Source organism: Roseibium sp. MB-4, assembly GCF_053005265.1.
On the sequence record NZ_JBRKQB010000001.1, the window covers coordinates 2227123 to 2284298 of the forward strand.

At 55.6% G+C, this 57176-nt stretch carries 54 protein-coding genes and 1 riboswitch; of the genes, 34 read left to right on the forward strand and 20 right to left on the reverse strand.

Annotation, left to right across the window (positions count from 1 at the left end; translation table 11 throughout):
- Positions 1–25 precede the first annotated feature (25 nt).
- Both ACVDG4_RS10325 and ACVDG4_RS10330 read left to right on the forward strand, forming a co-directional pair.
- Positions 26–493 (forward strand): nucleoside deaminase, encoded by a 468-nt coding sequence (locus tag ACVDG4_RS10325; RefSeq protein WP_447234982.1) that lies wholly within the window; start codon positions 26–28, stop codon positions 491–493.
- Positions 494–623: 130 nt separating this feature from the next.
- Positions 624–1787: a porin gene (locus ACVDG4_RS10330; RefSeq protein WP_447234983.1), complete on the forward strand. Its 1164-nt coding sequence runs from the start codon at positions 624–626 to the stop codon at positions 1785–1787.
- Between the two features lie 92 nt (positions 1788–1879).
- Here the strand turns inward: ACVDG4_RS10330 and ACVDG4_RS10335 are convergent, their stop codons facing one another.
- On the reverse strand, positions 1880–2764 hold the full coding sequence (locus ACVDG4_RS10335) for an alpha/beta hydrolase (RefSeq protein WP_447234984.1): 885 nt from the start codon (positions 2762–2764) through the stop codon (positions 1880–1882).
- Positions 2765–2820: 56 nt separating this feature from the next.
- On the reverse strand, positions 2821–4716 hold the full coding sequence (gene mutL, locus ACVDG4_RS10340; RefSeq protein WP_447234985.1) for a DNA mismatch repair endonuclease MutL: 1896 nt from the start codon (positions 4714–4716) through the stop codon (positions 2821–2823).
- 112 nt (positions 4717–4828) lie between these two features.
- Between mutL and ACVDG4_RS10345 the strand changes: the two genes are divergently transcribed.
- A complete protein-coding gene (locus ACVDG4_RS10345) occupies positions 4829–5704 on the forward strand; it encodes a TIGR01459 family HAD-type hydrolase (protein ID WP_447234986.1) in 876 nt (291 codons plus the stop codon).
- A 109-nt stretch (positions 5705–5813) separates the two neighbouring features.
- Here the strand turns inward: ACVDG4_RS10345 and ACVDG4_RS10350 are convergent, their stop codons facing one another.
- Positions 5814–6746, reverse strand: a complete 933-nt coding sequence (locus ACVDG4_RS10350; RefSeq protein WP_447234987.1) for a LysR family transcriptional regulator — start codon at positions 6744–6746, stop codon at positions 5814–5816.
- Between the two features lie 101 nt (positions 6747–6847).
- Here ACVDG4_RS10350 and ACVDG4_RS10355 point away from each other — a divergent pair, with 101 nt between their 5' ends.
- Positions 6848–7138, forward strand: a complete 291-nt coding sequence (locus tag ACVDG4_RS10355) for a putative quinol monooxygenase (RefSeq protein ID WP_447234988.1) — start codon at positions 6848–6850, stop codon at positions 7136–7138.
- A gap of 23 nt (positions 7139–7161) precedes the next feature.
- Positions 7162–8175, forward strand: a complete 1014-nt coding sequence (locus ACVDG4_RS10360) for a zinc-binding alcohol dehydrogenase family protein (RefSeq protein WP_447234989.1) — start codon at positions 7162–7164, stop codon at positions 8173–8175.
- Between the two features lie 133 nt (positions 8176–8308).
- Here the strand turns inward: ACVDG4_RS10360 and ACVDG4_RS10365 are convergent, their stop codons facing one another.
- Both ACVDG4_RS10365 and ACVDG4_RS10370 read right to left on the reverse strand, forming a co-directional pair.
- Complete coding sequence (locus ACVDG4_RS10365; RefSeq protein ID WP_306149878.1) at positions 8309–9010, reverse strand: protein phosphatase CheZ; 702 nt, start codon at positions 9008–9010, stop codon at positions 8309–8311.
- 178 nt (positions 9011–9188) lie between these two features.
- Positions 9189–9572: a response regulator gene (locus tag ACVDG4_RS10370; protein ID WP_006935666.1), complete on the reverse strand. Its 384-nt coding sequence runs from the start codon at positions 9570–9572 to the stop codon at positions 9189–9191.
- Positions 9573–9825: 253 nt separating this feature from the next.
- On the opposite strand from ACVDG4_RS10370, the gene ACVDG4_RS10375 reads away from it, so the two are divergent.
- Complete coding sequence (locus ACVDG4_RS10375) at positions 9826–10272, forward strand: MaoC family dehydratase (protein WP_286182821.1); 447 nt, start codon at positions 9826–9828, stop codon at positions 10270–10272.
- 25 nt (positions 10273–10297) lie between these two features.
- Here ACVDG4_RS10375 and ACVDG4_RS10380 read toward each other — a convergent pair whose 3' ends face one another.
- Positions 10298–10423 carry a hypothetical protein gene (locus ACVDG4_RS10380; RefSeq protein ID WP_409689159.1) on the reverse strand — a complete coding sequence of 42 codons (126 nt, stop codon included), beginning with the start codon at positions 10421–10423 and terminating at the stop codon, positions 10298–10300.
- Here ACVDG4_RS10380 and ACVDG4_RS10385 point away from each other — a divergent pair.
- Positions 10422–11420 (forward strand): bifunctional riboflavin kinase/FAD synthetase, encoded by a 999-nt coding sequence (locus ACVDG4_RS10385; protein ID WP_409689157.1) that lies wholly within the window; start codon positions 10422–10424, stop codon positions 11418–11420. The genes ACVDG4_RS10380 and ACVDG4_RS10385 overlap by 2 nt on opposite strands.
- Positions 11417–12340, forward strand: a complete 924-nt coding sequence (locus ACVDG4_RS10390) for a DMT family transporter (protein ID WP_209179359.1) — start codon at positions 11417–11419, stop codon at positions 12338–12340. Before ACVDG4_RS10385 ends, ACVDG4_RS10390 begins: the two co-directional genes overlap by 4 nt.
- 757 nt (positions 12341–13097) lie before the next feature.
- Here ACVDG4_RS10390 and ACVDG4_RS10395 read toward each other — a convergent pair.
- Positions 13098–14321, reverse strand: a complete 1224-nt coding sequence (locus ACVDG4_RS10395) for a glycosyltransferase family 87 protein (RefSeq protein WP_447234990.1) — start codon at positions 14319–14321, stop codon at positions 13098–13100.
- A 421-nt stretch (positions 14322–14742) separates the two neighbouring features.
- Between ACVDG4_RS10395 and ileS the strand changes: the two genes are divergently transcribed.
- The 5 genes from ileS to ACVDG4_RS10420 all read left to right on the forward strand — a co-directional run bounded on the left by ileS (position 14743) and on the right by ACVDG4_RS10420 (position 21971).
- Positions 14743–17703, forward strand: coding sequence for an isoleucine--tRNA ligase (gene ileS / locus ACVDG4_RS10400; RefSeq protein ID WP_447234991.1), 2961 nt, complete (start codon positions 14743–14745; stop codon positions 17701–17703).
- A gap of 18 nt (positions 17704–17721) precedes the next feature.
- Complete coding sequence (lspA, locus tag ACVDG4_RS10405) at positions 17722–18246, forward strand: signal peptidase II (RefSeq protein ID WP_409689149.1); 525 nt, start codon at positions 17722–17724, stop codon at positions 18244–18246.
- Between the two features lie 89 nt (positions 18247–18335).
- Positions 18336–19058, forward strand: coding sequence for a hypothetical protein (locus tag ACVDG4_RS10410; RefSeq protein WP_133948426.1), 723 nt, complete (start codon positions 18336–18338; stop codon positions 19056–19058).
- Positions 19059–19113: 55 nt separating this feature from the next.
- Positions 19114–20631: a M16 family metallopeptidase gene (locus tag ACVDG4_RS10415; protein WP_447234992.1), complete on the forward strand. Its 1518-nt coding sequence runs from the start codon at positions 19114–19116 to the stop codon at positions 20629–20631.
- Between the two features lie 2 nt (positions 20632–20633).
- Positions 20634–21971 carry a M16 family metallopeptidase gene (locus ACVDG4_RS10420; RefSeq protein ID WP_447234993.1) on the forward strand — a complete coding sequence of 446 codons (1338 nt, stop codon included), beginning with the start codon at positions 20634–20636 and terminating at the stop codon, positions 21969–21971.
- A gap of 173 nt (positions 21972–22144) precedes the next feature.
- Here ACVDG4_RS10420 and ACVDG4_RS10425 read toward each other — a convergent pair whose 3' ends face one another.
- Positions 22145–23653, reverse strand: a complete 1509-nt coding sequence (locus ACVDG4_RS10425; RefSeq protein ID WP_447234994.1) for an EAL domain-containing protein — start codon at positions 23651–23653, stop codon at positions 22145–22147.
- Positions 23654–24193: 540 nt separating this feature from the next.
- Here ACVDG4_RS10425 and ACVDG4_RS10430 point away from each other — a divergent pair.
- From ACVDG4_RS10430 to ACVDG4_RS10455, 6 genes are all read left to right on the forward strand, one after another.
- Positions 24194–24787: a hypothetical protein gene (locus ACVDG4_RS10430; RefSeq protein WP_447234995.1), complete on the forward strand. Its 594-nt coding sequence runs from the start codon at positions 24194–24196 to the stop codon at positions 24785–24787.
- A 146-nt stretch (positions 24788–24933) separates the two neighbouring features.
- Positions 24934–26424 (forward strand): sigma-54 dependent transcriptional regulator, encoded by a 1491-nt coding sequence (locus tag ACVDG4_RS10435; RefSeq protein ID WP_447234996.1) that lies wholly within the window; start codon positions 24934–24936, stop codon positions 26422–26424.
- A gap of 109 nt (positions 26425–26533) precedes the next feature.
- A complete protein-coding gene (locus ACVDG4_RS10440) occupies positions 26534–27109 on the forward strand; it encodes a hypothetical protein (RefSeq protein ID WP_447234997.1) in 576 nt (191 codons plus the stop codon).
- Between the two features lie 302 nt (positions 27110–27411).
- Positions 27412–27699, forward strand: a complete 288-nt coding sequence (gene groES / locus ACVDG4_RS10445; RefSeq protein WP_008195263.1) for a co-chaperone GroES — start codon at positions 27412–27414, stop codon at positions 27697–27699.
- A gap of 57 nt (positions 27700–27756) precedes the next feature.
- The gene (groL, locus tag ACVDG4_RS10450) at positions 27757–29400 is read left to right on the forward strand and encodes a chaperonin GroEL (protein WP_133948437.1); all 1644 of its coding nucleotides are present in this window, start codon (positions 27757–27759) and stop codon (positions 29398–29400) included.
- Positions 29401–29571: 171 nt separating this feature from the next.
- Positions 29572–30573 carry a hypothetical protein gene (locus ACVDG4_RS10455; RefSeq protein WP_447234998.1) on the forward strand — a complete coding sequence of 334 codons (1002 nt, stop codon included), beginning with the start codon at positions 29572–29574 and terminating at the stop codon, positions 30571–30573.
- Positions 30574–30657: 84 nt separating this feature from the next.
- On the opposite strand, the gene ACVDG4_RS10460 is transcribed toward ACVDG4_RS10455, so the two are convergent.
- Together ACVDG4_RS10460 and ACVDG4_RS10465 are read right to left on the reverse strand one after the other, a co-directional pair.
- Positions 30658–32358: a methyl-accepting chemotaxis protein gene (locus tag ACVDG4_RS10460; RefSeq protein WP_447234999.1), complete on the reverse strand. Its 1701-nt coding sequence runs from the start codon at positions 32356–32358 to the stop codon at positions 30658–30660.
- Between the two features lie 92 nt (positions 32359–32450).
- Positions 32451–32909 carry a cache domain-containing protein gene (locus tag ACVDG4_RS10465; protein ID WP_209172633.1) on the reverse strand — a complete coding sequence of 153 codons (459 nt, stop codon included), beginning with the start codon at positions 32907–32909 and terminating at the stop codon, positions 32451–32453.
- A 657-nt stretch (positions 32910–33566) separates the two neighbouring features.
- On the opposite strand from ACVDG4_RS10465, the gene ACVDG4_RS10470 reads away from it, so the two are divergent.
- The 6 genes from ACVDG4_RS10470 to ACVDG4_RS10495 all read left to right on the forward strand — a co-directional run bounded on the left by ACVDG4_RS10470 (position 33567) and on the right by ACVDG4_RS10495 (position 38586).
- Positions 33567–33779: a SlyX family protein gene (locus ACVDG4_RS10470; protein ID WP_306149863.1), complete on the forward strand. Its 213-nt coding sequence runs from the start codon at positions 33567–33569 to the stop codon at positions 33777–33779.
- A gap of 157 nt (positions 33780–33936) precedes the next feature.
- Positions 33937–34938: an NADP-dependent oxidoreductase gene (locus ACVDG4_RS10475; RefSeq protein ID WP_306149862.1), complete on the forward strand. Its 1002-nt coding sequence runs from the start codon at positions 33937–33939 to the stop codon at positions 34936–34938.
- Positions 34939–35044: 106 nt separating this feature from the next.
- Positions 35045–36115 (forward strand): efflux RND transporter periplasmic adaptor subunit, encoded by a 1071-nt coding sequence (locus ACVDG4_RS10480; protein WP_447235000.1) that lies wholly within the window; start codon positions 35045–35047, stop codon positions 36113–36115.
- Positions 36112–37350, forward strand: coding sequence for an ABC transporter permease (locus ACVDG4_RS10485; RefSeq protein ID WP_133948451.1), 1239 nt, complete (start codon positions 36112–36114; stop codon positions 37348–37350). Before ACVDG4_RS10480 ends, ACVDG4_RS10485 begins: the two co-directional genes overlap by 4 nt.
- Before the next feature lies 1 nt (position 37351).
- Positions 37352–38065 (forward strand): ABC transporter ATP-binding protein, encoded by a 714-nt coding sequence (locus tag ACVDG4_RS10490; RefSeq protein ID WP_447235001.1) that lies wholly within the window; start codon positions 37352–37354, stop codon positions 38063–38065.
- A 60-nt stretch (positions 38066–38125) separates the two neighbouring features.
- A riboswitch (SAM-I-IV-variant riboswitch) is annotated at positions 38126–38248 on the forward strand.
- A 41-nt stretch (positions 38249–38289) separates the two neighbouring features.
- Positions 38290–38586 carry a hypothetical protein gene (locus ACVDG4_RS10495; RefSeq protein ID WP_447235002.1) on the forward strand — a complete coding sequence of 99 codons (297 nt, stop codon included), beginning with the start codon at positions 38290–38292 and terminating at the stop codon, positions 38584–38586.
- Here ACVDG4_RS10495 and ACVDG4_RS10500 read toward each other — a convergent pair whose 3' ends face one another.
- The 3 genes from ACVDG4_RS10500 to ACVDG4_RS10510 form a co-directional block, all read right to left on the reverse strand.
- Positions 38587–38943, reverse strand: coding sequence for an acyl-CoA thioesterase (locus ACVDG4_RS10500; protein WP_133949632.1), 357 nt, complete (start codon positions 38941–38943; stop codon positions 38587–38589).
- A gap of 230 nt (positions 38944–39173) precedes the next feature.
- A complete protein-coding gene (locus ACVDG4_RS10505; RefSeq protein WP_447235003.1) occupies positions 39174–39392 on the reverse strand; it encodes a hypothetical protein in 219 nt (72 codons plus the stop codon).
- A gap of 12 nt (positions 39393–39404) precedes the next feature.
- The gene (locus tag ACVDG4_RS10510; protein ID WP_447235004.1) at positions 39405–39878 is read right to left on the reverse strand and encodes a group III truncated hemoglobin; all 474 of its coding nucleotides are present in this window, start codon (positions 39876–39878) and stop codon (positions 39405–39407) included.
- 72 nt (positions 39879–39950) lie between these two features.
- On the opposite strand from ACVDG4_RS10510, the gene ACVDG4_RS10515 reads away from it, so the two are divergent.
- The gene (locus ACVDG4_RS10515) at positions 39951–40385 is read left to right on the forward strand and encodes an RrF2 family transcriptional regulator (RefSeq protein WP_447235005.1); all 435 of its coding nucleotides are present in this window, start codon (positions 39951–39953) and stop codon (positions 40383–40385) included.
- Between the two features lie 16 nt (positions 40386–40401).
- Here ACVDG4_RS10515 and ACVDG4_RS10520 read toward each other — a convergent pair whose 3' ends face one another.
- The 4 genes from ACVDG4_RS10520 to ACVDG4_RS10535 form a co-directional block, all read right to left on the reverse strand.
- Positions 40402–41091, reverse strand: coding sequence for a Crp/Fnr family transcriptional regulator (locus ACVDG4_RS10520; RefSeq protein ID WP_008195708.1), 690 nt, complete (start codon positions 41089–41091; stop codon positions 40402–40404).
- A 206-nt stretch (positions 41092–41297) separates the two neighbouring features.
- A complete protein-coding gene (locus tag ACVDG4_RS10525) occupies positions 41298–42095 on the reverse strand; it encodes a ChbG/HpnK family deacetylase (protein WP_409689115.1) in 798 nt (265 codons plus the stop codon).
- Positions 42096–42197: 102 nt separating this feature from the next.
- Positions 42198–43697 carry an ArnT family glycosyltransferase gene (locus ACVDG4_RS10530; protein ID WP_447235006.1) on the reverse strand — a complete coding sequence of 500 codons (1500 nt, stop codon included), beginning with the start codon at positions 43695–43697 and terminating at the stop codon, positions 42198–42200.
- 7 nt (positions 43698–43704) lie between these two features.
- Positions 43705–44865: a glycosyltransferase gene (locus tag ACVDG4_RS10535; protein WP_447235007.1), complete on the reverse strand. Its 1161-nt coding sequence runs from the start codon at positions 44863–44865 to the stop codon at positions 43705–43707.
- 372 nt (positions 44866–45237) lie between these two features.
- Between ACVDG4_RS10535 and hisS the strand changes: the two genes are divergently transcribed.
- From hisS to hisG, 3 genes are read left to right on the forward strand one after another with little or no spacing between them, the layout of a single operon-like run.
- The gene (hisS, locus tag ACVDG4_RS10540) at positions 45238–46782 is read left to right on the forward strand and encodes a histidine--tRNA ligase (protein WP_447235008.1); all 1545 of its coding nucleotides are present in this window, start codon (positions 45238–45240) and stop codon (positions 46780–46782) included.
- Between the two features lies 1 nt (position 46783).
- On the forward strand, positions 46784–47938 hold the full coding sequence (locus ACVDG4_RS10545) for an ATP phosphoribosyltransferase regulatory subunit (protein WP_447235009.1): 1155 nt from the start codon (positions 46784–46786) through the stop codon (positions 47936–47938).
- A gap of 3 nt (positions 47939–47941) precedes the next feature.
- The gene (gene hisG / locus ACVDG4_RS10550; protein WP_447235010.1) at positions 47942–48910 is read left to right on the forward strand and encodes an ATP phosphoribosyltransferase; all 969 of its coding nucleotides are present in this window, start codon (positions 47942–47944) and stop codon (positions 48908–48910) included.
- Between the two features lie 19 nt (positions 48911–48929).
- Here the strand turns inward: hisG and ACVDG4_RS10555 are convergent, their stop codons facing one another.
- Positions 48930–49598 carry a DNA-3-methyladenine glycosylase I gene (locus tag ACVDG4_RS10555; protein ID WP_447235011.1) on the reverse strand — a complete coding sequence of 223 codons (669 nt, stop codon included), beginning with the start codon at positions 49596–49598 and terminating at the stop codon, positions 48930–48932.
- A gap of 139 nt (positions 49599–49737) precedes the next feature.
- Positions 49738–50493 carry a protein phosphatase CheZ gene (locus ACVDG4_RS10560; protein ID WP_428528211.1) on the reverse strand — a complete coding sequence of 252 codons (756 nt, stop codon included), beginning with the start codon at positions 50491–50493 and terminating at the stop codon, positions 49738–49740.
- A gap of 256 nt (positions 50494–50749) precedes the next feature.
- On the opposite strand from ACVDG4_RS10560, the gene ACVDG4_RS10565 reads away from it, so the two are divergent.
- The 5 genes from ACVDG4_RS10565 to ACVDG4_RS10585 all read left to right on the forward strand — a co-directional run bounded on the left by ACVDG4_RS10565 (position 50750) and on the right by ACVDG4_RS10585 (position 55719).
- The gene (locus tag ACVDG4_RS10565; protein WP_209172617.1) at positions 50750–51487 is read left to right on the forward strand and encodes a DUF2927 domain-containing protein; all 738 of its coding nucleotides are present in this window, start codon (positions 50750–50752) and stop codon (positions 51485–51487) included.
- Positions 51488–51735: 248 nt separating this feature from the next.
- Positions 51736–52506, forward strand: a complete 771-nt coding sequence (locus tag ACVDG4_RS10570; RefSeq protein WP_133948475.1) for a L,D-transpeptidase — start codon at positions 51736–51738, stop codon at positions 52504–52506.
- A 179-nt stretch (positions 52507–52685) separates the two neighbouring features.
- Positions 52686–54023 carry a H(+)/Cl(-) exchange transporter ClcA gene (clcA, locus tag ACVDG4_RS10575; protein WP_447235012.1) on the forward strand — a complete coding sequence of 446 codons (1338 nt, stop codon included), beginning with the start codon at positions 52686–52688 and terminating at the stop codon, positions 54021–54023.
- Positions 54024–54239: 216 nt separating this feature from the next.
- Positions 54240–55184, forward strand: a complete 945-nt coding sequence (locus ACVDG4_RS10580; protein ID WP_306149844.1) for a LysR family transcriptional regulator — start codon at positions 54240–54242, stop codon at positions 55182–55184.
- A 136-nt stretch (positions 55185–55320) separates the two neighbouring features.
- Positions 55321–55719, forward strand: coding sequence for a c-type cytochrome (locus tag ACVDG4_RS10585; protein ID WP_133948481.1), 399 nt, complete (start codon positions 55321–55323; stop codon positions 55717–55719).
- 61 nt (positions 55720–55780) lie between these two features.
- Here the strand turns inward: ACVDG4_RS10585 and ACVDG4_RS10590 are convergent, their stop codons facing one another.
- Complete coding sequence (locus ACVDG4_RS10590) at positions 55781–57163, reverse strand: DUF3422 family protein (RefSeq protein ID WP_447235013.1); 1383 nt, start codon at positions 57161–57163, stop codon at positions 55781–55783.
- Positions 57164–57176 lie beyond the last annotated feature (13 nt).

A 57176-nucleotide genomic window follows, 5' to 3' on the forward strand; every position in this document is an offset into this window, starting at 1 on the left:
AAACGGCGGATATGGAAAAGACGGCATGACCTCTCAAGACAACAACTTTGCCGAAAAGACCTTCATGGATATCGCCCTGGAGGAAGCTGCGGCGGCTGCGGAACGCGGTGAAGTCCCCGTGGGTGCCGTTCTGGTGCGCAACGGGGAGATCTTGGCCCGGGACGGCAACCGGACCCTGGAACTGAGCGACCCGACCGCACATGCCGAAGTCCTGGTTATCCGCGCGGCCTGTGCCGCGCTACATTCCCAGCGGCTTCCGGAGTGCGATCTCTATGTGACGCTGGAACCATGCGCCATGTGCGCCGGCGCCATTTCCTTTGCCCGGATCCGCCGGCTTTATTATGGTGCCAGAGACGAAAAGGGCGGCGCTGTCGACCACGGAACCCGCTTTTTCTGCCAGCCTATTTGCCACCATGCCCCTGAGACATATGCCGGTATAGGAGAACGCCAATCGGCAGCTCTCTTAAAAGGATTTTTCCAAGGCCGGCGCTGACCACACTCTGTTGCGTAATTGCAACGAAGCACAGGTGAATTCACGAACACCCTGACTACGCTGAAAACTGTCATGCAAGACACGCTATGGTAACGGCTCGCGAACCATTAAACTATCGAGACATCGCGTCATGATCAGATCTGCCATCCTTGGAGCGAGCATGGTGATGCTCGCCGGTCCCGCATTTGCCGCCGACCTTCCCGTTGCACCAGAACCGATAGACTACCTGCGGATTTGTGATGCCTACGGCAACCGGTTCTTTTACCTGCCGGGCACGGAAACCTGCATGCGTGTTGGAGGCCGCGTTCGTATTGAAGCCCGGCTGAACAATTATGGCAGTGGACCGAACAATTGGTCAGACAAGGCGGCAACAGGAACAACGTTCCGGGCCCGCGGCTACAGCTATCTGGATTCGCGCACTTCGACCAAGTACGGGCTGTTGCGGACCTATAACGCCGTCTTCGTGACAAACGACAACGACAGCAGCTCTAACTCCTTGGAGCTGGAGTACAGCTTCATCCAGTTCGGCGGGTTCACCTTTGGCCGGGCTCAATCGTTCTGGGACTTCTGGACAGGTTATTCTTTCGGCGCCCGGGTCACCTCCTACTCCGATACCAAATCAAACGTTGCTGCCTATACCCGTGCATTCGGCAACGGGGTGTCCGCCAGCCTTTCAATTGAAAGTCCGGTTTCCCGCCGGGTGGAACTGGTTTCTCCGAACGCCAACGGGTATGGCGGCTTTAAGATCCCAGACGCTGTCGCCAACATCCGGATCGATCAGGCCTGGGGTTCCGCGCAAATAATGGGCGCATTACACCAAGTCTATTTCGTCGACACGGCATCAGAATCTGCTCTGGGCTGGGCTGTCGGAGCCGGCGCGGAGATCAAGGTTCCTTTCCTTGGTGACCGGGACAAAGTTGTTCTCCAAGTGGGCTATTCTGACGGCGCAAGCCGTTTCCCACTCGACAGTTGGAATGGCCGGATCACCGACGCCATCAATGTTGGCGGCTCCACCAAAACAACAAAAACATGGAACGTTGCCGGGGGCTGGCGTCACGCCGTAACCGACACGGTTACGGCCAATCTGGAAGGTGGTTACCACACCGTCGATGCCGCCTTGGACAGTTACGATTTCAATCAATGGACTGTGACCGGAAATCTCGTGTGGTCACCGGTTTCGAGTCTGGATATTGGCGCTGAAATGCAATACCGGAACGTCGATTTCGATAGAGCGTCCGGACTTTCCGATACGGATGAAATCTACACAACGCTTCGGGTTCAGAAGACGTTTTGAGCCGCGAGGAAGACTTCGGGCATTACCGCCGCGCAGTGCGTGATGCACACGGACATTCCTGAGCACTGTTCGGCTTGGGTTTTCGCCCAAACTCAACAGGTGCGCGTTTCAAGCTTCGAGGCGCAGTAAACGTCTTGGACCGCGTCCCAGAGACCGTTGCCCCAAAGACCGCTGTGGCTGACGCCTTCAACGATCTTGAGTGTCTTCGGCTCAGGCGCCAGCTCGTACAAGCGTTCTCCGTGCGCCACAGGGATCACCCGGTCATCCGTTCCATGCACGATGAGAACCGGGCTTTGAATGTTCTGAATCCGCTCCCGCGTCGGCATTGGATCCTTCATGAGCACTGACACGGGCAACCAGGGATATTGCTCGGACGCAATGTCGACCAGAGCTGTATAGGGCGCTTCCAGGACGAGCAACTCAGCGTCCGGGCGCTGTTCTGCGACGGCAGTGGCAACACCTGTACCCAAGCTCTCACCGTGCAGGATAACCGGTCGGCCAGCCGCCGAGGCCTTGTCAAAATGCTCCAGCGCATCTTGAATAAAGGCAGCCTCGGACGGGGCGCCTTCGCTTCCCGGATAGCCGCGATAACTCGGCGCATAGAGCCCAAAACCACTGTCCAAAACCTGCGCAAAGCGTTTGTGGCGCGTCGACAAATTGCTGGAGTTGCCGTGGAAATAAAGAACGATTGGCGTATTTTCACGCCCCTCAGACGTCCAAACGGTCACGTTGGTGCCGTCTTGCATTGAGACCGTTTCGACGGTGACGTTCTCCAGCCCTTTTACTTCCGGGGATTCAAGTTCACCGGTTGGCACAAAAACGAAATTCCGCTGATTGAGGTACATGTAGCCGGCCACAATGCCATAGGCGATCGCGCCAGCGACCAGGCCTTTTCTGACAGTCCTGCCAACCTTCCGCGCGGTTCCCGTGCCGTCCGGTGCAGGCGGTGTGCTGTTGTTGCTGTCTTCTGCGGTCATTCCGGTCTCCAAACGGCTGCCGATCTCGCCGTATGGGACGGATTTCCCACTGGCTGTTACTTGCGGCCGAAAAGCTTTTCGATATCGCTGAGTTTCAGTTCAACCCAGGTCGGGCGCCCATGGTTGCACTGCCCAGAAAGTGGTGTTGCTTCCATGTCGCGCAAGAGGGCGTCCATTTCTTCCGGCCGCATGCGGCGTCCGGCTCGAACCGATCCATGGCAGGCCATCGTGGCGGCAACGTGGTCAAGTTTCTCCCGAAGACTGTCGGCGGTCTCCCATTCGGCGAGTTCATCGGCGAGCGTGCGCACCATGCCCTGAATGTCCATGTCGCCAAGGATTGCCGGTGTTTCGCGAACCGCGATGGCACCCGGCCCAAACGCCTCAAGCGACAGACCAACCTTTTCCAGATCCTCTGCGCGTTCCGCCAGCCGGGCGGCATCTTCTTCCGGCAAGTCGACAACCTCCGGGATTAAAAGGATCTGCCGGGCAACATCCTTTTTGGCCAAGGCCACTTTCAGGCGCTCATAAACAAGCCGTTCGTGCGCAGCATGCTGATCGACGATAACAACGCCATCTTCTGTTTGCGCGATGATGTAGGTTTCATGGACCTGTGCCCGCGCGGCGCCAAGTGGCAGCTCGGTTTTCTCCGAGGCCAGCGGAACATCATGTGCCCTTGCATCGGCTGACGGTGTGGCCAGAGCAGAAAAGCCATTCTGGACCTCTGAAACCCGATCTTCAGCAAATCCCGGCACAGGATTTGGTGCCGTCTCCAATGGCCGAAAAGCCTCCGGCGCCCAGCGCTCCGCCGTTGCCGTTGCTCCGAACCCGTGCGCATTTGCCGGTCCGCTCGCTGCAGAACCGTAAGCGTGAGAAGTGGCACCGGATGGCCCTCCCGGCTGTGGAGATTGTTTTCGAAGCGCGTCCAAGGCGACGGCTGCGTTGGACGTCGACGACCGGTGCCCCGCTTGGACCAGAGCATGCTTGATCGCCCCGACAAGCAGGCCGCGGACCAACTGCGCATCGCGAAAGCGCACATCGAATTTGGCCGGATGGACGTTCACGTCCACCAGAGCCGGATCCAGATCAATGAAGAGCACCACCACCGGATGACGATCGCGCGCAAGAACGTCTGCATAAGCCCCGCGCAAACCGGACAAAAGAAGCTTGTCCTTCACTGGTCGGCCATTGACGAAAAAGAATTGATGCTGGGCATTGCCCCTGTGATGGGTGGGCAAACCAGCATACCCGGTGAGCCGGACCCCTTCACGCGCCGCATCGATTTCCATGGCGTTGTCGACGAAATCGGGCCCCAAAATCTGAGCGATCCGGGCCAGATGCGGCTCGTCTCCGCGCGCTGCCGGCCAGGATTGCGGCTGGCGGTCGGCACCGGACAGTGAAAACCCGATATGCGGATAGGCAAGCGCAATCCGCTTGACGATCTCGGTGATGGCGGCGGCTTCGGCGCGGTCGGACTTCAAGAATTTCAGACGGGCTGGTGTCGCGAAGAACAGATCACGGACTTCAACCTGGGTGCCCTTTGAGCGGGCGGCAGGCACAATCGGCTGTTCCTTGCCGCCTTCCACGGCGATCGCCCAGGCGTGTTCTTCTTCGCCGTGGCGGGTCTGAATGACGAGACGGGCCACGGAGCCAATCGACGGCAACGCCTCCCCGCGAAACCCGAGCGTGCGGATATCAAACAGGTCATCATCGGAAATCTTGGAGGTGCAGTGACGGCGGATGGCCAGTTTGAGATCGTCCTGACGCATGCCGGCCCCGTCATCGGCGACCCGCATCAGCGTTTTGCCGCCCGCAGCGGTGATGATGTCAACTTGCGACGCCCCGGCATCAACGGCGTTTTCAACCAGCTCCTTGATCACGCTGGCAGGCCGTTCAATGACCTCGCCGGCGGCAATCTGGTTGATCACCTGTTCGCCAAGTTGCCTGACCTGCATGAATTGCCCTTTGATTGGTTCCGTTTGACGCGCGCTTCGGATATGGTCCGCGCCGGATTTACTTCGATTCCGCGCAATCCTATCAGATAATTTCTCATCCGAGTGAGCCGCCATGACCGTTTCTGCACCGCTTCTTGTTGACGGGCTCCATGCCCTTGCCCCGCAATACAAGGGCATCTTGTGCGATGTCTGGGGCGTGCTGCACAACGGCGTGTCCGCGTTTGAAGAGGCACATATCGCATTGCGGCGCTTCCGGGAAGAAACCGGCGGCCATGTGGTTTTGATCACCAATGCCCCGCGGCCGGCAAAATATGTCGCCGAAATGCTGACGAACATGGGCGTGCCGGAAGAGGCTTACGACAGCATCGTCAGCTCAGGCGATGTCACCCGCGAAGTCCTGGAAGCTCAAGGTTCCAAGACGCTGCTGCACATCGGACCGGACCGCGACCAGCCGCTCTATCACAATCTGAAAGCGACCTTCACCAGCGTTGACGAGGAGGCAGACGCGATCAGCTGTACGGGGTTCCGGGATGATGAGACGGAAACACCTGACGATTACCGGGAGCGCCTGGAGAAACTGGCGGCGCGCAACCTTTTGATGATCTGCGCCAACCCAGACATCGTTGTGGAACGGGGCGACCGCCTGGTCTGGTGCGCCGGGGCTCTTGCGCGGCTTTACGAAGATCTCGGCGGCGAAGTTGCCATTCTCGGCAAACCGCACGCGCCGATCTATGAGGCGGGTCTGCGGCGTTTGGCCGAGCACGCCGGGACAACAATCGCAAAGGAAGATGTTCTGGCAATTGGTGATGGCCTGCCGACCGACATCCGCGGCGCCGTGTCCCAGGACATCGACGTTCTGTTCATAACCGCCGGCATCCACGCCTCGGACTTCGGACCGAGCGAAGCCCCGGAAGAGCACCTGATCCGCAAGCGTCTGATCGAAGAAGGCCTGCGCGCCCGCGCCGCCATCCCGCGGCTGTCCTGGTGAGGGGCTGAACTGGGCGAAATTCAGGCTCGTGTTGCGGTATGAATGACCGGCCCGCGGGAATTGCGCGGTAGCGGAATTACGCTTGAACGGGAACTCATTCATATTTGCCTTAGCTATACGTCTCAATATTCGAGCGAACACTCGACACGTCAAAGCGGGAAACCGGAACTGTCCTGCGAAGGTGGTCAGCGAAAGCCGTAACACGTCGCGGCTGTGCTCTTCCTGGCGGGAACATCATTTGGAGCGGGTTCGGCGGCGGCAAATGCTCAGAAAGCAAAGATACCAAGGCTCCGGATCGAATGTCTTCGGCGACATCCAACTCGGACTTTAAAACAATGCCGTGTCCTGCCAAGGCCCAGGACCGGATGAGCCAGCCATCGTTCACCACCCGGCTCCCACGAACTGTTACCCGTTTCTTTTTTGATTTTTTGCCGAATTCCCAAACATTGTCCAAGGTCTCTCCAAAGCGCATCACAAGACAATTATGGTTCATCAGATCTTCAGGGGTTTTCGGGGTGCCATGCCTCTTCAGATATTCCGGTGCAGCACAGATAAGGCGTTGAAAAGTCCCGAGGCTCCGCACCCTTAGGGTGGAATCTGTCACGTTTCCAAAACGAACTGCCATGTCAAATCCTTGACCGACCAGGTCAACGTATCCGTCCGACAAGGATAGTTCGATAGAAACTTCAGGGTTTTCTTCGGTGAATGCCGATATCGCCCACGAGACGATGCTGCGGCCCAAATCGACAGGCGCTGAGATCCGGATTAACCCGGAGAGGGTCTCGACCCCATGACGAATGCGTGTGTCCAGATCCGCAACTTCACTCAGAACCGCCCGTGCACCGGTAACAAGCGTACGGCCCTCCTCCGTTAAGCTGATGGACCGTGTTGTGCGATTGAACAACACCACGCCGTAATGAGCTTCGAGTGCAGCCAGGCGTTCGGAGACAGTGGTCGTCGATATTCCGGTTTCGCGGGCCGCTGCCGCGAGACTGCCCCTCTCCGCGATGATCATGAACAATCGAAGATTATCGAGAAGCATTAGCCGATATTTCCGGATTATGTTTTCGGAGAACTCCTGTTTATCCCGGATAAGCGGCCTCGTAAATTGCGGTTTGAGAAATAAAACAAAGGATATTTCCAATGACTAAGCTGACAATTGTCGCCAACATCAAAGCCTACCCGGACAAGATCGGCCTGGTGAAGGCTGAGCTTCTCAAGCTCATCGACGTCACCCGCGCCGAACAAGGGTGCATCAACTACGACTTACACCAGGACAACGATAATCCAGCGCACTTCATGTTTTATGAGAACTGGGAAAGCCGTGAGTTGTGGCAGACCCACATGGGTGCGCCACACCTGGCAGCATACATGGAGGCCACGGATGGTGCTGTTGAAGAATTCACGCTGAACGAGATGACCATCATAGGCTAAGCGCCAGATCAAAGGAGCACGCCATGAAAGCAGTTGGATATCTTGAAACTGGGCCGATTGACCGGCCCGACGCATTGATTGACTTCAAAACTGAAACGCCAACAGCGTCGGAACATGACCTCTTGGTGAAGGTCGATGCGATCTCCGTTAATCCAGTCGATACTAAAATCCGCCAGCGGCGTGCACCCACGAACGGGAAACCCGATATCTTGGGCTGGGATGCCGCCGGTGAAGTTGTTGGTTTAGGTGACGCTGTCACAAATTTCTCGATAGGTGATCGTGTCTTCTATGCGGGTGCGGTGAACCGGCCGGGCACAAACTCCGAGTTCCACCTGGTGGACGCAAGGATCGTTGGCAAAGCGCCAAGCTCAATACCTACCGATGCAGCCGCCGCCATGCCGCTGACGAGCCTTACCGCCTACGAAATGCTGTTCGACAGATTGCAGATAAACGAAGCGATCCCCGGCGGCAACAACACGCTTTTGGTCATCGGCGGAGCGGGTGGTGTGGGGTCCATTACCATCCAGCTGGCCCGTGCTCTTTCAGATATGACAATCATCGCGACAGCTTCGAGACCAGAAACGAAAGCATGGGTAGAAGAGTTGGGGGCGCATCACGTTATCAGTCACGCCGAGGCCCTCGGGCCGCAGATCGATGCTCTGCGCGTCGGTAGCATCGATTTCGTGTACTCGACGACCCATTCCCATCTTTATTCCGCAGAAGTTTCTGAGATCATGACACCGCAGGGCCGGTACGGGCTGATTGACGATCCCGACACCTTCGACATTATGCCCTTCAAGTCCAAAGCGATCTCGGTCCATTGGGAGTTCATGTTTACACGCCCGATGTTCGGAACAGCTGACATGCAACGCCAGGGAGACATATTGAATGAAGTTGCGTCCTTGATTGATGCAGGAGCAATCAAATCGACGGTCGCCGAGAGCTTTGGCAAGATCAGCGCGGCAAACCTTATGAAGGCCCACGCTTTGCTTGAAAGTGGAAAGTCTAAGGGCAAGATCGTGCTGGAAGGAATCTGAGAGGCCTTACCGGCATTTCGCTCGACACTCTCATCCAAGCAGCGGACTCGTTTTTGCCCTGGCAAGTTCCTGATGGAACAACAAAAAGGCCGCCCAAGGGAGCGGCCTTTTTCAATTCTGTGTCCGGCGATGATCAGTCGAACAGCTTGTCGATGTCTGCCTGGCTGTCGCCCAAGAGCGCGTCGATGTCATTTTGGGAAACGCCTTCGCCGGAGTGCTGCGGTCCGTGAAGGATCAGCTCCCGCTTGCGGCGCTCTTCATCGGTTTCCTCGATCTCGGTTTCAAAACTCGCCGGGATGCGCAGCTGTTCAATGAAGGAGGTCACCCGCTCATCAATGAAGCGCAGGGTTTCAACCACCTTTGAGATCCGCTGACCGGTGATGTCCTGGAAGGTACAGGCCTCGAAGATGCCGATCATCTTGTTGCTGACAAGATCCTGATAGGCCTCGGAATCACTCGGATCCGCGGCCATGATTTCTTCGGCGGCTTCCATGATGGTGTTGGTCGCGTTCTCGGTCGCTTCGACGATGGCGTCGAGTTCGCGGCCGGCATCCGGGATCTTGTTGCCGGTCATATCATTTGCACGAAGCGCGGAAATCTCCTGCTTCATACGCGTGATTTCTTTGGCAATCGCCGTCAGCTCTTCCGTAACAGCCGGCTGAACTGTCGACAAAAAGTCGTGCATGGACCCCGACATGACTTCGGCAAGATGCATGACATCGTTTAGGGAAACTTCCCCATCCCGGGTCTTGTTTTGTTCCAGGAAATCGATGATTTGCGCGACATTTTCTTGTTTTATTTTGGCCATGAGATCCAGCCTTTCAATGGTGTCCATTGCTTAACCGCCGCCTCCAAACAGCAGATGCCGAGCTCTTGAAAACCGGCAATAAAACATTTTTGGCGCAATTGTCCGGCTGCAGCCTGCCTGCCCAGCCCGGCTGCTTAACTTGAAAAAGAATGCCGGCAACGGCGGAGAAGGAGACGCACACCGGTCCCCGCCAAGCCAAAGTGTTTTAGTCGGAGAAGACAGCCTCAATTTTCCCTTTCAATGTCTGCGCATTGAACGGCTTCACGATGTAGTTGTTTACACCGGCTTTTTTTGCTGCAATCACGTTTTCGGTCTTGGATTCAGCTGTCACCATGATGAACGGTGTTTTGCTGAGGGAACCATCGGCGCGAACCTGCTTCAGCAGTTCGTAACCGGTCATCGGCTCCATGTTCCAGTCCGAGATCACAAGACCATAGCGGCGCTGCTTCATTTTTTCCAAGGCTTCGGTGCCGTCCGCAGCGTCGTCAATGTCTTCGAAACCGAGCTGTTTCAGAAGGTTGCGAATGATGCGAATCATCGTCTTGTAGTCATCGACCACGAGGACCGGCATCTGAAGATCAAGGGCCATTGTCTACTCCATACTGTCAAGGTGCGCGGCCCCTGGCCGTGGGCCGTTGGAAACGCGTTATGACTTCGAAGGAGAGCGACACATTCATTTGTGTCCTCACCTCCCCACACTCAACGCAAACTAACGGCAGCAACTGAAAAGACCGTTAATAACAGACACTTTTTTTCTTCACCGAAAGCCTAATTGTCAGAATTCCCGGGCGCGCTTAGCGTCCAACGCACAAAAAAACGGGAAATACAGGGCCGAAAACATCATGCTGGAATTGCAAAAACTCTGTTTCGAAGATCTCACCGTCGGCATGACGGAAGAACTCGTAAAACATGTCAGTTCCTCCGACGTGGTGGGCTTTGCCGAAGTGTCGGGCGACAGAAACCCGATCCACCTATCTGAGCACTTCGCAGCCAGAACGCCGTTCAAAACGCGGATCGCGCACGGCCTTTATACCGCAAGCCTGATTTCCGCTGTTCTTGGCACCCGCCTGCCCGGGCCTGGTGCGATCTACTTGTCGCAGACCTTGAATTTCAAGGCACCGGTAAAGATCGGCGATGATGTCACCGTGACCGTGCGCGTCGAAGAACTTATGGAGCGCGGCAACAGGGCCCGGCTGTCCTGCATTTGTAGTGTTGAAGACACCGTGGTGCTTGAAGGCGAAGCTTTGGTCAAGGTTCCGAGCAAGACCGAAGACCGCTCCCGGCTTTGATCTGATCAAACCCGGTTCAATTTCATCATGTGAGCAGCTTGACCTTTTTTGGTGTTGGCGGCACGTTCCACGCGGCTTTAAACGGGCGGGTTTTCTTCGTCCGCTCCGGATAGTCAAAACGAACGCCACCTTGCGCATAGGTCAGCTGCATGAACCGCACCCCATCCTCTGAGTTTCGAATCGCCGAATCGCTGGAGAGTTTTCCTTCCAGTCTCAAAGGCGGTGTGGTTGCGATTGGCAATTTTGACGGCGTACACCGTGGCCACCGGGCTGTTCTTGACGCTGCCCTCGGACTTGGCCGCGGAACGCATCACCCGGTCTTCGCAATGAGTTTCGAACCGCATCCGCGCACCGTGTTCAATCCGGCAAAGCCCGTGTTCCGGCTGACCCCACCGCCGCTCAAGACCGAAATGTTGCGCGTCTGCGGGCTAGACGGTGCTTTGATCCTCCCTTTCACCAAAGACTTTGCAGCCGTTGAAGCCAACGCGTTCGTTCAAGATATTCTGATCGACACGCTCGGCATTTCCCACGCCGTTACCGGCTATGACTTCCACTTCGGCCGCGCCCGCCAAGGCACACCGGATTACTTGCGCGCTGCCGGAGCCCAGCACGGCTTTGGCGTGACAATCGTCCAGCGCGAAGAAGACGAGAATGCTGACGTGATTTCGTCCTCGCGCATCCGGGAGAACCTTGCGACCGGCGACATGGCCGAAGCGAATGCCCTCCTTGGTTACCGGTGGTTTTTCGAATCGCAAGTCCAGCATGGCGACAAACGGGGCCGGGATCTCGGCTACCCGACCGCAAATCTTCGGATGCCCGAGGACTGTCCGCTGCTGCAAGGCATCTATGCGGTCAAGGTTAAGGTCGGAGACGATTGGTATGGCGGCGTCGCCAGCTACGGAAGACGGCCGACGTTTGACAACGGGGCTGCGCTGTTTGAAGTCTACCTGTTCGACTTCAAAGGTGACCTTTACGGCAAGACCTTGCGGGTGCACGTGGTCTCTTATCTTCGAGGAGAAGCGAAGTTCGACAGCGCCGACGCGTTAATAGCCCAGATGGACCGGGACAGTGAAGAAGCGCGCGCGGCCCTGGCGTCACTGCAGCCTTTGTCCGAAATCGATCTGAAACTCCTGGACTTCGCATCGTGAGACAACGGTCGCCTGCGATCGACGTCAGCGAAAATCCGTTGCAGGCAATCCTTTTGATGTCCAGCGCGATGCTGATCGTGCCTGTGATGGACATCATCGCAAAATACCTTTCGTCCTCCATCCATCCGCTAGAAGTCACCTTTGGCCGGTTTGTCTTTCAGTTTCTGGTCAGCTTGGTGTTCGCGCTGATCTTGTTGCGCTTGCCACGCCCTGGCGGACAGCAACCCTTCGTGAATTTTCTGCGTGGGATTTTGCTGGCCTCCGCGTCGTTATGTTTCTTCATCGCTGTGAAATACATGTCGGTCGCCACAGCCATCTCGATCTTTTTCGTCGAGCCGATGATCCTGACGATCCTTGCAGCCCTTATCTTGAAAGAACCTGTTGGCCCCCGGCGGATCGGTGCGATTGCCGTCGGTCTTGCGGGCGCGCTCATTATATTGCGTCCGAACCTTGCTGAGATCGGCCTCGTGAGCCTGTTGCCGGTCGCAACCGCCGTGCTGTTTTCGTTTTATCTGCTGCTCAACCGGCTCTATCCCGTTCGCGATGATTTGCTGACGATCCAACTGAGTGCAGGGCTGGCGGGAAGCCTCTATCTGGGTGTCATACTCATCGTGGCCACCACATTTGACGTGGGCGATGTCGTCTTCGTGTGGCCGAATGCTTGGCAAGCAGGGCTGTTGGCTTTGATTGGCCTTATCTCCTTCTGCGCCCATGGACTGGTGGTGGCCGCGTTCCAACGTGGCAACGCAAGCCTGCTCGCACCTCTGCAGTACCTGGAAATCGTAAGCGCGACCTTGTTCGGGTTTCTGGTATTTGCCGATTTCCCGGATTTGCTCACATGGATCGGCATCGGCCTTATTGTTGGCAGCGGTCTTTACATCACGCACCGGGAGCGGGTGAGGAAACAGGCGGCCGGATAGAACCCACAACGTTTGTCCGTCTATGTTCCCATTGCTTGTAGTAGCGATGCGTCAGGAACATGGTCAATAAAACCGGAGCGCTGCCCAGCGGGATCCCCGTGTAATCCGCAATAACGCGGGACATGCGTGAGCGTTGTTGGAGATGGAAATCGGGCTTACTGATGACTTGCCGTATGAAATCGACAGCATAACGGTTCGCGGCCGCGGTCAGGCAGCTCGGGCATAGGGAGACGCATAAGGCGGTTCTTGGTCGATCACACGATTTACAGCGAAAATTCACGCCAGCGCAGCCGGCCGAGGACGCGCGCTCAGCTTTTCCTGACAAGAGGCGATATCTCAAGCTACTGTGCCGTTTCCGCCATTCTGGTAGTGTCTTGCCGCAAGCTCCGATCGTCCCCGGCTGATAAGGGATACTCTGGTGATGCCGTACGCCACAACCCACTGTTGCCAGGCGTCAGTTTTGTCATTCTACCAAGATCCTACCGAGGGAGCAGATACCTCACGGCTTCCAAGTATACAGGAAGAGCAACCCGATCGAACGTATGCGCAACAGGTTAAAACAGTTTCGAAGGGTTTCTTTACGATACCATGAAACCATAAGACCCTTTACTGGCTGCCTCAATCACCCAGCCGCACGCATGTGGTTACGGAACTCTGTCAACATTAGCCAGAGTGCGCCATCAATTGCATCTGACGCCCTCGATTTCTTCCTTTTCAGTTTTAGGTGCCATTCTTCACTTAAAGTATTTCATATGAATTATAGGCCTTGAAGCTGTGTTGCAGTTCTATTTGCAGTTACTTGGCTTGTGCCTTCGCCAAAGACTGCCAGCCTCAATCCTACTATCAAGACCAGCAGACCTGCGAGGGGCCCTAACTGGATCAAAAAAGTCTGCGCGATACCGAAACTAAATCCTGTAATAAGCAAAGCAGTAGCGCACAGCGTAGTTGTCCACGGTGGCAATTTTTGATTTTCGCGCCCCCTCACTAAAAAAGCGATTGCGAGCGAGAGCAGCGTTAAATCGTAGACAAAAATGAACGGTGAAATCAAAGTGGAAGCTGATAGCAAGACTATCGCTTTTGCTTCAAAGTTTATCGACTTCCGCCAAATCCAAACAGTGATAAAAATAAGAAATAGGCCGAACATAAACTGTAGCATCGAGGCTACGGCAACGCTCCCTCCAATGCCGACAATGAATCCGAAAACAGAAGCCAAATGATACACAGGGAGAAAGCCATCAGTCATGGCCAGTTGCGCCGCCGGAATTTGTTGCAAGAAAGCTAACCAAGTATCTGAACCGAAGACAATCCAACTTGCCCCTGCAAACAGCAAAGTGGTTACAACTGCCGATAAAAAAGTAATCCAGTAACCTCCTGCCAAAAGAGCAAATGGTATCAAAACTCCTAGCTGGGGCTTAATCGTCAAAAGCCCAATAAACACTCCGGCCAGCACCAGACGTTGGTTCTTAAGACACAACAGGCCCGCTCCAAAGAGAACCGCAGTCAACAACCCATTCTGGCCGTTCATCATTGACATATACGCTGCCGGTGAACCGAAAACCAAGAATACGGCAAGCCAATGCCGCGCGATTTTTTTCATCACTACCGATAGCGCAACAGCGTTAAACCCCTGAAAAACAATGTATGCCGTGGTTGAACTGAAAAAGCCGAGTGGTGTGATCATCATTAAATACATTGGCGGATAAAAAAATGCGAAGAAGACGCCTGGGTCGTTGTAAAGCTCTTGAACACCTATGAACGCATTAATGTCATATGGGACTTCTGGCATCCCCATCAGAACCTGTCTGGCAGCCATCCAGAAGCTCAAAAAATCGTTGACTAAAACAATTGTTCCATCTGGCATCGTCTTAGCGAAATCGACTTGCCACAGGACGTTAAAAACAAAAAAAGAAATTGAAGAAACCGCGCCTATCAACAGTAGTCGGTCTGCTTTTGCCCAAGTCCCGTCCGCCAAACTCAACATCAAATTAACCTACTGGAAGATTTTGCAATTTTTGTCCTAAACTTGACCCATAAATATTTAGTTGATCACGTTCGACTTTCTCCATTTCTGATTGGATAACTAGTCTCTGGAAGGCGTATTGATTGGAAAACGAGAACGACCCAGCTGCCAAATTAGGCTGTCCGGTGGGCAGATACGGTTCAATTGCCCCTCTTTATTCCTTGTCGAACTGCTGCTATGTCCCATGCCATGCAAAAACAGGTTGTCTTCCGCCCCTGGATGAAGGTGGCGTACATCAAGCGAATTACCGGCCCGGCCCTCGGCTGACGCAATTGCGGCGCCAGGGACCGGGATAAGCCTCGTTCGACTGCCGTCATCGCGCCGGCAGACATTTCATGAAAATTGACTGCGGGCCTCGTCCCGCTGACCGGATCGACCACCGATGACCGACGCACCAAAACGCGACTATTCTGAAACGCTCAATCTGCCGAAAACCGAATTCCCGATGCGGGCCGGCCTTCCCAAAAAAGAGCCGGAAATCCTGGCGCGCTGGGAAAAGCTGAACATCTACAAGAAGCTGCGGGATCAATCCGCAGGACGCGACAAATTCATCCTGCATGACGGCCCTCCTTACGCCAACGGCAACATCCATATCGGACATGCGCTGAACAAGACCCTGAAAGACATCGTCACCCGGTCAATGCAAATGATGGGCTATGACAGCAACTATGTTCCGGGCTGGGACTGCCATGGTCTCCCGATCGAATGGAAGATCGAGGAACAGTACCGCGCCAAAGGCAAGAACAAGGACGAAGTGCCGATCAACGAGTTCCGCAAGGAATGCCGGGATTTTGCTGATCACTGGATCGGCGTACAGCGCGAAGAGTTCAAACGCCTTGGCATCGAAGGTGACTGGGACAACCCGTATCTCACTATGCGCTTTGAGAGCGAAGCGGTCATTGCCCAGGAACTCATGAAGTTTGCCATGTCCGGCCAGCTTTACCGTGGTTCCAAACCGGTGATGTGGTCCGTTGTCGAAAAGACTGCGCTGGCTGAAGCAGAAATCGAATACCACGACTATCAGTCCGACCAGATCTGGGTGAAATTCCCGATCGTTGAGGCCGGGGGCACCGATGAAGCAGCGGCAGAGCAGCTGCTCGACGCTTCGGTTGTTATCTGGACAACCACCCCGTGGACCATCCCTGGCAACCGCGCCGTGTGCTTCTCATCCCGGATCAATTACGGTCTTTATGAAGTCACCCAGGGCGGCCTGCCAGACGACAACTGGGTGCAAAAAGGTGATCTTCTGATCCTCGCAGACGCCCTTGCCGGCGACGTCTTCAAAAACGCTCGCATCGAGGACTTCAACCTGGTCCGTGCGGTGTCTCCGGATGAGATGGCCGCGCTCACGCTCGCCCACCCTTACCGGGACATGGATCTCGGCGGCTATCAGTTCGATGTGCCGCTGCTTGACGGCGACCATGTCACAGATGACGCCGGTACCGGTTTCGTACACACGGCTCCAGGTCACGGTGCCGACGACTTTGAAATCTGGATGGCAAACGCCAAGGACCTTGATGATCGCGGCATCGACACCGCAATCCCCTTCACGGTCGCCGACGACGGCTTCTACACCAAGGATGCGCCAGGCCTGGAGGGCAATCAGGTCATCACGCACAAGGGTGAAAAGGGAAAGGCAAACAAAGCCAACATCGAGTACCTGAAGCAGGCAGGCGCTCTGATCGGGCTTGGCCGCATGAAGCACCAGTATCCGCATTCATGGCGTTCCAAGAAACCGATCATTTTCCGCAATACGCCGCAATGGTTTGTCTATATGGACAAGACCTTGTCCAGCGAAGGCGACACGCTGCGGACCCGGGCCCTTAACGCAATTGACGAAACACGGTTCGTGCCAGTTTCCGGTCAAAACCGCTTGCGTTCAATGATCGAGAAACGCCCGGATTGGGTTCTCTCACGCCAGCGCGCCTGGGGCGTGCCGATCACGGTCTTCATCAACAAGGACACATCTGAAGTCCTCAAAGATGAAGCGGTCAATGCGCGGATCTATGAGGCTTTTGTTCAAGAAGGAGCGGATGCCTGGTTCGCAGAGGGCGCAAAGGAACGCTTCCTCGGCAACGATCACGAGGCTGATGAGTGGGACATGGTCATGGACATCCTGGATGTCTGGTTCGATTCCGGGTCCACCCATGCGTTCTGCCTGGAAAAGCGTGAAGACCTTAACCCACAGCGCAAGACCGCCGGCGGCAAGGACTACGTTCTATACCTGGAAGGCTCGGACCAGCATCGCGGCTGGTTCCACTCCTCGCTTCTGGAAAGCTGCGGCACCCGCGGTCATGCGCCGTATGATGCGGTCCTGACCCACGGCTTCACAATGGCCGAAGATGGACGCAAAATGTCCAAGTCGCTCGGCAACCAGGTGTTCCCCCAGGACATCATCAAGCAATACGGCGCGGACATCCTGCGTCTTTGGGCAGCGTCGTGCGACTATTCGGAAGATCAGCGGATCGGTCCGGAAATCATCAAAACCAGCGTCGACAGTTACCGCAAGCTGCGGAACACACTGCGCTGGATGCTGGGCTCCCTGGCGCATGCGACCGGCGAAGAAGTCGCCCTCAGCGAAATGCCGGAGCTGGAGCGCCTGATGCTGCACCGGATTGCAGAGCTTGATGCCATGGTACGCCAGGCCTACGCCGATTACGACTACAAGAAGATCTTCCACCAGCTGTTCACATTCATGACGGTGGAACTGTCGGCGTTCTATTTCGACATCCGCAAGGACGCGCTTTATTGCGACGCCGGGTCTTCCAATCGCCGCAAGGCATCTCTCTATGTCATCGACAAGCTGTTTAACAGCCTGGTCACATGGATGGCGCCGATGCTGCCGTTCACAATGGACGAAACCTGGGTCTCCCGCTACGGCGAGGAAACATCTGTACATCTGCAGCAATTCCCGGCGGTTCCGGCAGACTGGAAAGACGATGCGCTCGCGGAGAAGTGGGCCAAGATCAAAACGGTTCGCCGTGTGATCACCGGTGCTCTTGAGATCGAACGCCGCGAGAAGCGGATCGGCTCCTCTTTGGAAGCGCATCCTGTTGTTCACGTGACCGATCCAGACCTCATGGCTGCACTGGAAGGCCGCGATATGGCTGATATTGCCATCACCAGCCAACTCACCCTGAGTTCGGATCCGGCTCCGGAAGGCGCGTTTTCGCTGGACGATACCAAGGGCGTTGCGGTCGTACCCGCACTTGCGGAGGGCACCAAATGCGCCCGGTCCTGGAAGATCCTGCCAGAAGTCGGAACAGACCCGGATTATCCAGATGTGACACCAAGGGACGCCGACGCGCTGCGTGAATGGGACGCAGCCAACGTTGCCGCATAACGGATCAATGAGACCTTGATGACAAATGGCAGTGATAACTCAGATCACCCCGCAAAACCGACCTATGTCTGGGGCGGCTTAAGCTGGCTCGTTCTGTCTGTCGCTGCCATTTGCCTTCTTCTGGATCAAGCAACCAAGATCTGGTTCGTCCATGGCTTTGATCTTGCCGCAAACGGCCCCGTAAGTGTCCTACCGGTTCTGGATTTTGTTCTCGTATGGAATCGCGGCATCTCTTACGGCCTTTTCCAGCAAGACAGTGATTTGGGCCGCTGGTTGCTTGCCGGTTTCACCATTGCAGCGACGATCGCACTGTGGATTTGGTCGACCCGCGTCGATTTGAAGCTTCCGGCTCTAGCACTTGCCCTAATCATCGGCGGCGCCATCGGAAACGGTGTAGACCGGGTTGTTTATGGAGCTGTGGTCGACTTTGTCCACTTCCACGTCGGCACGTTCTCCTGGTACGTGTTTAACCTAGCCGACGTGTGGATCGTTGCAGGTGTCATCGGTCTCCTGTATGACAGTTTCGCAAACGGTCCAAATTAAGCCGCAAATTAGCGGTTTATAGCCTGGATCTATTATTTTCTGTTTGGCGGTGGTCAGACAGTGTCCGATTTCTTGAAGGATACGTTGTGGTGCGCACGCTCGGCGATTTTATCTCCAAAGGCCTCCTGCTCGCAGCAGTGACAGGCCTCGCAGCTTGTCAGGCAGCCGACGGAACGACCGTTGCTCCCGATACGGCTTTGGTGAACAACATCATGTCGGGCCTTGGCGCCGTCGATCCGAACAAAAAAGAGATCGAATACAAACCACGCGCTCCGCTTGCCATGCCGGCCGACAACACAACATTGCCGTCACCTTCAACTGAAGTTGCTGGTGCAGGGTCCCAGAATTGGCCCGAGCAGCGCAACGAAGATGAGATGAACGCCCTGCGGGATCGCTACAAAGTCGCCACGGACCACCGCGGTGACCTCAAGCGGCTTACACCAGAACAGATGGCAGGAATTGAAATCGTCGGTGTTGAACGTCCTGCGTCGACACCGGAACTGCGGGCAGCATCCGATCCTGATACTGCGCTTGGCCCGGGCAAACGTCTGTCACCAGAACAAATGAAAATCGAGTCAGAGCGGTTTAATGCGCTGAAACAGCAACAAGCCGGCACACAGACGGCTGGCGCTGCACTTCAGCGGCAATACCTGATCGAGCCGCCTGCAGCGTACAGCACACCGTCTGCCGACGCTCCGATGCCGTCGACAGAAATCGAAGTGAAAAAAGAATACGTGAAGGTACAGCGGGACCACGAAACGAACCGCCTCGATCCAAGATGTATGGCGGGCGAGTCCAAATACTGTAACTAACTCTTCACGCCAAATTACAGACAATTAATGAGGCCTCCGATCCATTCGACCCTATATGGGGTGTTTGGGCCGGAGGCCTTTTCGTTTGGGCATACAACAGGAGCTCCCCGTGATTGGATTGCGCCAACCAATACCGATACTCAGTTTTGACCGCGCTTTGCGCAGCACACTTTTGGCAAGCCTTTTCTCCGCCACGCTGTTCGCCGTTCCGCTATCCGGCGTAACCCTGTCCAAGGCAAACGCTTTGGAAGTCACGCAAGACGAAATTGTCATCGCGCCGAACCTGGAGCGGTTCGTCCTCGACAATGGACTGGAAGTGGTTGTGATCCCTGATCGCCGGGCTCCCGTGGTCACGCACATGCTTTGGTATAAGGTCGGATCGGCCGATGAGCCCGAAGGTCAATCCGGTGTCGCTCACTTCCTGGAACACCTGATGTTCAAGGGAACCGAGGACCATCCGGACGGTGAGTTTTCAAAAATCATTGCTGACCGCGGCGGCCAGGAGAACGCCTTCACCAGCTACGATTACACCGCCTATTTCCAACGTGTTGCAAAAGAACACTTGCCGCTGATGATGGAAATGGAGGCGGACCGGATGGAAAACCTCGTCCTCAGCGACACAGTGGTTGCGCCCGAACGGGACGTTGTGTTGGAAGAGCGGCGGGACCGGGTTGAGAGCGATCCCGGGTCACGCTTGCGGGAAGCGATGAACGCCATCACGTTCGTCAATCATCCCTACGGATCCCCGATTATCGGTTGGCAGAATGAGATCGAAACTCTCAACAAGGATGCAGCAATCGCGTTCTATGACCGTTTCTACACCCCGAATAACGCCGTGCTTGTCGTCGCAGGTGACGTAGAGCCAGCTACCGTTCTGGATCTCGCCCAAGATACATATGGCAAAGTCCCGCGCCGGGCAGAACCGGGCGAGCGTCTTCGTCCTGCGGAACCGCCGCTTGCCGGAGAACGGCGGATCGCGGTCACAGATCCGCGGGTCAGGCAAGAGGCGATCTCCCACACCTGGATCGTGCCGAGCCAGACAACCGGCGAAGGCCGGACACCGGAAGCGCTGGATATTCTGTCCTACGTCTTGGGTCAGGGCCCATCCAGCCGTCTCTATAAGGCCCTTGTGCTGGATGCTGGCCTCGCCACAAGTGCTGGCGCCTATTACCAGAGCACAGCCCTGAACAGCGGACGTTTTGTTGTCTACGCTTCACCGCGGCCCGGCCATACGCTGGAAGACGTCGAAGCGGCTGCAGCGCAAGAACTGAGCAAGTTGCTGGAAGAGGGTGTGACCGCAGAAGAAGTCGATCGGGCAAAACGCAGTATGATCGCGAGTTCGATTTACGCTCAAGACAGCCAGACTGGCCTTGCAAGGCTGTTCGGTGCGGCCCTCACAACCGGCATGGAAGTCGAAGATGTCCAGACTTGGCCAAGCCAAATCCAAGCTGTCACACCCGAAGACGTTGAAGCTGCTGCGAGAGAATTTCTGACCGCAACACCTGTGACCGGGGAACTCAGAAGCCCGCAATCAAACGCCGACACCGCCGATAAGTCCGGCAAGGAGTCCTGATCATGAGATTGCAACACGTATTCCCCACTACCCCGGCCCTGTTCGCATTCGTGTTTGCCGTTGTAGCGCTCGCAGTGCGTCCGTCTTTTGCTGTGGAAGTGGAACGGGTCATAAGTCCGAAGGGCATCGAAGCATGGCTGGTTGAAGACCACACGGTGCCGATCATTGCCCTAAACTTCTCCTTTGAAGGCGGCTCGGCTCAAGATCCGGCAGACAAAGCCGGTCTGACACGCCTTCTGGCCGCAACAATGGATGAGGGCGCAGGTGACCTGACCTCTGAAGACTATCAGGCACGGCTTGAGGAGCTGGCCGTGAGTGTCAACTTCAGCACCGGCAAGGACAGGTTCTTCGGCAGCATGCGCACTCTGACCCAAACGCTTCCCGAAGCGACGGAAATGCTCGCACTCGCCCTGAACGCACCGCGGTTCGATGTTGAGCCAGTTGAGCGCATGAAAACTCAGCTGATCACCCGCGCAAAGCGGAATGAGACCAACCAGGATGCCATTGCGGGCCTTGCACTGTCGAAGGCTGTGTTCGGCGATCATCCTTATGCGCAACCGACGCTAGGTACACCTGAGACACTGGAGGGCCTTCAACCGGAGGACTTGAAAGCGCACAAGCCCAAGCTCATCGCAACGGACGGGCTCAAAATCGGTGTTGTTGGCGCAATTGACGCTGAAACCCTGATGTCAGTCCTGGATACAGTCTTTGCAGGTTTACCGGAGAAAGCCGACCTGAAGCCAATCGAAGAGCTCACCCCGCGAACCGGAGACAATGTCGAAGAGTTCCTCGATGTACCGCAGACAACGATCCTATTATCGCTGCCAGGTTTGAAGCGGGACGATCCGGACTATCAAGCAGCGTTTGTCATGAACCACATTCTGGGTGGTGGAACCTTCACCTCCTGGATGTATCAGGAAGTACGGAAGAAGCGCGGCCTCTCTTATGGCACAGGCACGTCCCTTTCGCCTTACAAGCACACAGGCGTTCTCATTGGTTCTGCCTCAACAAAAGCCGAGCGTTCATCCGAGACCGTCGACGTCATGCTGGCTCAGCTAAAACGGATGGCCGATGAAGGACCGACAGAAGCCGAACTTGAAAGTGCCAAACGGTTTCTGACCGGTTCCTACGCGCTCCGGTTTGACAGTTCCGGAAAAATCGCCCGGCAACTGGTTGCGCTTCAAAATGCCGGTCTTGGCATTGATTACTTCGACCGGCGCAACAGCGAAATCGAGGCTGTCACTCTGGACGATGTCAACAGGGTCGCCCAGCGCCTCATAGCGGGTGTTGACCCGACAATTATCCAGGTCGGCCCTAACAACCCGCCTGCAACCGACTGACCTGAGGGCCAGGATTTAGACTTTAAAACAAAAAAAGCGGCGGGACTTTCCCGCCGCTTTTTGTTTGGGGCTCACCGTGAAGAAACGTATTCGTGACGCTAAGCTCATTGCTTTGCAGGATCGCCTGCGTCACGCGGCTGGCGGATCACAGACGGCTTGATACCGGGGCTGCTTTAGCCTGCCGCTTTTTTGCGTGGCGCCGGTGTGCCTTGCAAGACTTCGGCCCGCACGGGCCGCGGCGGTGAGAAGAGATTGCCCTGGGCCAGTTTTACGTCGAAGTCGAGAAGCTCAAGCACCTGGGACTCGGTTTCAACGTGATCAGTGATCAGTTCCATACCGTAGCGGTGAAGCAGATCCCCAAAATCGGACGGGTGAATGTGACCGTGATTGGTTTCCCGTCTACCGATCAGATAATCCGCATTCAATTTGCCATACTTGAAGCCACGGCCAGCCAAGCTGTTGAAGTCCATTCTCATGTCGTCAATTTGATCAACAGAGAAGCGGAAACCAGATTCAAAAAGCGCTGCAAGGCTTTCCAGCTCAACCGCACCCATCTGAGCGATATCGGATTGCGAGAACTCAAAAATCAGGGCGTCTGAGAACTCACGGTTGGACCGGACAAATTCCAGGAAGCCGGGAAAGAAAGTATTGTCCGACAACGACAATGAAGAGATGTTGCAGAACAGGACAGCGTTGCGATTGCGCGACATCAGCCTGCGGATAACCTGAACCGACCGGAACAGAAGCAAGTTGTCGATGCGGGCGATGTGTCCGGAGCGAACGGCCTCGGGCATGAAGGCTTGCGCCTCAATGGAGTCGCCATTGGCGTTCCGCAGGCGGGTAAACGCTTCGTAGTGCTTCACCTGACGCTGAGGCAAACTCACAATCGGTTGCAGAAAAAGCTCAACACGGTTTGCATTCAGCGCCGATGTGATGAGCTCATTCATGGCCGGGTTGGGGCCAGGCTTGGTCAGGCGCTCCGCAGATGGTTCAGCCGGAAGATCGGCAAAACCTTCATCGATTTCGCGCGCACCAGCACCACCATCAGGCGCACGGCCATCGCGTGGCACGTGCACACCATAGCGACGGTCCAGCTCAGACATATCACGATGGGTCGGAACGACGCCGTCATTGTAAGGGCCAGGCTGCGGCGCTTGCGGTGGCGCGTAAGGAGCATGGTGCGGGACAGGCGCTTGCTGCGGATACTGACCCGGATGAGATTGACCTTGGCCGTTGGTCTGCGGATATCCCTGGTTTGGCTGCTGAGGCTGCTGATATTGCGGCAAACTCTGCATGGGTGGCGGAGGTGCGATGGCCTTCTGATCCTCCACCTTGGTCTCCAGGTCGGACATGGCTTCTGCCATCTGCTTGACCAGCGTACCGAGCACTTCGACCTCTGCAAACAATGGATCGATTTCTGCCCTGGTCCGGCGCGGCATCGTATGTTCCATGCCAGTGAGACGGCCTTCAAGATTGCCGACATCCTCGTCGAGATCCGTAATGCGTTCTTCGAGGCGCTCTACGGCGTCGCTCACTGCACTGCGGTCCCGCGACCGTCCGATCAGCAGATGAACGAGGATCATCGTGCACATCAGCGCTAGGGACAGAGACACGGCTTCTCCAAATGGACGGCCAAATTGGAAAACCATCACTGCCGCTGAAGACAGTGCAATGATCACCATGCATATCGCTACAAATATGGTCGCAGTTCGGCCCATTTGGTACTGAATCTACCCGATGCGAATCAAAAAAGACTGGTTAATCATGCCTTAAGACAGCGCAGCCTCCGAATCCGTAAGCTCCTGTAAAACCTGTTTTTGGCGACTTGTCCCCGACTATGCGCGCAATGCGGCTCTAAAATGACCCGCACACCAAATCAGTGCCCCGTTTTCTCCCGCGCTAGCCGCGTTAGAGGGTACCGCCTTGCCCGTTCTCCGGCAATTAGGGATTGAAATCAAATACACATGTCGTAAGATTACCTTACGTAAGCTTTTGTTCTTCAGCAGTCTCACAGGAGCAGAAAGGCCTTCAAAATGCCCATACCGGGGCGATCATTGCGGTCGGAACCATTCGAAGAAGGTTCAACCACAACCGACATATCCCCCTCAATCCAGGGTCCACTTTTGTCTGGCGGTCAGGGCAGAACAGGCACGGCAAAAGCTTCACGATCCAAGCCTGGACAAAATGACCTCGGACCCCGAGCAGATGCCGTCCTAGGTTCTTTGAAACACATCCTCAACAGCCCGGAGTTCAAGTCAGCGCCTCAGTTGCAGGCTTTCCTGCATTTCGTGGTCGAAGCGGCCCTAAATGACCAGACCGAGAAACTTAAAGGGATCACAATCGCAGTTGAGGCTCTTGGGCGCGATGCAAACTTCGATCCGGACAAAGATCCAATCGTCAGGGTCGAGGCGGCTCGGCTGAGATCACGGCTATCCAAATACTATGAGGGATCAGGGGCGTCAGATCCGGTGAGGATCTCCATCCCGAAGGGCGGTTATGCGCCAGCTTTTGAATTTGCGAACATGAAGGGCACACCCGGTGTCCCTGCATCAGCCACCCTAAGACATGACGATCCGCTGGCGGAAAACCTTTCAGCAGACCCCACAACCGTTGACACCAGCAATGCTTCTTCGCCTCATTCAGGAATAGAAGAACCGCCAGGACCACGCGACCTGCCAAAAACTGCTCACCAAGGCTCACCCAGTGGACGTGCACTGCTCAAAAATGCAATGTCCCGTCCGCGAATTCCCATTGGCTGGCTGCTTGTAACAAATGCCGTTTGCTTGGCGGCCGGTTACTGGGCAGGCAGTGAATAACTTCCGCGTTTCAATGCCTTTCCGGGCAAAAACTGCATTTTGCGCTTTGTGACAACGCTTTGTTTACCCTGTTTGGCGAATTATCCCATTAGTCAATCTTTCGAGCCCCGAAGGATTATGACCAAAGCGATGGGAGTTACCCTGCGATGGGGAGTAAAGAGGGCAAGACCTTGCCTGTGATTGTACGCGTTTTGGACGCATCGGCGTCTGAAGCAGCCCGCACATCGGCAGTCTGTGCGAGACTATCGGCCGAGTGTTCTGAGCCAATCCTCTATACCGATACCGCTCCCTGTCTGCAGGACCTTGCTGATAAGACCACAGACATTCTCATCATCGATCTGGAGACGATCGGCGGCGACGAAGCACTTGAGGCTTACGCAGTCCGCTGCCCCAAGGCTGTTATTCTCGCGGTCTCCTCGATGGGGTCCGTTTCCCGCGCGGTCAGTGCCATGCGCGCCGGGGCTCATGATTTTCTGACAAAACCATTCTCTCTGGATGCGCTGGCATCAAAAATCAGCTTCCAACTGCAACAGCGCCGGCCTGTTATAAAGCCCTGCCAACAGACGCCAGATCGTACGATCCAGATCGAGGCAGTAAATCAAGACAACTTGCCAGCACCGCGCAGTCTTCCTGAACCCAAACAGGCTTTGGGGCTCGACAGACTGATCGGCACCTCCCCCGCAATGCTGGACATTCACGATCAAGTCCGACGCATGGCACCATCGCAGGCCCCTGTTTTCATCACCGGTGAATCTGGAACCGGAAAGGAACTATGTGCGGCCGCAGTGCATGAACTCTCAGATCGGAATTCCGGTCGATTTGTGACCCTGAATTGCGCGGCTATTCCCCGGGATCTGATTGAGAGTGAAATCTTCGGCTATGTCCGAGGTGCTTTCACTGGTGCTGCCGACAATCGTGCCGGCGCAGCAGAGCAAGCTGACGGTGGCACGCTTTTCCTTGACGAAATCGGCGAGATGGATCTGCTGTTGCAAAGCAAGCTTTTGCGCTTTTTGCAAACCGGCACGTTCCAAAGGCTTGGCGACACGGCAAGCCGGAATGTGGATGCCCGGATCATATGCGCGACCAATCGGGACCCATTGACTGAAATCACGGCCGGCCGCTTCCGCGAAGACCTTTACTATCGCTTACATGTTCTGCCAGTGCATCTTCCCGCCTTGCGGGAACGGCGGGAGGATATCCTGCCGTTGGCCGAAGCTTTCCTGAAACGGTATTCAGGTGAGGAACGCCGCAACTTCCGCGGTTTTGACGCAGATGCAGAAGCGCGGATCGTCTCTTACGGCTGGCCCGGAAATGTCCGCCAGCTTGAGAACACGATCCGCCAGATTGTCGTTATGAATGACGGCGCTGCCGTCACCCACGAGATGCTGCCTCTGGTCATTCGCGATGCGCAATCGCGCCCGAACGGCATCATAGACCTGTCGCGCGAACGATCGCGCGCAGCTCCGGCCAGTCGGCCATTCGGTGCGATTGAACCTCTCTGGGCTCAAGAGCGCCGCATTATCGAAGATGCACTCGATGCGTTTGATGGGAACATAGCCATGGCCGCTGCGGCATTGGAGATCAGCCCATCGACAATTTATCGCAAAAAACAATCCTGGTCCGCTCGCAGCCTTTAACCGGCTATATTTACCGCAACGCACACATTTCCTTGTTTCTTGGCGACGCTCGGTCTATATCGGCAAAATCGCTAAGAAAAGACAAGATCTAAGGGCGGCGGGGATTTATATGACGAAGCAGGCAAGCCGGTTTAAGCTTGGGCGGAATTCCACTTCTCTTGCATTGGTGTTTGGGATATTCGCGGCGGCGGGCTCCGCTGTTGCTCAATCTCCTGACTACAAGTCTCCCTCTCCGGCATTCACGGAAGCGTTGGCAGCTTTCGATGCCGCATGGACTGCAGACGGCCTTGCTTTTTCATCTGTGACGTTCACAGACGGTCCCGGCAGTGGATATGGGAAGTACACTGCCACAGAAAACAATGTGTTTTCAGCCGGTGAGACGATTGCGCTTTACGCTGAGCCTGTCGGATATGCATTCGATCAGTCGCAAGACGGTTACACATATAAACTAGCCGCCAGCTATCGCCTGATAAACACATCAGGTCAGGTATTGAGCGAACAATCTGATTTTGCAGAGTTCACCGGCACGACCCGATCCAAGCAGCGCCAACTGTCGGCCAGCTTGTCATTTCAGTTCGATGGTTTGCCCGAAGGCGACTATGAACTCGAAGCCACCTTCGCCGATCAAATCGGCAATCAGACAGCCGGCTTCAAGCTTCCAATTACAATTCAGGCCGCCAACTGATCCGCAACTAAAATAAGACTCGCAGCGCTGGAGCATCGACCACGCTCAGCCCGCGGCTGCACGCAGGGAAATCCAAGCGTTAACAGTGTCGTACCAATGTGCCGGATCTGGCCAGAAAATCTTCCTTCCGCCATTGACAAGCCCCTCCGCGATACATAAATCCTTGGGCGCTGTTAGCACTCGCCACTAGGGAGTGCTAATCGCGGATGGGAGGGGTAATTTCTCCTGTTCTCAGTAACCCAATAATCATGTCTCGCGCGCTGCCTATTGCGTGGGGCGCGCTCATGAGAGGAAACAGTCTTATGGCATTTCGTCCACTTCACGACCGTGTCGTAGTTCGCCGCGTCGACTCCGAAGAGAAGACCGCTGGTGGCATCATCATCCCGGATACCGCTAAGGAAAAGCCGCAGGAAGGCGAAATCGTTGCAGTTGGCAACGGTGCGCGTGACGACAGCGGCAACGTTGTTGCTCTCGATGTCAAAGCAGGCGACCGCGTTCTGTTCGGCAAATGGTCCGGCACTGAAGTCAAAATCGACGGTGAAGACCTCCTGATCATGAAGGAATCCGACATCATGGGCGTGATCGCTTAATTCAGCGAACCGCTTTTTGATCTCAATCGTAAATTCCAGAATAAGTGAGACGACTACATGTCTGCTAAAGAAGTAAAATTCTCGTCTGACGCACGTGAGAAAATGCTCCGTGGCGTCGACACCCTCGCAAATGCCGTTAAAGTAACGCTTGGCCCGAAAGGCCGTAACGTCGTTCTCGACAAAGCCTTCGGCGCACCGCGCATCACCAAAGACGGTGTTTCCGTTGCCAAGGAAATCGAACTCGAAGACAAGTTCGAAAACATGGGCGCACAGATGGTGCGTGAAGTTGCATCCAAAACCAACGACATCGCTGGTGACGGTACAACAACTGCAACTGTTCTGGCCCAGGCGATCGTCAAAGAAGGCGCCAAGGCTGTTGCTGCCGGCATGAACCCGATGGACCTGAAGCGCGGTGTAGATCTGGCTGCTGCAGAAGCAGTCAAAGCTCTGATGGCTGCTTCCAAAGACATCACCACGTCTGAAGAAGTTGCTCAGGTTGGCACAATCTCCGCTAACGGCGACGAGCAGGTCGGCAAAGACATTGCTGAAGCCATGCAGAAAGTTGGCAACGAAGGTGTCATCACCGTCGAGGAAGCCAAGTCTCTGGAAACCGAGCTGGAAGTCGTTGAAGGCATGCAGTTCGACCGTGGTTACCTGTCTCCGTACTTCGTAACCAACGCCGACAAGATGCTGGCTGACCTTGAAAAGCCGTTCATCCTGCTGCACGAGAAAAAGCTCTCCAACCTGCAGGCCATGCTGCCGATCCTGGAAGCTGTTGTTCAGTCTTCCCGTCCGCTGCTCATCATTGCAGAAGACGTTGAAGGCGAAGCGCTGGCAACTCTCGTTGTCAACAAACTCCGCGGCGGTCTGAAAATCGCAGCAGTCAAGGCACCGGGCTTCGGCGACCGCCGCAAGGCCATGCTGGAAGACATTGCGATCCTGACCGGCGGCACCGTGATCTCCGAAGATCTCGGCATCAAGCTGGAAAACGTGACCCTCGACATGCTCGGCACCGCTGAGAAAGTTGCGATCACCAAGGAAACCACCACCATCGTTGACGGTGCAGGTTCTAAGGACGACATCAACGGCCGCGTTGGTCAGATCAAAGCTCAGATCGAAGAAACCACTTCCGATTACGACCGCGAAAAGCTGCAAGAGCGTCTGGCGAAACTCGCTGGCGGTGTTGCTGTGATCCGTGTTGGCGGCGCGACCGAAATCGAAGTGAAAGAGAAAAAAGACCGCGTCGATGATGCTCTGAACGCAACCCGCGCTGCTGTTGAAGAAGGCATCGTCCCGGGTGGTGGTACGGCTCTGCTGCGGGCGAAGAAAGCAGTCGAAGGCCTGGCCAACGACAACGCTGACATTGCAGCTGGCATCAAGATCGTCCTGCGCGCTCTGGAAGCTCCGATCCGTCAGATCGCTGAAAACGCTGGTGTCGAAGGCTCCATCGTTGTCGGCAAGATCCAGGAAAACGACGACACGACTTTCGGTTTCAACGCGCAGACCGAAGAATTCGTCAACATGATCGAAGCTGGTATCATTGACCCGACCAAAGTTGTCCGTACTGCTCTGCAGGACGCAGCATCTGTTGCCGGTCTCCTGATCACCACCGAAGCCATGGTTGCTGAGCTGCCGAAGAAAGACGCAGCACCGGCAATGCCGGGCGGCGACATGGGCGGTATGGGCGGCATGGGCTTCTAAGCCAGCCACTCACAAGTCATACGGAAAGGGCGGCCCTCGGGTCGCCCTTTTTGTTTTTTTTTGGCTGTATACTGCGGAGCATACTACTGCTCACATACCGATGGCTGAGACGTCCTTGTCTTAGAACCCGCATTTGGCGGGCTAACGACAATGGTGTGCAGGGCATTAGGTATGACAGTTCAAGACGACAACACTTTAAAACTGATCACCGCCAAGAACCGACTTTTCGGAACCATCGACCTCACGACACAAGCCGTCGACAGCGACTACAAAAGCAATTTGACACTCAAGGTAGGCCAGATACCAAGCACCTATTTCTTCAGCTCGGCGTTGTTTGAAAACACCTCAACCCGCTACAGACCGTTTCACCCCCAAGGCTTTATCGCAACCTCTAGTGAAATGCGTATGTATTGGGTCCTTGCAGGATATTGGAACACGATCGGAAACCTAAGAAGCGCATTGTCGACAGATTTCGCGCCGATCAATCCTTCGCTTCCGGACACAAAAGCCTCGATACCGGCATTTTATGAAAGCCGGTATTTCGTCTATGCCCCAATCGGCGTCGACAAAACCGGTGTGGAGGCATCCATCCGGATGATGCAGAAACAAGCAACTCCCCTTTCGACCGATGCGCTGGTCACCATGAACCGCGATAATAAAGGCGGAGACAAAACGGCTACCTATTACATCAACGAGGGAGCTCTACAGGGGATGTTCTGGGCATCAAAACAAGGTGGCTGGAATTCGGGATCAGGTCAAAACACCAACCGGTTGTTCCCTTTTGAGATTATCGATTACCGTATCCCGGACACAGCTTTCCCGGAAGCAGCCGCACGTGGGAGCGATTTTCCAGAGGCCTTGAACGTTGTACCGGCAGATAACCGTGTCCATTTCGGGCACTCCCTGATGACGATCGACGCCATTGAGACCTATTACAAAGATCCAAACATGCAAGTCGGCTTGGACAATGTAATAACCGGTGCCGACTTGTGGACACGCATGCTTCGATTGGGCGCCTATGCTCAAAGTCTCGGATATTCGGCCAACGCCAGGCCGTTTGGTGCCCAATACATACAATCGGGCACCAACTATCTGTCTTTGAAGGAAGCTGGAGACTTAAATCGGCAGAAACAGCTTGTGACAGAACTTATCGCTAATTTTGTAGATAATTAGAGTGTGTACCGATCGAAGCCGCGGGTGCTGCCAAATGCTTTCTGCACTTTCTTTTCAATTACGAGGTCATTGAAAGAGCTCGTGTTAGGCAGCCCGGACCTGACCAAGGAAGTCTTTAACCTGAGAGCGCAAGTTCCTAGCGTGATCCGAAAGGTCGACAGCAACTTCAAGAACTTCCTTGGCTGCATTGCCCGTGTCGGAAGCGGCTTGTGCAACATCATTGATGGTGTGACCGACCTCAGCAGTGCCAGAGGCTGCCTGCTGCGTACTGGCGGCGATTTCACGTGTCGCGATGCCTTGTTCACTCACAGCACCAGATATCGTATCAGAGATATCCTTGATCCGGCCAATCGTTTGACTGATCGACTGGATCGCTTCAACAGCCTCCCCAGTCGCTGACTGCATACCCGAGATCTGCGAACCGATTTCTTCGGTTGCTTTGGCTGTTTGAGTTGCGAGGTTTTTCACCTCAGAGGCCACAACTGCAAACCCTTTCCCAGCCTCGCCAGCACGCGCCGCCTCAATGGTTGCGTTCAGTGCCAGAAGGTTCGTTTGTTCTGCGATGCCGCTGATCAGTTCGATGACCTCTCCGATCTTGCTCGCCGCATCTGCCAATCCACGGACCGAGTCGTTGGAGCGCTCCGCTTCTGCATTGGCCTGGTTGGAGATTTCCGCTGATTCTGCGACCTGTCTGTTGATCTCCCCGATGGAAGCCGACATTTCTTCCGCGGCCGAGGCGGCTGTTTGTACATTCTGCGATGCGTTTTCCGCCGAAGAAGCAACGGTGTTTGCCTGTTGCTGGGTCTGTTCAGCAACGGAGGACATGGACTGTGCCGTCGATTGCATGCGGGACGAGGAATCCGTAACGGTGTCGACAATTCCCATCAGAGCAGTTTCGAACTGATCAGCAAGCGCATTCATCGCCGCCCGCTTCTCTTCCGCTGCCAGGCGCTCTCGTTCGACTTTTTCTAGCTCGAGTTGTTCGACTTCGAGAGCATTTTCGCGGAAGACGGCAAGCGCTCGCGACATCTGTCCGATCTCGTCGCGGCGGTCAGTTGCCGGCACATCCACGTCAGAGTTCCCACCTGCAAGCGCGGTCATAGACCCAATGATCTGGACAATTGGGCGCGAAATCATGCGTGAAATCAGCCAGTTCGCAACCAACCCGACCAGAGCCACCAGGGCCACGGTCAGTAGAAACAATTTCATAGCTTCTTGCGCGCCATTGAGTGTCGCTTCGGTTGCCTCAACCCTCAGACCGTCAACAACGGTTTTCAACTTGTCGACATCACCAACAAGACTGGCGTGAAGTTGCGTCGCATCATTCATGAAGATGCTTGCAGTTGCGACATCCAGGGTTGCCATATCGGCTGTTCCAAGTGCGGATTCTGAGTACTCTTTGGCGTGCTTAATCGCCCCTTCTTGGAGCTCTGCCAGATCGGCGTTGTTGAGCTTGGACAAATCCAAAGCTTCAAAGTCTGCAACAATCGCCTTGAGCTGTGCTGTTGACTGTTCGAACTTGGAATTGATTTTGTCCATGTCCGATTCATTTTGCGCAGTTGTCATCAAGTCATAGAGGGACAACTGAGCGCTCGAGAGGTTTTCCTTAACGCGGTTCATGTCCGCAAAGGCTTTGATTTGAACATGGCTCAGATTTTCAACGGCAGCGCGTTGCTGATCGATCGCCATGAAGGAGATGACAGAAACAATTCCCAATCCCACCAACAGGATGACCGGTGTGACGAACATCTTTTTTGCTAAGGCAAGGTTGGCGAACCAGTTCATTTTTCCATCCAATATTGCATTTTAAATTGAAGGCCGATGGCCGAAGCGGCCATCGGTATCATTTGGTTGGCTAAGGCGTGCAGTGGCGGGCCTTACTTGTAGATTCCAACGCCGCAGATGTGATCGCCAGCGGACTTAACCACGGACGACTTTGGCTCGATTTTCTTCGAAACCGGGTTCGGCCAACGGTAGTCAACCCAGCCACCACCAGATTTGCCCGTGCTCACAAGTTCCATCACGAACTCTTTGCCATCAGCATCTTTTAGGCCAGACAGATCCCGGCCAATTAGTTTTGCGTTCGCCCCGTGAGCAACCGTTACACCCGCATCATCGAAGCAGAAAACGTAGAGATCTCGATCTTGCCAACCCTTATCGGTGGCGGAGAAGTCTGCGAGTGCCGTATCCGCCCCAGCAGACTGGTAATGCGCCACGGCTTTGTCGAGCATTGCCGTTGCTTCATCTGCCGTGCCGCGATCTGCTGCAAATGCAGTGGCGGATCCAGCCATCGAAAGTCCGGTAATCAGGAGTACCGCGATTTTTGATTTGATCATTCCCTTATCTCCTCCTGAGACGTCATCAAAGATGCTCTCAACAGAAGAGAGAAAACCTAATATTCGGATAATGGAATTAATTGGAGTTGATACCGATCAAGTAATCAATTTCTATTTTTGATTTAATAAAAATATATATACAATCCAAATTGAGAGGCGTATTTTGCGCCGCACAATAAAATTCCTATTCCTGCCACCTCTATACTTAATACTACCAATATACAACCTATCAATGAAAATGCATCTTTGTTCTGACCTGTCCCCACTCTTTTCGGCGACGTGTATTTTCTTCCAATTGCCATTGATTCTCTGAACGAAAAACCCCTCAAAATTACCTTACGACACTTTCAAATCCCATTTATTTCAAGGGCATCCCTTGCAGACACCCACCACGCGATACAACCAAAATCGAAGGTTCAAACACGACTCGGTCCGCTGATATGGCTCGCCAAGTTCGCGGCAAACCAACGCTCAAAATCCGCTAACGAACGCACACAAAATATCCAGGTCCGGGCCTATACTTTTTTGTTTTTCTCAGAAAAATCAGTGCCACGTACCATGTTGCAACCTGGTTCCACCATCCAACAGATTCGTTTGCCGTAAAGCGGGAATGGCACTAGACAGTGACCGAAGATTGTTTGATGCGAAGAGACCCCTATGAGTGCCGAACTGAACAGTAGGCTCGAAAAACTGGAGATCGATCTTGCGCACGCCACGCACACAATCGATGAGCTGAATGGCGTTGTCGTTGAGCAAGGGAAACAGATTGACCGGCTGACCCGAAAACTCCTCAACATGACCGATCAGGTCGAAGAGTTGATTGAAAACGTGTTGCCTGGTCACCAGGTCGAGAAGCCGCCACACTATTGAGCCCCGACAGGGCGGCCGCGTGTTGACGAACCGACAGAACAACACGGGTTATCGATGACCGTTTGAGTGCCCATCTTGCCACTTGCGCTCAATGTGATAGTTCGCTTACGTATAATGCGGTGCATATACACATATAAATAACGCCAAGGACACTGAGATGCAGAACCTGCGCTTGACCCTGAAATCCCGTCCCGAAGGAAAACTCGGACCGGAGCACTTCGACCGTGTCGAAGAAGACATGGGACCTCTGGCAGATGGCAAGGCGCGCATTCGTGTCGTTTATGTCTCTCTGGATCCAGCCATGCGCGGTTGGGTGTCGCCGGACACAAAGAGCTATATTCCGCCAGTTCAATTGGGTGAGACGATGCGCTCGTTGGGTGTTGGCGTTGTTGAGGAGAGCAAGTCTGATGCATACAAGGTCGGCGATTGGGTCTCCGGCACACCAGGCTGGACGAAATATGTAGACGTGGCTCCAGGCGAGATCAGCGTTGTCCCGCAAATGGACCGGATCGAGCACTATATGGGCGTTCTTGGCCTGCCAGGGGTGACCGCCTATCAGGGCCTGGTCATTGAGGGTCAACCGAAGGAAGGCGAAACGCTCTGTGTGACTGGAGCCGCCGGGTCGGTTGGCTCTTTGGTCGGCCAGATCGGCAAGGCGCTCGGACTGCGTGTGATCGGTATTGCGGGGACTCAGGAAAAGTGTGACTGGCTGACCAAGGACCTCGGCTTTGACGCAGCTCTCAACTACAAGACCGACGATCTGAGCAAAGGGCTTGCCGAGTTCGCCCCGGACGGCATCAACCTGCATTTCGAGAATGTCGGTGGTGCGCCCTTCAAGGCAGCCTTCCGCAATATGGCCGCGCATGGCCGTATGATCTTCTGCGGGTTCATTTCCGCTTACAACGGCGATATCGATCCGGACCCGCTTGACATGACAACCATCATACGGCGGCGTTTGATGCTCAAGGGCTTTACCATGCCGGACCATTATGCATCTTACCCAATGCTATTTTCAGAACTCGGCAAACTCATGATGCAAGGCAAACTCAAATACCGGCTTCATGTTGAAGAAGGGCTAGAAAACGCACCTGTCGTCTTCAACAAGCTGTTCGATGGCAGCAATACAGGCAAGCTGGTGGTCAAGGTCTCGGACCTCTGATTATCATTGCCTTTTGAGAATATCGCCGGTGGAGCAATCCGCCGGTTTTTTCTGAGCAGAACTGAGAGTTTAGATTCCTTGTGAAATCTGTCGATTGATCCACCGCATGGCGGACCACGTCAAACGGACTAGTTTGGCCAGATACGAAACAGGTAGTGCCATGCGATACTTCCGCTATTTGCTCATTTTAGCCGCTCTCGGCGCGGCTTTTTCAGCATGGAGCTGGTGGTCTGCCAGACCTCCGAAGGTCACCGTCACTGAAGCGTTTATTGGATCGGCTGCGGACGTTGTTTATGCGACGGCCGTGGTCGAACCGGTCAACTGGGCAAAGGTCACGTCCATTTTACGGGAACGCATCGTGTCCTTGTGCGGCTGTGAGGGCATGGTCGTGCAAAAGGGCGATCAGCTGGCCGAGCTCGACAGCGGCGATGCGCGGGCGGCACTTGCGGAACTGGAAGCCCGCCAATCCCTAGCGAAATCTGAGAGTGAGCGGGCGCTGCAGCTGCTGGAGCGCCGGGTCATCAGCCAGCATCTTTATGACCGCGCGCAAAGCGAACTTGTCCAGGTCAATGCCGTTATAGCCGCACAAACAGAACGCCTGCGGGACTATAGGATCGTCGCGCCGATGGATGGCGTGGTTTTGCGGCAGGACGGGTCTGTCGGCGAGGTCGCTGAACCCGGTGACATCCTGTTCTGGATCGGCCAGCCCAAACCCTTGCAACTTGTCGCAGAAGTCAATGAGGAGGACATTCCAAAAGTCGCCGCGGGCCAAACAGCGTTGGTTCGCGCGGACGCCTTTCCGGGGCAAGACCTCACTGCGACCGTTGCCCGGATCACGCCCAAAGGGGATCCGGTGCTGAAGAATTACCGCGTCTATTTGGATCTTCCAAAGGACACGCCACTTCACATCGGCATGACAACTGAAATCAACATAGTCACTCTTGAAAAGCCGGAAACGGTGCTCGTACCGGTGGCCGCTCTCGATGGTCAGCGGCTTCAGACTGTTTCCAGCAACAACACCGTTGAAACTATAGTGGTCGAAACAGGAATTACCGGAACCCGCGCTGTCGAAATTCTCGACGGTCTTGCTGACGGAGATGCTGTTCTCCTGCCGTTTCGCGACGATCTCTCTGATGGCCAGAAGGTGGAGCCGGTGGCTGAGGGCACACCAGAATGATCCTTCAGCTCCGCATCGCTGCGACCCATGTGCGCAACAGGCTCCGGCAAACGGTGGTCTCCACGCTTGGTGTTGCACTGGGTGTTGGATTTTCCATTGCCATGGCCGCCCTCATGGAGGGCTCTCAACGGGACTTCATGGCAACCTTAATCGACGCCATTCCGCATGTGGAGATCAAGGATGATAAGCGGACGCCGACAGCCCAACCGGCCAGCTCCGTTTATGATGCTGTTGCCTTTCGCGGATTGCGGCCGTTGGAGGACTTGCGTGGGATTCGCAATCCGACGGAAGCTTTGGCATCGCTGCGGGATTGGGTTGATGGCGACATCGCACAGCGCCTGACGGGTCAGGCTGTGCTGCGCTACAGTGGTCAGGACATTGGCATGACGCTGATTGGTGTCCGCCCAAAGCAGGAACTTCTCGTGTCCAACATTGGCGAGGACATCCGGGAGGGGGCCTTTGAGGACCTCGGCACAACCTCCAACGGATTGGTTCTGGGCGACAAGGCGGCAGAACGGCTTGGCGCTGATCTTGGAGACACGGTCACGTTGACCTCAGCAAACGGGGTCGCAAAACGGTTCAAGATTGTTGGCCTCTTCCATACCGGGATCACCACCAGCGACGAAAGCCTCGCCTATGCGCCTCTCAAAGCCGTCCAGATCCTTCTGGAAAAACCTGACATCATCAATGCTATCACGATCCGGCTGAGAAACATCGATGAAGCCGTCGCAGTTGCTGCAAGGGCCGAGCGGCAATTGGGCTACAAGTCAATCTCCTGGGAAGAGGCCAATGAAGGGCTGATGGAGGCTTTCTTTGTCCGCAACGTGATCATGTTTACTGCCGTCGGCGGTATTCTTCTGGTCGCCGGTTTCGGGATCTACAACATCATTTCAACGATCGTGCATGAAAAGGCCCGGGACATTGCCATCCTGAAATCGCTGGGGTTTCCGGAACCTGACATCCAGCAGATTTTCGTTCTGGAGGGTTTGGTGATCGGTGTGCTCGGAGCACTTGTCGGGTCTGCACTTGGATTTGGATTGTCGAGTTATCTTGCAACAATCAAATTCGAGGTCACCACCGACATCGAAATGACCCGTCTGCCGATATACTTTTCTCATGTGCATTACATGATCGCCAGTGGTCTGGCGCTTCTGTCTGCGGGCATTGCCGGTTTTGTGCCTGCCAGAAAGGCCGCCGCGCTCAATCCTGTCGACATCATCCGGGGCGCGACCTGACATGAACGTTGCCCCGATCCCAGCCACCCCTGCCCCACTTTTGGAAACGCGAGGCTTGACCCGGATTCTTCCGGCCATTGTTCCGGTCACCCTTGTAGAGGACATCTCGTTTTCGATCGGCACATCGGAGTTCGTCGCAATCACCGGCCCATCGGGCTCCGGAAAATCATCCCTTTTGTATCTGCTTGGACTCCTGGATCGGCCGACGGAGGGCGAAGTCCTGATTGGCGGCCGCAAGACTCACGATCTATCGAAGTCCGAAATGGCTCACTTGCGGCTGGAAAAGATCGGCTTTGTCTTCCAGTTCCACTTTCTCTTGCCGGAATTCACCGCTCTGGAAAACGTGATGATTCCGATGCAAAAACTTGGCGCTCTGGCTACAGCTGAGCAAAAAGACCGCGCGGCAGGTCTCTTGGAAGATCTCGGCCTGGAGGACTTTTTGCACCGGCAACCTGCCCAATTGTCCGGCGGGCAGCGTCAACGGGTCGCCGTTGCAAGAGCGCTTGCCAATGCGCCGGACCTCATCCTTGCAGACGAGCCGACCGGCAGTCTCGATTCTGTCGCGACAGAGCAGGTGTTTATGTCGCTTCAATCAATTGTCGATCAGCAAAAGACCACAGTGATAGCCGTTACGCACGACATGGATATTGCCGGCCGGATGCAGCGTCGCATTCATCTGGTCGATGGAAAAATCGACTATGACCGCAATCAATAACCGTTGGGGTCCTTCGGTTCTTGGATGACTTGCCAAAAAACGGAACTCATGGCATAAGCCCGCCATCATCAAGAGAAGGGCTGGCGCCCTCGCCAACCTGCCGACCGGGCAAGGTGGTTTCCGCAACAGGGATGCGGCCGTCCAGACACTCAAAAGAGGCTGCGCGGCAATGAAGCGGTAGTTTTCATGCGCCAGTCCTCCTCGGGCAACCGATGGAGGATTTTTTGTTTCAAGATGCGCTGGCCGGACACGCGGCCGAGTTGATCAGATACCAGGACGCCGAAGAGGCCGATCAGACAGCGGCCGAGATCTGGCAATCTACCGCGGAAGATTGTGTGCTGGCCCGCATGAAGACCATTCGGGTGTATGGCGGACTGCCACGCCACAAACGCCGGTTGACCCAGCATGAGCGGGTCGACCGCTTACAGGCATTGTTGCGCCTTTGGGCCAATGGCTGCATTTGCGCGCTCGATGAGGAGCTGTTTGCGGACCTGCTGGCGCGCAGATCCTTGCGCGCCTGATTACTGCGGAGCCGGAGTGTCCTTGGGGACTGGACGTGGCTTGCCTTGGTCATCAACGGCGACCATCGTGAAAATCGCTTCGGTGACTTTTTCCCGGCCGCCGAAACGGTGGCGCAAAGCCCAGGCTTCCAGTTTGATTTCCATGGAGCTTGTCCCGACGCGGCCGACGCTTGTGTAAACACACAAGACATCTCCGACATGGACCGGGCGGATGAATTTCATCTTGTCGACTGCGATCGTGACAACGCGGCCCTGCGCTCTTTGCCCCGCGGCAATCCCACCGGCGAGATCCATCTGAGAAAGTACCCACCCGCCAAAGATATCACCAGATGCATTGGTGTCGGCCGGCATTGCCATTGTCCGGAGGGTCAGTTCCCCTTGCGGTGTTTCTTCACTCAAAGCGGTCGCTCCAGTTTCGTGTTTTACCGAGCCTAGCCCAACCGCTTCAAAACACAACGCTATCAATCAGATAATCAGCATCAGAATGGCCATGATCCAGAGGGGCATTGGTGCTGCAATCCAGATCAACAGGATGGGTAAGCCACGATGTGCCCATTTTGAACTGAACATGAGTGTCTCCTGCAAACTTAGAATACTGGGATTTCGTAGTAAGTCAGTGCCGCCAATGCGGTCATTCCGACCGCAAAGGCGAGTTTGGCACTGCCAATCAACGTTCGCCCCGCCACATCGAGGCGTGGCAAAGGCATGGATCTGGAATCCAGGTACATGGACACCATCATTCCGATGAAGACCGCGAACCACAAAACAACCAGACCTTCGGCCACCAAGACGATTGCCGGTAACATGAGCCCCTCCTATCAGGCTTGTTCAGTAAAGAGTTCCGCCGGCGGTGTACTGCCGGCAAAACCGAACGTTGCGAGCCACAGGCTCTGAGCAATCCGTTCGGCAATGGCGATGATCTCTTCGGCAACGTCCGAAACAAAAATCTCGCGTGCTACCGGTCGGAATACGTCGAGCCAGTCGCCATAGTCCGAGCTGACCACTTCCTTTAGTTTCAGGTGTTCCGGAACCGGCTTGCCTTTGTAGGTCCCGTTCTTCAGGAGAACGGACTGCCAAAACCGTTCCATCTTCTCAAGGTGCTCCGGCCAACGCCCGCCAAGGCGCTTTTCAAAGATCTCACCGAGATGGGGTTGCTGGCGCAAAGTCCCATAGAATGAATGCACAAGGATCCGGATCGTCTCGGGAGTAACTTCGGCGTATTGCACCTCACAGGCCCCGTGGGAGCGGACGACCGTGCCGCCTGTTTCCTGTGGTGTTTGTTTGTTTCGCATCGCAGCCTCATAACATTCATTTAAAATGCATCTTTTAAATGACAGATACTCGCGCTAAAATCAACATATAAAATGAATGTTTTGAAAGTTCTGGAAATGCGCCTCAGTCAAGCCAGTGATTTTGCCTTGAGACTCTTGATGGCAATCAGCCAATCAGATACACCGCAGACAGTGGACAAGTTGACCGCGCAACTTGGCCTGGCGAAATCCCATGTCATGAAAATCGTGGCTCAACTTGCCAAGGCCGGCTATCTGGAAACGACCCGGGGCCGTGGCGGCGGGATCCGCATTGCCAAAGAGGCAGATGACATCCGCATTGGCGATGTGGTGAGGCTGATTGAACCGGATCTTGGCGTGGTCGCGTGCCTCAAGGATGAACCGGCAAGCTGCCCGTTTTTGCCGCGCTGCGCGCTCAAGGGCGCAATGGCAAGGGCGGCGGAAGCGTTCCTCGACAGCCTAAATGAACAAACGCTTGGTTCGATCCTGGCCGGCACGCAGAGGATATGAAGGTTTGGTGTCCTGACTAAAGTGTCGAAGCTTGTTCCAGGAAATCTACCTGTTCCAGGCAATAGTAGCCGGAGATCCGGCTGATTGTTCCAGAGCGCTTCCAATCGTTCAACACCCGACTGACATTTTCACGGGCAGCTCCGGCCATGTTGGCAATGTCAGCCTGACTGAGCTTGTAGTGGATGAGGACGCGGCCATCATCGAGAGGCTTGCCGAACGTTTCGGCCAGCTGCAGCAAGGTCTGCGCGACACGTCCTGGAAGTGGTAAGAAAGAACGCGCTGCCAGAACGTCGTTGGCATGGCGCAAACGTTTGCCGACGATGGACAGCATGTGGCGGTAAACGGCGGGGTTTTCGTCGGCGAACCGCTCAAAGGCAGACTTTTCAATGAATGCCAGCTGTGCTTCTTTCAAAACGCTAACCGTTGCAGACCGGGGACGGCCATCCAGCAGGGCAAGCTCACCAACCAGATCGCCTGGCCCGAGAACCGCAAGCAACTGCTCATCCCCATCAACTGACAGGATCGACACCTTCAAAGAGCCCTCCAGAACAGCATAACAGCCGTTTCCAGGGTCCCCGTTTTCGAAAAGTGTGGCATTTGCCGCCATTTTTATGGGGCGGGCGAGTTTTGACAGCCCGAGCGCCAGTTCCGAATCAAGCCCTTGTAAAGAAAAGCTGTTTTTCAGAAAATCATCGATCTTTGCCACACCTGCCCCCTGCAGACATTGCCGTCAAACCGGCCAATTTCGAAATACGCGCATTGTTGTGATGTGCATCACGTGCCCATGCGCAAACTACCCCTATATTGAAAAACATGGAAGCGGGGTTGCCCCTCCCCCTCTTCCGGACCTCCACGAAAAACGGCTCTGTTCCCCCCAGAGCCGTTTTTTCGTTTGGCTTGCTGTCCAAGCCCTCAATTCAGGAACACATCCTTTTTTTCCAGCGTGTGAAAGAAACGGTCACTCGCCAGGACATCATACTGACACTCCCGGATCGCGATCTTGGCTTTGGGTTCCTCCCGACGCAGCCGATCATCAGCTTTTCCAGGAATAGCGGCTACAAAGCTCATGTCTGCCATCCCGTCAAAGTGATTGTGCAGCAGCCGCTGCAGCTCTTCCCTGTCACTGACCTCCGGCAGCGGATCTGCCTTGGGCAAGAACTTCAAATCGTAGGGCTTCGCCAAGCGCTGAAGCCGGAGTGTTTTCAGGCCCGACCGCACCGGAGAAATGATATGCGGCGGCGTATCAAATCCCGCGTGTCCGATTGCCTTGAAAACTGTTCGGGCCACACTGCTGCGCGCCAGCATACCGTCTCGAACGGCAACGAAGTCCGGCTGCCGCTTCATCAAGACCGTGTAGCGGCCCAGTTGCGCCAGCGTTTCTTCCAACAGCAGCTCATCGGGGAGAAGCCGCAAAAGCGCCAAGCGGTTCATCTTAGAACGGGAAAACATCCGATCGCCGTAGGTTTGATGCATCCGGCTGCTGACGGGCGACACCCTGTCGCCGGTAAAGGCCAGCGTGATCCCGAAAAGGGTGCGTGAACTTGAGGCCTTGACGGTTTCGATCAGCGGCCGGAACTCCCGGGGCCACAGATCTGTCGCTACAAGCGCGCCAAGCGCACTGATACGCCCTTGCTCGGCGAGATCACGCAGTGCGCGGTCAACCCCGAATGCAAGACCGTAGTCCAAGGCTCCAAGCGTAATTCTTTTCATGTAGCGCGGTAAAGTTACATAAGAAACGACACGCTCCTCCCTGCAAAACTTCGTAGAGTTTTGCAAGTCTTATCGTGACATCCGTCTCTTATTGAGTCGGCGTTACTTGGTCTCTAGCGGATCAAGAGCATCCGTTTTCCGGCCGGAGAGCCTATAGACGACCAGCTCTTCCAGAGGCACACCCTTCACCAATCGCTCCAGAACCGCGACCTGCTGTACGGTTTCAAACCGGGCCTTGAGAACATCCGCTTGGTCACGGCGGCTTTCAGCGACGTAAAGCCCAGCGCCCTCAAATTCAGCCCCTTGCGGCTCTGGCGCCATGATGTAGCGGATCCGCTGGGTAAACTGGTGAACCGGCACCGTGTCTTTCATGAGGAAGTCGATTTGACCGTTGAGGCCATAGCCGGAGGTCAGAACAAAGGCTGCATCCGTGTCACCAACCACATCTTTGAGAGCTGAACCGATCTCTTGCCACCCGCGCAGCTGATGCGTCGGGTCTTTTCGCGCGAACTGCCCTGTAAAGGCCGAGACAGCATGGAGCTGAACGGCGAACGCGATCACAAGACCAAGGCAGACACCGGTTGTGGCAAGCTTGACCCAGTTTCTTGAGCGGCCTTGAAGATCGCCTACAAAGACCGCTGCCATCAATGCAATCACCGGAAACAACGGCGCTGGCCAGTTGGCCTGCACGCGCGAGTGCAGCGAGTGATAGGCAAGATAAATCAGGAACGGTAGCACGGTCAGGATGATCAAGGAGGCGACCACATCTTGTTTCAAAAAGCGGCCGAACAAACGGGCGGCGCCAAACGCTGCCAAAGGAGCGATCAACGGATTGAGCAGACCGACAAACGCGCCGATAAACTCAAAGATGTACTTGGCGGTATACCCATCACTGCCGGCCCGCCCGAACTGTTTGTAGAAGCTGACCCAGTCGTGCAGATGGTTCCAGTAGAGCACCGGCGCGAACGTCAGGACCGCAATCAATCCACCGGCCCAGAGCTGCCAGGTCAACAGCCAGCGGCGAGCGTCCGGAACCCATAAGAGCCACAGCACGATCCCCGCCCCGAGAAACAAAACCGAGTACTTCGACAAGAGCCCGCACCCGGCCATCAATCCGATAACCAGCCACCAGTTTGCGTTTTTGGAAATGATAAGCTCGGCCAGCGCCCAAAAACTCAAGCCCCAAAACAGGACCGACGGGGCATCTGGTGTTGCAAGGATCCCGCCAATACCGACCAGCAAGCTGGTGTTCAAGAACAGGACTGCCCAACCGGCGACGCGGGCATCAAACAGGATGGAGGCTGTCCGCCAAAGTGTCAGCGATCCGATAAGGCCGGAAAAGATAACCAATGCCCGCACCGCAAACACGGTGTCTCCAAAAATGAATTGCCCCGCTGCAATCCACCAGCCGATCATCGGCGGATGATCATAATAGCTGAGCGCCGGAAAAATTCCCCAGATCCGGTAGTAGGCTTCGTCCTCGACAAAATGCGCCTGGCTCGCGGCAAAAACCTTGAGAGCCATCAGGGCTACAACAACCAGCACAAGTCCGGCTGGCCGAAGAAAATAGGGCAAGTCTTCAGAGCTGTGTGCGTTTGTCACGAATGCCTCAGCTTTTCCGCCAGGTCAGTGCGGAACTTGCTGCATAGTTCCAGACAGCACCCATGATCGCACCTGCAGCGCCCGCAAACCACCAGTACGCCGGATCAGCATATATGAGGTTGGCGACACCGACATTTGCCAGAACGCCGACAGAACAGACTGCGTAGAAGGTCAAGAGACCGATCAGCGCTCCAAGACCGCGCAGACGCCGGTCCCGATAGGTCAGCTGGTTGTTCAGGAAAAAGTTCGACGTCATCGCAACAAAGGACGCCGCGGTCTGTGACATGTTGAAACTCATGTCTGCCAGCAGGAACACACGCAAGGCTGCCAAGTGGACAACAAGGCCGCTGGCACCAACAAGGCCGAACATCAGGAAGCGGACAGAGACGATGTCGCCGAAATATTTGGCGAGCAGCAGCCCGAAATAATCGAGCGTGACCAGGGTGTCGAGCTTGCTTTCGCCGTGTTGGCGCTCGCGGAACGTGAACGGCAGTTCCTTGATCTTCAAGGTACCGGCAGCTGACGACACCAGATCAAGCAAGATCTTGAAGCCTTGCGGCGACAGTTTCGAGGCCAGCTCTTCGGCTTTATCCCGGCGCACCATGAAGAACCCGCTCATGGGATCACTGAGCGCTACATTCAAAAGCTTCTGCGCAAGCCCGTTGGCTATGTTGGACCCCCAAGCCCGGACCTTGGACAGTCCCTCGCCGACGGTTCCGCCTTCCACTTTCCGGCTTGCAACCACAAGGTCGATATCTCCAGTCCTGATTTCGGCAAGCATCTTGGGCAGCAACGTTTCATCATGCTGCAGGTCAGCATCCATCACGGCGACATACGGCGCGGAAGAGGCAAGGATCCCCTCAATACAGGCCCCGGACAGTCCGCGCCGGCCAATACGCCGGATCACACGCACGCGCGGATCGCTCAAAGCCAGTTTCCGGGCAATTTCTGTGGTGCCATCCGGGGAATTGTCGTCAACGACGATCGCCTCCCAGGCAGTCCCGGCAAGCGCCTTGTCCAACAGGCCAATGAGGATTGGAATGTTCTCGGCCTCGTTGAAGCTTGGCAAAATGATGCTCAGCTCAGCGGGCAACACTTCGCGTTTCAAAGAACGCGGTGCGCTGGTCTCTCCGCCCTGATCACCCACCAGGTTCACGACGCCGTCCATGATTGTTCCAATTCCAAGCCTGAAAGATCCAGTCGCTTACTTTCAAAGCGCCGGGTCTTACTCGCGCGGACCATAGCCCGGCGCAGATTAAATACAAGAAAGAACGCACCGACCGCCCTGTCTCAAACAGTGGCAACCGGGACGACAATCCGTTGGCGTCCTTTTAGCCGGGACTGTGATGCAAACAAGGCATGTCGCGGCCTTTTTTCATCTCGGTTAAGATCACCGTGTTTTGCCGGTCAGCGCGATCCGCTACCGCGCTTGCTCTCAGAACCGCTTTCGTCTAGGACAACCGGCAACATCACAAGACTTTTCCAGATGCGTTCGCCAAAGGGTGCATGCGCGGAAAACCCGCCAGGACACAAAGATCTCATGGCCAAAAAACCAAACAAACTGAAGGCGCGCTTGCCGCGTGGCTTCATTGACCGCTCTGCCGCCGATATCCGTGCCACAGACGAGATGCTGTCCAAGATCCGTCAGGTGTACGAAAGCTACGGGTTTGACCCGGTTGAAACACCGGCCTTCGAATACACCGACTGCCTTGGCAAATTCCTGCCAGATACAGACCGGCCCAATGCCGGCGTCTTCTCCGTACAGGATGATGACGAGCAATGGATGAGCCTGCGGTATGATCTGACCGCGCCGCTCGCCCGGCATGTCTCGGAAAACATCAACGAAATTCAGCTGCCCTACCGCACCTATCGCAATGGTTGGGTGTTCCGGAACGAAAAGCCGGGGCCGGGCCGGTTCCGCCAGTTCATGCAGTTCGACGCCGACACCGTCGGTGCACCAGGTGTCCAGGCCGACGCTGAAATGTGCATGATGATGGCAGACGCCATGGAAGCGCTTGGCATTCCACGCGGCCAATACGTCATTCGCGTGAACAACCGCAAAGTTCTCGACGGTGTATTGGAAGCCGTTGGTCTCGGCGGTGAAGACGATGCGGAACGCCGTCTGACTGTCCTGCGGGCCATGGATAAGTTCGACAAGTTTGGCACCGAGGGTGTCCGTCTGCTTTTGGGCGAAGGACGTAAAGACGAAAGTGGCGACTATACAGACGGCGCTAAACTATCAGCTCCGGCGATCGATGCCATTGTCGAAATTCTGGAAGCTTCTGCGATCGACGATCTGATCGACTACACAAACGATCTGACTTTCAAGACCGCCGCGCTGTCCAAGTTTGCGATCAACGAGAGTTTCGAGGCTGGCTTTCGCGAATTGAAACTGATCTCGGATCTTGTGACTTCCGCCGGGTATCAATCCGACCGGATCTCAGTCGATCCATCCGTGGTCCGTGGCCTGGAGTACTACACCGGGCCTGTCTATGAGGCCGAACTCCTGTTCGACGTCACCAACGAAAAAGGTGAAGTTGTTCAATTCGGTTCTGTGGGCGGTGGTGGCCGTTATGACGGGCTGGTCAAGCGCTTTACTGGCCGCGACGTGCCTGCAACAGGCTTTTCCATTGGCGTCTCGCGCCTTATGACGGCGCTGAAAAACCTTGGCAAACTGCAAACAGCCAATGTCGTAGCACCGGTGCTGGTAACCGTTATGGACGGCGACACCGAAGCGCTCGGCCGCTATCAGAAAATGGTTCAGGACCTGCGCCAAGCGGGTATCCGGGCCGAGATGTATCAGGGCAACTGGAAGAAGTTCGGCAACCAGCTGAAATACGCTGACCGGCGTGGTTGTCCGATCGCCATCATTCAAGGTTCGGACGAACGTGAGGCTGGAGAGATCCAGATCAAGGACCTGATCGAAGGCGCCCGGCTGGCCTCTGAATCAACAGACGTCGACAATGTCACGTGGCGGGAAAGTCGTCCCGCTCAGGTCACGGCCAACGAGGCGGATCTAATCGAGACCGTTCGCGGAATTTTGGATGCGCAGGCAGAAGACCGCAGACAGGTAAACGGGGACTGATATGGCAACCGCGGGCGACACGACGGCTCTCGATCCAGCAAGAATTGATGCGGTCCTGAATTTGTTTCAGGCGGCCGGACACGCTCTGGTGTCGCCGCCCATGCTCCAGCCTGCAAATGTTCTGCTTGATCTGATTGGTGAGGACATTCGCCGCCGCCTCTACCTGACTCAAGGGGCAGACGGCGCGGATTTGTGCCTGCGGCCCGACTTCACCATTCCCGTCTGCCGCCATCACGTTGCGCATGGCGACAACACCCTGCCGACCGGCTACTGCTACCATGGCCCTGTGTTCCGCCAGCGTCCGGACGGACTTGGCGAGATCCCGCAAATGGGCGCAGAAAGCCTCGGCCGTACTGATATTGCCGAAGCCGACGCTGACTTGTTGGCCCTGGCGATTGAAGCCCTGAGCACCTTTGGTCTTGAAGATGTCTCCATCCGGATTGGCGATGAGACAATCTTTGCAGCTGTACTTGCGGGGCTCGGTCTCCCAGCCGTATGGCAGCGCCGCTTGCGTGACCTTTTTGGCGAAACCGACAAGCTGGCAGTAGCCGTCGAGCGGATGGCCGGTGGTACGACAAGCGACGACGAGACCCGCGACGTGCGCCTCGGTTTTCTGGCAGCGCTTGAGGGCGCCGATCCGAAGGCGGCACATGCGGTGGTCGAGGATCTCTTGTCGATTGCCGGGATTTCCGCCGTTGGCGGGCGGACGCCTGCCGAAATCGCTGACCGTTTTCTGGAGCAAGCCGCTTTGACCCGCGGAACCTCAGGACACGGGAAGGCAGCGGATGCTCTCAAGAGTTATCTCGCGATTATGACTGATGGCGCCAACGCGGTGACGGCACTCAACGCCTTTGCGGCGAAGTACGACCTGGACTTGAGGCAGCCGATTGCAGCGTTTGAGCAGCGTTTGGAAGCGTTGACGAATAAGGGCATTGAACCGGCCCGGCTGGCGTTCGCGGCCGACTTCGGACGGCGGCTCGACTACTACTCAGGTTTCGTTTTCGAAATCCATGGCGGAATAGAAACTCACGACGGCCCGCTCGTCGGCGGTGGCCGTTACGACAAGCTGGTCACGCTGCTGGGCGCACAAACGGATGTTCCGGCGATTGGATTTTCCATGTGGCTGGACCGGATTGCAGCGCGGATCGGAGGCTAACCCATGAGCAAACTTGTGATCGCGGTTCCCTCCAAGGGCCGGCTTCAAGAGAACACACATGCCTTTTTCGGCCGTGCCGGTTTGAAGGTAACGCAACCGGGCGGGGCCAGGAATTATCGAGGTGCCATCAAAGGCCTGCCGTCGGTGGAGATCGCCTTCCTGTCCGCTTCTGAAATCGCCCGCGCACTGGCCGACGGTGCTGTCCATTTCGGCATCACCGGACTGGATCTGGTCGATGAAAACATTGCCGATCCGGCAAGTGCCGTCCACATCGTGACACCGCTCGGGTTCGGCCACGCCGATGTCGTGATTGCCGTCCCGAAATCCTGGATCGATGTGGAAAGCATGGCGGATCTCGGCGATGTTGCGTCCGACTTCCGCAACCGCCACGGCCGGCGCCTGCGGGTCGCCACAAAATACGTCAACCTGACCCGGGCCTTCTTTGCAAAACATGGCATCGCCGATTACCGGATCGTGGAAAGCGCCGGTGCCACCGAAGGCGCTCCTGCGGCTGGCTCTGCAGAACTGATCGTCGACATAACCTCTACCGGCTCAACCCTTCAGGCCAACAACCTGAAGGTCTTGACCGATGGCGTGATGCTAAGGAGCCAGGCCAATCTGGTGGCCTCCCTCAATGCTGACTGGTCGGAAACGGCCCTCAGCGGGGCTCGGGAAATCCTCGACCGGGTCGCAGCTGAAGAAGCCGCGCGTAATGTGAAACTGGTCAAGGCTGTGGTCGATGACCGGACACAAGCGCTTCGGGCGGTTAGCAATGTCGGCGCGATCCAGCGGTTTTCCGAATCGGGGTCTACCGATTATGTGAGCGTGTTATGCCCGAAGGAGGCTGTCGCTGCCTGCGCCAAGTTGCTGATCGCAGAGGGCGCAGACACCGTGACGGTGGAGACGCTCGATTACGTCTTTTCGAAAGACAATCCGCTGTTTGCACCGCTGAAGGAAAAGGTTGGCGGATAACATCCAACCCAAACCCGCTTCACCGCGGCCGCTTGAATGCTCTGCGCGCCTCTTCCACGGGCTCCCGGCAACAGCACCCTTCAAGGTGGTCGTTGACCATGCCCATGGATTGCATGAAGGCGTAAACGGTGGTTGGGCCAACGAAGCTCCAGCCCCGTTTTTTAAGGTCTTTTGAAAGCGCAGTGCTTTCTTCTGTTTTTCCAAGTGTCTTGGCGACAGCGAAGGTGATTTCTGATGGCCGGTTTTCCGACTTTGGCTCATAAGACCAGAAATAAGCCGCCAGAGATCCGTATTCCTTTTTCAACTCGATCGCGCGTTTGGCATTGTTGATCGTGGACTCGATTTTTTTGCGGTGACGGACGATCCCTGCGTCGCCAAGGCACCGTTCAACATCGGCTTCCGAAAATTTCGCAACTTCTTCAAATTCAAAGTTGGCAAAGGCTGCCCGAAACCCTTCGCGTTTTCGAAGGATCGTCAGCCAGGACAAACCAGACTGAAACCCTTCCAGGCAGATTTTTTCAAAGAGACGCCGGTCATCATCCACCGGCCAGCCCCACTCCGTGTCGTGGTAATGCAAATAGTCTGGCAAATTGCCATGCCACCAGCAGCGCTGCTTGCCATCGGCCCCAAGGAGCAGACCGGTCTCCGGATCCCGCTCTGCCTTGATGGTTAGTCCTGCCTCGACCATTGCGCCTCTCAATTATTCACGTTTTGTTCCACTCCATTTGCTACACGAGATAACCGAGAGGTGCAATCTGAGACTTCCGCGTGCAGTCAACAAAAAACCCGGCTCAATGGCCGGGTCTTGTAGATCTTGTTGACAATATTTACGCAAAGAGCGCGTCGATGTCGTCCTGGGTTGCAACATCGATATCGGATTCCAGTGCCGGCCCATTGAGCAGCGCGGCGTCGCCTTCTGCGGCTTTGGCTTCTTCAACTTCAATGTCCTTGAAGCTCTCAATGCCGCCCCAGATGTCCATCATCTGGATGATGCGATCTTCAACGAAGCGCAGTGTACCGACCACTTTTGTAATCCGCTGACCGGTCAAATCCTGGAAGTTACAGGCCTCAAAGATCTGGATTACGCGGTCCTGGATGTCACCGGCAAGTTCTGAGTCCTGCCCGTTAAGACGGGCGGACAGAGTGTTCGCGGTTTCATCAATGAATTCGGCGGCTGACAGAATGCTTTCTGTCGCGCCTTCAGTACCGACCACGACTGCATCAAGCTCGTTCGTTACGCGAGTCATATCCTCGCCTTCCGAACCGGTCTTCTGGTGCAGGGTTGCGATTTCCTTCTTGGTCTGGGCGATCGCTTCATAGATCGCGTCCAGTTCCACCTTGAGCTTCGCCGCTTCCGAAAGCTCCTTGCGGAACTCGGACATGAACTTCTGGCTCATAGCTTCCGGGTCAAGTGCAGCTTGTTGCTGCTGACCTTCGCCCGATTGGATCATCGCCTTTAAGGTCGAGAGTTCAGCTAAAACTTCCTGATGCCGACGCTCTTCGGCAAACGCAGGGTCCGTGTTCGATACGGATTCCATACGTATTAAGGTTTCCGCTCGGAAGGATCGTTTCACAGCGGTCATACCTACTCCCGTCCCTGGCCCCTGCAGGCTTGTTCTCATAACGCTTCGGTCCTTATACCGACGGAAGCTTAAGGAATTGTTTTTTCGATACTAACAACATCGGCCAATGGTTTCCCGCATTGGTTACAAGGCGGCGCACTCGCACCCTGCCAACACTGCCTAGAACAGAAACAAGCTGGTGCCGGTTGAAGATCGCATCCCGGTATTGGGCTGGACAAGTTGCCAGGGGCGTGATCTGAATTCGGCATAGATCGGAGTGAAGTCTATTGCAGCGAACATGATGCGCAAGATCCTGATTTTCATGGCAATGTTGGCTTTGTCGGCAAGCATGCCAGCCCGGGCGTCGAGTGAAGCCTTTACGACCGAAGACATCATGTTCGGGTTTGAACAGACTGTCTTCGGTCTTGAACATCGCAGTTGGGGATGGCGGCCTTATCTGGTCAAAAAATTCACGACACCGGTCCGCTTTTATATCCATAACCTTGCACGCCGGGACCGAACGGCCACAGTCCGCCGCTTTGTAAAGGAGATCGATCGGCGGGTGAGCGGTTTGTCTGCTACGGTCGTCAGGCGGCCAGCAGACGCAAATTTCGAGATCTATGTTGTTGACCGCAAACAGTACAAACCGGTGGTGCGGACAGATATTTACAAGAACCCGAAGGCAAAGGTTCCAGGGCGATGCCTGGTCCGCGTCATTTCAGGCCGAAACGGCATAAAGCGATCAGCAGCGGTGATCGTTTCTGATGAAGGCGAATTCCTGTTTCAGCGCTGCCTTGTGGAAGAAGTGCTGCAGGGGCTTGGTCCCATGAATGACAATCACAAACTGGTGCATTCGGTCTTTAACGATTCCTCGCGTCACAACCGTTTTACGGTGTTCGACCAGATCATTTTGAACATGCTTTACGACCCGCGGATCAAGCCGGGCATGTCCGTGAAGCAAACACAAGACATTCTGCTTCAAATCGCGCGCGACGCCCGCAGACGCGTGCGTTAACCATCCTTTCATTAAAACCTTCATGTTCTCAATGGCAAGAAAATCGCTCTGAGCAGTACGTCATTCATCTTAAGTTTCGATTCATCTCGTTCTTCAACCAACAACTAACCATAAATGCCGAATGTCGGCACCAGATGCCGTTGATTCATCTTTGGCACAGCCCGCACACCTATCATCGTTGCCAATCCGTTAACCGGCGGGGCGAAAGTTCCGCTGAACGTGGTTATCCATAAGTAACGAGTTGTGCCATGTTCTCATTGTCTAAATCCGTGCCTGTCGCGGTGATTGCTGTTGGTCTCGCCTTTGTGGCCAGCGGGTTTGCGTCCGGTCCTGCCGCAGCTGGCCAGGTGTCACCACCGCCGCTCGTCTTGAGCCCAAATCTCACCGAACCGTGGATGCTGCAGCTCCAGCCGCGTGTGCAGCGGCGCACCGCTGCCCCCACGCGGCGGCAAGTTCAGCAACCTCGGGTTCAACGCCAGGTCCAACAGCCCCGTGTTCAGCGGGCCAATTGGTGGTCGCCGCGCCAACAGCCCGTTCGGCAGCAGCAACAACAGCGTGCTCAGACCCGCCAGGTTGCTCCACAGTTTTTGCCGACAATCGTCAGCTATGACAGCAAATACAAGCCGGGCACGATCGTGATCGATACAAATGCCCGGTATCTCTACCTCATCCAGAACGATGGGACCGCCCGCAGGTATGGTGTTGGTGTTGGAAAGCCGGGCTTTGAATGGGCCGGGTCGCACAAGGTGACCCGCAAGGCCGAGTGGCCGGATTGGCGCCCACCGGCAGCCATGCGCAAACGGCGCCCGGAATTGCCGGTCTTCATGGCTGGCGGACCGGACAACCCGCTTGGCGCACGCGCCCTATATCTTGGCTCCACACTTTACCGAATCCATGGCTCCAACCAGCCTTGGACGATCGGGCACGCCGTCTCTTCCGGCTGCATCCGTATGCGCAATGAAGATGTCATTGATCTTTATGAGCGGGTCGGCGTTGGCACAACGGTGCACGTCATCTAAAGGCGGCCACCCGCAACAGCCATCCGAAACGCGCGGCTTCAGCTGCGCGTTTTTTGCGTTTGAGCGGGTACGGCCTGCGATCGACTTCTTGCTGCAACAGCGGAATCGGTGCGAAACTATGCTCATCTCTCCGCCGCAATTAGACTTCGGCCTCTCGCTCACTCTTGAAAGCCCCAACTTTGCTGAAAACCTCAGACACTCCGTACTTTCTGAAGGCTGCTCTTGTTGGGATTCTGGTCGGTGGTCTGGCCACAGGTTTCCACTCCGGTGTGGAAATTCTCATCTCGACCTATGCCAACCTGCGCACGAGCATCGGCTCGGGCATGCTGACTTATATCGTCTCAGCGGTCGTCTCAGCGGTTTGCGTCACCGGTGCCTTTTTTCTCGTCGCCCGCTTTGCCCCAGAAGCCGCTGGCAGCGGCATCCAGGAAATTGAAGGGGCGATGGAAGACAAACGCCCGCTGCATTGGGCACGGGTTCTCGTGGTGAAGTTTTTTGGCGGCCTGCTCGCGCTCGGCTCCGGTTTGGTTCTCGGCCGCGAAGGGCCAACCATTCATATGGGCGCGATGACCGCAGAAGCGCTTTCCAGATCACAAGGATTGCAGTCGGCAGACCATAAGGGGCTGCTCGCGGCAGGTGCTGCCGCAGGGCTTGCCGCCGCGTTCAATGCACCGCTCGCAGCGATCCTCTTTATTGTCGAAGAAACCCGCCGGCAGTTTCCCTTTGGCTACCGGACCTACATGGCTGTCATCATCGCATCGATTCTGAGCGCGGCCATCACCGAACAATTGACGCATATCGGCCCACCGCTCCTCATTGAAGTCACTTACATCCCGGTTTGGAGTTTTCCCCTTCTTGGGCTCCTAGGCGTGTGCCTCGGGTTCCTGGGCGTCTTTTTCAATTGGGCGCTATTAAGGGTCATGGACCTCTTCCACGCCATTCCAAAGGGCGCGCGCTGGATCCCTGCCATGATGATTGGTGCTGCGACTGGCATATTGCTTGTCGCGTTTCCCGATGCAACGGGCGGCGGCGAGGATCTCGTCCGGGATCTCGTCACCAAGGATTACGGTATTCTCGCACTTTTGCTGCTGACCTTGTTCCGGTTCGGCGGCGTGCTTTTTTCATATGCCTCGGGCGTGCCGGGCGGGATTTTTGCACCGATGCTCTCGATCGCGACTTGCGCGGGGTTGGCATTTGGCGCAATCACGACAGATATCATTCCCGTTGGCGATGCCGACTTCAAAGTCGCCTGTGCGATTGCGGCCATGGGTGGTTTTTTCGCAGCTTCGGTTCGCGCGCCACTGGTCGGAGTGGTCCTGGTCATGGAGCTCACCGGTGCATATGCGCTGATCCTGCCGGTCCTTGTAACCTGCACCGTTGCAGCATTGACCGCGCATCATCTGGGCGGACGGCCTATCTATGAGCAGTTGCTGGAACGGACCTTGAGACTTGCCGGACAGGCCCCGGATGCTGAGCCAGACAAGACCCCGGTCCAACTTGGCACACGAAAAAGCTAAGCCTTATTCAGCCGCCTGAAGGCCTTTTTGAAGTTCGGACAAGGGTCAGTACAGCCGACATTAAGAGGTTTCCTTCCAGTTTGCGGCCCCTATCTGATCTGAATGAGCTGAAAACGCGTAACAACATGCGGCGGCCAAAGAAGTTTGAATACGGCCGATTTCGAGCGCGGCGAAACCGATACCAACACACAACTGTTGTGTTCTGAGAGTCTAAATATGAGCAACCTGACGGATATGGAGATTTTCGCAAGGGTCGTGAGTGCGGGCAGCATGTCGGCGGCGGGCCGCGAAATGAACCTGTCACCGGCCGTTGTTTCCAAACGCATTCGCCGACTTGAAGAAAAACTCGGCAGCCGCCTGCTTCAACGGACCACGCGCCAGATTGCAATGACAGAAGCCGGCCAAGGCTTTTATGAACGCGTGATCGCGATCCTTGCGTCAGTTGAAGAAGCTGAATCATTCGTGTCCCGCGGATCCGCAAAAGCGCGCGGTCACCTGAAAGTTGCTGTCCCCACTTCCTTTGGGCGACTGCACATTGCTCCACATGTCGGTAAGTTTTTGACCAACAATCCGGATCTTTCCATCAATCTGGACCTGTCGGACGAATTCGTTGACATCGTCGGCGAAGGCTATGACCTGGCAATTCGGATCGCAGAACTCAGCGATTCAAGCCTCGTTGCGCGGCGTCTTGCTCCGGTTCATCGCATCTTGTGCGCGAGTCCCGAGTATCTGGAAAGATACGGCACTCCTCAGTCCATCGACGACCTTCTTGCCAATCACGTGACTTTGGCAGCTGCCAATCAAGATCCATGGCGGCTGGCGGGGCCAAACGGCATTGAGACCGTGCGGACACAATCACCAGTTAAGACGAACTCCAGTGAAGTGGTCCGTGAATGCCTTTTGTCAGGCATTGGAATTGCGTTGAGATCGACCTGGGACATCGGACCGGAGTTGCGTGACGGAAAGCTTCAAATCCTTTTGCCTGAGTATAGGGCCTCCAAAGATGTGGGGCTTTATGCGGTATACCCAAGCCGGCAGTTCCTGCCTGCGAAAGTTCGGGTGTTTATTGACTTCCTTGCTGCCCTTTACGGCTCTTCGCCTTATTGGGATGCCGGTCTGGAGGATTGGCTACACCGGCCGAGAGCTGCGAAAGCGAGCTGAGGGAGAAGCTTTCGCGGGTCGAATTTGGTGCAACTGTGTCTTGGTGTTGCCTGCGACGGCGCGTCGCTTGCATCGAAACGCAACATACTGTTGATTTGTGAAGGGGCAGTCATTGCCCAATTTGAGGGAGATACACATGAAGCGACTGCTGATGATCGCCGGCACTGCGCTAATTGCATTTACGGCACAAGCCAGCGCTGAGGGCGACCCGGCCAATGGCGAAAAAGTATTTAGAAAATGCGCGGCTTGCCATGCCGTAGGCGAAGACGCGAAAAACAAAGTTGGCCCGCAGCTCAATGGCGTCGTTGGGCGCGCTTGGGGCACAATTGAAGGCTACAAGTACTCACCCAGCCTGATGGAAGGCGCAGGTGAAGGCCGCGTGTGGGACGTAGAGACCCTTGACGCCTACCTCTTGAAGCCGCGTGACGTGATCCCGAAAGGCCGCATGGCTTTCGCCGGTCTTCGGAAAGACGAAGATCGTGCCGATGTGATCGCATATCTGGCACAATACAGCGAAGACGGAACAACGAACTAAGTTCGTTCCTCAAATTCAAGAAAGGCCGGGTTTCAAACCCGGCCTTTTATTTTTACGAGAATTATAGGTCGTCTTTGTCCTGTTTGACGTGATGTGCCCGTATTCTGCGCACCGTCCACCAAATGAACAAGACAACAACCGGTACGGCGATTGCCGTTGTGACTGATGGCTGCGGTAACGGAAGCCCCGATCCGCTTGCCCCCTTTGCCAAATAGGAAAACAGACCCACGATATAATAGCTGACAGCTGCGACCGACAGACCTTCAACCGTCTGCTGCAGACGCAACTGCAGCCGTGCCCGCCTATTCATGGATTCCAGAAGCGAGCGGTTTTGCTGTTCCAGATCCACATCAACCCGCGTGCGCAGCAAATTGGTCGCTCTTGCTAACTTGCGCGACAGCATCGCCTGACGATCTTCAATAGCCTGACAGGTGCGCATCGCAGGCGACAACCTGCGAGATAAAAAAGACGACATCGTCAACTCGCCCGGCATGGCCTCTTCTTGAAGGGCAGACAATCGGATTTTCACGATCTCATAATAAGCGCGGCTCGCACCAAAGCGGAAGGTGCTCGCTGTTGCGCCGGCCTCCAGCGAAGCTGCTAGTTCCGTGAACTTGTTGAGCAGGTTTCGATTGCTGTCGAGGCCAGCTGCTGTTTTCATTTGTTCGGTCAAAGCGGCAAGCTCTATCTCGAACTTCCGGATATCGGGTGACAGGGCGTTCGCCTCGAACAGGCCCAGCATTGCCAGTGTTCGATAAGTCTCGAGTTCCAAAAGCCGTTGAACGATCGCCCCGGTCTGCACGTCGCTCATGGAGTGGTTCAACACAAGAAACCGGGACAAACCGTCTCCATCCTGACGAAAGTCCGTTGCGACGGTCGCTTGTCCGCGCTCGAGCGATGAGACCGTCAGGCTGCCTTCTTCGAAGGTGGGCCGCCAGCGGCTTTCATCAATTTCTTCCCTCAGCTCCAGACGCACAGCAACGAGCAACTCGCCCGGTGCCCGGAAAGCCGCCCCAAAAGGGTGGCCCGCCGGAGGCGCACCAAACAAGTGGTCAAGATCAGCTGAGCCATCCCAGGTATAGGTGGTGAATTCGGCGTGCTGCTCCCAGCTCAAATGCCCCTCACCGAACTCCAGAGTGTGATACCGCGCTCCATCGGCCGGTCCGGCCACTCCTCTGGATGTACAGAACTCTTTTAGCCATTCCTTGTCACCTGCCGCCTCATCACTGCTGGTCAGAAAGGCGTAGTGGAGAACCGTTCGCGGGGTCGCAAGTGGCCGGAAAGGCCGCGCGTGAACTTCACCGAGAACCCTTTGCCTCAGGGGTGACGCGCTGAATGTGGGCAGTGCCCCACCGGTATCCAGGTTTTTTTCCAACGACAGCCCCTCCTTGCGCTCAACAGCCGGTACAGCATGGCGGTTTCGACTGCTCAAGACCACAGGCATTTTGAAATTCTTG

Excerpts from the sequence above, each read along its gene's own strand:
- ACVDG4_RS10325 (WP_447234982.1), top strand. The coding sequence starts at position 26 with ATGACCTCTCAAGACAACAACTTTGCCGAAAAGACCTTCATGGATATC.
- ACVDG4_RS10330 (WP_447234983.1), top strand. The coding sequence starts at position 624 with ATGATCAGATCTGCCATCCTTGGAGCGAGCATGGTGATGCTCGCCGGT.
- ACVDG4_RS10335 (WP_447234984.1), bottom strand. The coding sequence starts at position 2,764 with ATGACCGCAGAAGACAGCAACAACAGCACACCGCCTGCACCGGACGGC.
- mutL (WP_447234985.1), bottom strand. The coding sequence starts at position 4,716 with ATGCAGGTCAGGCAACTTGGCGAACAGGTGATCAACCAGATTGCCGCC.
- ACVDG4_RS10345 (WP_447234986.1), top strand. The coding sequence starts at position 4,829 with ATGACCGTTTCTGCACCGCTTCTTGTTGACGGGCTCCATGCCCTTGCC.
- ACVDG4_RS10350 (WP_447234987.1), bottom strand. The coding sequence starts at position 6,746 with ATGCTTCTCGATAATCTTCGATTGTTCATGATCATCGCGGAGAGGGGC.
- ACVDG4_RS10355 (WP_447234988.1), top strand. The coding sequence starts at position 6,848 with ATGACTAAGCTGACAATTGTCGCCAACATCAAAGCCTACCCGGACAAG.
- ACVDG4_RS10360 (WP_447234989.1), top strand. The coding sequence starts at position 7,162 with ATGAAAGCAGTTGGATATCTTGAAACTGGGCCGATTGACCGGCCCGAC.
- ACVDG4_RS10365 (WP_306149878.1), bottom strand. The coding sequence starts at position 9,010 with ATGGACACCATTGAAAGGCTGGATCTCATGGCCAAAATAAAACAAGAA.
- ACVDG4_RS10370 (WP_006935666.1), bottom strand. The coding sequence starts at position 9,572 with ATGGCCCTTGATCTTCAGATGCCGGTCCTCGTGGTCGATGACTACAAG.
- ACVDG4_RS10375 (WP_286182821.1), top strand. The coding sequence starts at position 9,826 with ATGCTGGAATTGCAAAAACTCTGTTTCGAAGATCTCACCGTCGGCATG.
- ACVDG4_RS10385 (WP_409689157.1), top strand. The coding sequence starts at position 10,422 with ATGAACCGCACCCCATCCTCTGAGTTTCGAATCGCCGAATCGCTGGAG.
- ACVDG4_RS10380 (WP_409689159.1), bottom strand. The coding sequence starts at position 10,423 with ATGCAGCTGACCTATGCGCAAGGTGGCGTTCGTTTTGACTATCCGGAG.
- ACVDG4_RS10395 (WP_447234990.1), bottom strand. The coding sequence starts at position 14,321 with ATGTTGAGTTTGGCGGACGGGACTTGGGCAAAAGCAGACCGACTACTG.
- ileS (WP_447234991.1), top strand. The coding sequence starts at position 14,743 with ATGACCGACGCACCAAAACGCGACTATTCTGAAACGCTCAATCTGCCG.
- lspA (WP_409689149.1), top strand. The coding sequence starts at position 17,722 with ATGACAAATGGCAGTGATAACTCAGATCACCCCGCAAAACCGACCTAT.
- ACVDG4_RS10415 (WP_447234992.1), top strand. The coding sequence starts at position 19,114 with ATGGGGTGTTTGGGCCGGAGGCCTTTTCGTTTGGGCATACAACAGGAG.
- ACVDG4_RS10420 (WP_447234993.1), top strand. The coding sequence starts at position 20,634 with ATGAGATTGCAACACGTATTCCCCACTACCCCGGCCCTGTTCGCATTC.
- ACVDG4_RS10425 (WP_447234994.1), bottom strand. The coding sequence starts at position 23,653 with ATGGTGATCATTGCACTGTCTTCAGCGGCAGTGATGGTTTTCCAATTT.
- ACVDG4_RS10435 (WP_447234996.1), top strand. The coding sequence starts at position 24,934 with ATGGGGAGTAAAGAGGGCAAGACCTTGCCTGTGATTGTACGCGTTTTG.
- ACVDG4_RS10440 (WP_447234997.1), top strand. The coding sequence starts at position 26,534 with ATGACGAAGCAGGCAAGCCGGTTTAAGCTTGGGCGGAATTCCACTTCT.
- groES (WP_008195263.1), top strand. The coding sequence starts at position 27,412 with ATGGCATTTCGTCCACTTCACGACCGTGTCGTAGTTCGCCGCGTCGAC.
- groL (WP_133948437.1), top strand. The coding sequence starts at position 27,757 with ATGTCTGCTAAAGAAGTAAAATTCTCGTCTGACGCACGTGAGAAAATG.
- ACVDG4_RS10455 (WP_447234998.1), top strand. The coding sequence starts at position 29,572 with ATGACAGTTCAAGACGACAACACTTTAAAACTGATCACCGCCAAGAAC.
- ACVDG4_RS10460 (WP_447234999.1), bottom strand. The coding sequence starts at position 32,358 with ATGAACTGGTTCGCCAACCTTGCCTTAGCAAAAAAGATGTTCGTCACA.
- ACVDG4_RS10465 (WP_209172633.1), bottom strand. The coding sequence starts at position 32,909 with ATGATCAAATCAAAAATCGCGGTACTCCTGATTACCGGACTTTCGATG.
- ACVDG4_RS10470 (WP_306149863.1), top strand. The coding sequence starts at position 33,567 with ATGAGTGCCGAACTGAACAGTAGGCTCGAAAAACTGGAGATCGATCTT.
- ACVDG4_RS10475 (WP_306149862.1), top strand. The coding sequence starts at position 33,937 with ATGCAGAACCTGCGCTTGACCCTGAAATCCCGTCCCGAAGGAAAACTC.
- ACVDG4_RS10480 (WP_447235000.1), top strand. The coding sequence starts at position 35,045 with ATGGCGGACCACGTCAAACGGACTAGTTTGGCCAGATACGAAACAGGT.
- ACVDG4_RS10485 (WP_133948451.1), top strand. The coding sequence starts at position 36,112 with ATGATCCTTCAGCTCCGCATCGCTGCGACCCATGTGCGCAACAGGCTC.
- ACVDG4_RS10490 (WP_447235001.1), top strand. The coding sequence starts at position 37,352 with ATGAACGTTGCCCCGATCCCAGCCACCCCTGCCCCACTTTTGGAAACG.
- ACVDG4_RS10500 (WP_133949632.1), bottom strand. The coding sequence starts at position 38,943 with ATGGCAATGCCGGCCGACACCAATGCATCTGGTGATATCTTTGGCGGG.
- ACVDG4_RS10505 (WP_447235003.1), bottom strand. The coding sequence starts at position 39,392 with ATGTTACCGGCAATCGTCTTGGTGGCCGAAGGTCTGGTTGTTTTGTGG.
- ACVDG4_RS10510 (WP_447235004.1), bottom strand. The coding sequence starts at position 39,878 with ATGCGAAACAAACAAACACCACAGGAAACAGGCGGCACGGTCGTCCGC.
- ACVDG4_RS10515 (WP_447235005.1), top strand. The coding sequence starts at position 39,951 with ATGAATGTTTTGAAAGTTCTGGAAATGCGCCTCAGTCAAGCCAGTGAT.
- ACVDG4_RS10525 (WP_409689115.1), bottom strand. The coding sequence starts at position 42,095 with ATGAAAAGAATTACGCTTGGAGCCTTGGACTACGGTCTTGCATTCGGG.
- ACVDG4_RS10535 (WP_447235007.1), bottom strand. The coding sequence starts at position 44,865 with ATGGACGGCGTCGTGAACCTGGTGGGTGATCAGGGCGGAGAGACCAGC.
- hisS (WP_447235008.1), top strand. The coding sequence starts at position 45,238 with ATGGCCAAAAAACCAAACAAACTGAAGGCGCGCTTGCCGCGTGGCTTC.
- ACVDG4_RS10545 (WP_447235009.1), top strand. The coding sequence starts at position 46,784 with ATGGCAACCGCGGGCGACACGACGGCTCTCGATCCAGCAAGAATTGAT.
- hisG (WP_447235010.1), top strand. The coding sequence starts at position 47,942 with ATGAGCAAACTTGTGATCGCGGTTCCCTCCAAGGGCCGGCTTCAAGAG.
- ACVDG4_RS10555 (WP_447235011.1), bottom strand. The coding sequence starts at position 49,598 with ATGGTCGAGGCAGGACTAACCATCAAGGCAGAGCGGGATCCGGAGACC.
- ACVDG4_RS10560 (WP_428528211.1), bottom strand. The coding sequence starts at position 50,493 with ATGACCGCTGTGAAACGATCCTTCCGAGCGGAAACCTTAATACGTATG.
- ACVDG4_RS10570 (WP_133948475.1), top strand. The coding sequence starts at position 51,736 with ATGTTCTCATTGTCTAAATCCGTGCCTGTCGCGGTGATTGCTGTTGGT.
- ACVDG4_RS10580 (WP_306149844.1), top strand. The coding sequence starts at position 54,240 with ATGAGCAACCTGACGGATATGGAGATTTTCGCAAGGGTCGTGAGTGCG.
- ACVDG4_RS10585 (WP_133948481.1), top strand. The coding sequence starts at position 55,321 with ATGAAGCGACTGCTGATGATCGCCGGCACTGCGCTAATTGCATTTACG.
- ACVDG4_RS10590 (WP_447235013.1), bottom strand. The coding sequence starts at position 57,163 with ATGCCTGTGGTCTTGAGCAGTCGAAACCGCCATGCTGTACCGGCTGTT.